We start from the raw sequence: 56,020 nt of genomic DNA on the forward strand, positions 1-56,020 counted from the left end.
TGCGTTTCCGACTCTATCAGATCTTTTCTCGATCCGATTTCCTCGGTGCTTTCCAGGTTCCCGCTCTCGCGTTTCCCTTTCCGGCGGTTCCGACTCTATCAGATCCTTTCGGCGTCTGACTCCCAGTCAGGGGGGTTTGTCTTCCGGGCCGCTGGGCCGTTCCGACGAGTGAGACTTTAGCGGATTCCTGACTCCCGAGCTAATCGGGGGCCGCGTCCTTTCGAACGTGGATTCCTCATTCCGTAAATACACACGCCAAAGCAGTCGACAGCAGAGTGCCGATTGAGTGGCGGGGACTTGCGGAATGGCTGTCCGGGGACCGACCGGAGTCGGCGCTCACGTCGGACAACTCGGAGAACACTACGGATCGGCACGGGGTGTGTCAACTTGCGCCCCGGCGCCACTCGGGAGGCGTACGGTGGAGGGCATGACGACGCGTACGTGTACCCAGTTCTGGTGGGCCGCCTGACGGCGGCCGTACTCACGTATGCACTCAACGGCCGCCGCTTCGGCGGCCGTTCTCGTATCTCCCTCCGGGACTGAGGGGGCCGGCCGCAGGGGCGGCGGTCCCGACCAGAAGGTGGAGTGGAGATGACTCGGGTCTTCAGCGGGATTCAGCCGACCGGGCACCTGACCCTGGGCAACTACCTGGGGGCCATGCGGCGCTGGGCCGAGGCGGACCAGTACCGGGCGGACTCGCTGTTCTGTGTGGTGGATCTGCACGCGCTGACCGTGGAGCACGATCCGGCGCGGGTGCTCAGGCTCAGCCGGCAGACGGCGACGCTGTTGCTGGCGGCGGGGCTCGACCCCGAGGTGTGCACCGTGTTCCTGCAGAGCCATGTGGACGAGCACACCCGGCTGTCGTACCTGCTGGAGTGCGTGGCGACCGACGGGGAGATGCGGCGGATGATCCAGTACAAGGAGAAGGCCGCGAAGGAGCGGGAGCGCGGTGGGAGCGTGCGTCTGTCGCTGCTGACGTATCCGGTGCTGATGGCGGCGGACATCCTGGCGTACGGCACGGACGAGGTTCCGGTCGGGGAGGACCAGGCGCAGCACGTGGAGCTGACCCGGGATCTGGCGGTGCGGTTCAACCAGCGGTACGGGCACACGTTCGTGGTGCCGAGGGCGACGCTGCCGCCGGTGGGGGCGCGGGTGATGAACCTGCAGGAGCCGACGCGGAAGATGGGGAAGTCGGACGGCTCGGGGGCGGGGGTCGTCTATCTGCTGGACGAGCCGGACGTGGTGCGGAAGAAGGTGCTGCGGGCCGTGACCGACAGCGGGCGGGAGGTCGTCTACGACCGGGCGGAGCGGCCGGGCATCGCGAATCTGCTGGACATTCTCGCAGCGTGCACAGACGGGAACCCTGAGTCACTGGCGGACGTTTACGACTCGTACGGCTCTTTGAAGAAGGACACCGCGGAGGCGGTGGTGGAGGTGCTGCGGCCCCTGCAGGCCAGGCACCGGGAGCTGTGTGCTGATCCGGCCTATGTGGAGGGGGTGCTGCGGGATGGAGCGGAGAAGGCGCGGGCGTTGGCTCGGCCGACGGTCGATACGGCCTATAGCGCGATCGGGCTGCTGCCGCCCGTGGCGGAGCCTTCGCTGAGCGCCGCGAAGTAGTCGGCGGCGCTCAGCGGGAGCGGTCGGGTCAGTCCTTCTTGCCGGAGGCGAGTTCGCGGCTGCGGTCGCGGGCGGCTTCGAGGGCGGCGATGAGGGCGGCTCGTACGCCGTGGTTCTCCAGTTCGCGGATGGCGTTGATCGTGGTGCCGGCCGGGGAGGTGACGTTCTCCCGGAGTTTGACCGGGTGTTCGCCGCTGTCGCGGAGCATCACGGCCGCGCCGATCGCGGACTGGACGATGAGGTCGTGGGCCTTGTCGCGGGGCAGACCGAGCAGGATGCCGGCGTCGGTCATGGCTTCGACCAGGTAGAAGAAGTACGCCGGGCCGGAGCCGGAGAGCGCGGTGCAGGCGTCCTGCTGGCTCTCGGGGACGCGGAGGGTCTTGCCGACGCCGCCGAAGATCTCCTCGGCGTGCGCGAGGTGCTCCTCGGTGGCGTGGCTGCCGGCGGAGATGACCGACATGGCCTCGTCGACCAGGGCGGGGGTGTTGGTCATGACACGGACGACGGGGGTGCCCGCGGTGAGGCGCTCCTCGAAGAAGGAGGTGGGGATACCGGCGGCTCCGCTGATGACCAGGCGGTCGGCGGGGACGTGCGGGGCGAGTTCGTCCAGGAGGGTGCCCATGTCCTGCGGCTTGACCGTGAGGATCAGGGTGTCGGCGGTCTTGGCGGCCTCGGTGTTGCTGACCGGGGTGACTCCGTAGCGGGCGCGGAGTTCTTCGGCGCGTTCGGGGCGGCGGGCGGTGACCAGGAGGTCGGCGGGGGCCCAGCCGGCCCGGATCATTCCGCTGAGCAGGGCTTCGCCGATCTTGCCGGTGCCGAGGACTGCGACTTTCTGGCTCATGCGGCTCAGTTTCGCACCGGGGTGTGGTGTGCGGGTGGGTTGTCCGTCAGGCGGGATGTCGGCCTGTGCGGGGGCGGGGTGCGGGGTGCGGGCGGTTCATGCGGTGCGGCGTCGTAGCGTCGCTGCGCCCAGTGCCAGCACCAGTACCGCGCAGCCGGCCACGATCAGGATGTCGCGGACGAAGGTCGCGGTCATGTCGGTGTGATGGAGGACCTCGTTCATGCCGTCGACGGCGTACGACATCGGCAGGACGTCGGAGATGGCCTCCAGGACGGGGTGCATGTCGGAGCGGGGTGTGAACAGACCGCAGAGGAGGAGCTGGGGAAAGATCACCGCGGGCATGAACTGGACCGCCTGGAATTCCGAGGCCGCGAAGGCCGAGACGAAGAGGCCGAGGGCCGTGCCGAGGAGGGCGTCGAGGAGGGCGACGAGGAGGAGCAGCCAGGGGGAGCCGGTGACGTCCAGGCCGAGGAGCCAGACCGCGAGTCCGGTGGCGAGGGCGGACTGGACGACGGCGAGGGCGCCGAAGGCGAGGGCGTAGCCGGCGATGACGTCGGCCTTGCCGAGGGGCATCGCGAGGAGGCGTTCGAGGGTGCCGGAGGTGCGTTCGCGCAGGGTGGCGATGGAGGTGACCAGGAACATCGTGATCAGCGGGAAGATGCCGAGCAGCGAGGCGCCGATGTTGTCGAAGGTGCGCGGGCTGGCGTCGAAGACGTAGCGCAGCAGGATCAGCATCAGGCACGGGATGAGGATCATCAGCGCGATGGTGCGCGGGTCGTGGCGGAGCTGGCGCAGGACCCGGGCGGCGGTGGCGGCGGTGCGGGCGGCGTTGAGCGCGCCGGCGGGTGCGGCCGGGGCGGTGGGCGCGGTGTGGGTGGTCGTGCTCATCGGGTCGTCTCCTTGGTGCGGTCCGCGGCGGCGGCTTCGTCGACGAGGCGGAGGAAGGCGGCCTCGACGGTGTCGGCGCCGGTGCGGGTGCGCAGGGCGTCCGGGGTGCCGTCGGCGAGGATCTCGCCTTCGCGCATGAGGAGGAGGCGGTGGCAGCGCTCGGCCTCGTCCATGACGTGGGAGGAGACGAGGAGGGTGGTGCCGCGGGTGGCGGCGAGGTCGTGGAAGAGGTTCCACAGGTCGCGGCGGAGGACGGGGTCGAGGCCGACGGTCGGTTCGTCCAGGACGAGGAGTTCGGGAGCGCCGAGGAGGGCGACGGCCAGGGAGACGCGGCCCCGCTGTCCGCCGGAGAGGTTGCCGGCGAGGGCGTCGGCGTGGCTGGTGAGGTCGACGTCGGCGATGGCCTGGGTGACGTGCTGGTGGCGGCGCTCGGCGGCGGCTCTGCCGGGGTCGAGGATCGCGGCGAAGTAGGCGAGGTTCTGGCGGACCGTGAGGTCGTCGTAGACGGAGGGGGCTTGGGTGACGTAGCCGATGCGGCTGCGCAGGGTGGGGTGGCCGGCGTGGTGGCCGAGGACGTTCAGGGTGCCGGTGACCTTGGCCTGGGTGCCGACGATCGAGCGCATGAGGGTGGATTTGCCGCAGCCGGAGGGGCCGAGGAGGCCGGTGATCCGGCCGCGGGGAACGGTGAAGCGGAGGTGGTGCAGGACCGTGCGGGGGCCGCGGACGACGGTGAGGTCGTCCGCGTGGACCGCGGGGGCGATGTGGGGGTCGGGGGTGAGGGGCTGGGGTGGCGGGTCCGGCGAGTAATTCATCATGTGATGAATAATCGGGCTGGAGGGGGCGGGCGTCAAGGGGACGAAAGGGGTGATGCGCTGGGTCAGGGCTTGCGGGCGACGAGCAGGAGGACGTCGTAGGTCTCCTCGACCATGCCGCCCGGGAAGACCTTCAGCACATGGCCGCGCTCTTCTTCCAGGAACGCGTTCCTGCGCTCGGCGGGAGTGACCAGGAAGCCCGAGTGGCTGCCGATGTTGGCGAGATGGACGTCGATCGGGATGCGGCGGCTCCAGCGGATCTCGCGGCGGGTGAAGCGGAGACGGCCGCTGGGGTCGGCGAGGTCGGTGCGGTCCGCGGCCCTGCGCTTCTCGGCGGCGGTGCCGAGGCCGAGGAAGCGGTGGATGCGGTCGGCGGCTTCGGCGATCCACTCGACGTCGAGCGCGTCGGTGTTCCACCACAGGGCCAGTGCGCCGCCCGGACGCAGCACGCGCAGCGCCTCCGGCACCGAGCGGGCCGGGTCGGTCCAGTGCCAGGCCTGCGCGTAGGTGAGGAGGTCGGCGTGGGCGTCGGCGACGGGGAGGGCGTTGCCGTTGCCCCGGACGAGCGGGATGTGCGGCAGGGCTCGGCGGAACTCGGCGGCCATGCCGGCACCGGGTTCGACGGCGAGGACGTCGGCGCCGCGGGCGTGCAGGAGGGCGGTGGCGAGGCCGGTGCCGGCGCCGACGTCCACGGTCCTGGCGCCGGGCAGGGAGCGGCCGGCCAGTTCCTCGACGGCGTCGAAGAGGGCGGGCGGGCAGGAGGGGCGGTTCGCGGCGTACTGGGCGGCGGCGGAGTTGAAGGACGCGGCCCGGGCGGCGTGCACGGCGGGCGGGTCGGCGGGCGAGGGCTCGGTGGCTGCCATGGGGCCATGTCTACGGCACCGCGACGGCGGCCCGTGCGGTTCCGGTTGTCCGGCGGGCTTCGGTTCGGGGCCCTGGCCGGGGGTCGTGGCCGGGTGTCGTGGCCGGCCGGGTTCGCGCCCGGCCTCGTACCCGCTGTCGGCGTTCTACCGGCGGCGCTTCTTCTTCGACGGGTTGCCGGTGCGGCGGTTGGTGCGGCGTTCATGGGCTTCGCGGGCCTGCTCGTACTCCTCGCGGTGGAGCTTCTCGCCCGGGGCCTCGGTGAGGGAGCGGAAGAAGTAGGCGAGGAGGGAGCCGACGAAGCCGATGGCGAGCAGGCCGCGCAGGGAGGCCTGGCGCTGTGGATCGTGGCGCTTGCCGAAGCCGTCCCAGGTGTTGCGGAAGGCGAGCGCGCTGCAGATCGCGAACATGGCGACGACCAGTACGGTCACGAAGGAGCCGGTGTCGGCGATCTGGATGCCCTCGTAGGCGAAGCGCAGGACCAGACAGGAGGCGGCGGCAGCGGCGAGGGAGCCGATGGCGACGCCGGCGCGGCGGGCCGCGTAGCCGTTGTCGTGGTCCACCCAGGACGTGCCGAAGAAGCGCAGGGGCTCGGGGCGGGGGCCGCCGCCCTGGGCCGCGCCGCTGGTGGAGGCCGCCGAGGTGTCCGGGGTGCCGGTTTCGTCGCTCACGGGACGATTATGGCCCCGACCTCGGACGGACCTCCGGGCGGGGGCGGGGCCCGGGTCGGTGGTTCGGGTCAGCCGCAGCGGGCTGCTACGTAGCCGTCGGCGCCCGTGTGGACGTAGGCGTCCGAGACGTATTCGCCGTTGTCGATGAGGTCCCAGATGTTCGTCGTGCCGTAGGTGCCGGAGACCGTGGTGCCGGGGGTCTGGCAGTAGATCGGTACCCGGACGCCCTCGGGCAGGACGCGGACCAGGTTGTACCCGGTGCCCGGGCCGCTGCGGACGTTCAGCCGGACGCCGGGGGCGACGGCGTAGGTGCGGACCGCTGCCGCCGCCTGCGTCGCCACGCCGTCCTGGCCGTCGTCGATGCCCTCGGTCTCCTGTACACGCTCAACAGACATGAAGGTGGTCCTCCCCCGTCGATTCCCTGGAACTGGCACGCAGACGCTAGCAAGCCGCCTCTGTCCCGTACGAGTCATCGACTAGGCTCCGTGCGTCGCGCGCGCGGACGAACAGCACGGGGGTGGTCCATGGCGCCACAGCGCAATACCGGAGCGGGCGCGGAAGCGGAACTTCCTGAGTACGCCGGGCACTATCGGCTGGAGTCCTGTCTGGGGTCCGGTGGCATGGGGGTCGTACACCTCGCCCGGAGCACCTCGGGGATGAAGCTCGCGGTGAAGGTCGTACACGCCGAATTCGCCCGGGATCCCGAGTTCAGGGGCCGTTTCCGGCAGGAGGTGGCCGCCGCGCGCAGGGTCAGCGGGGCCTTCACGGCGCCCGTCGTCGATGCCGATCCGGAGGCCGAACGGCCCTGGATGGCCACCCTGTTCATCCCCGGTCCGACCTTGTCCGAGCAGGTGAAGCGGAAGGGGCCTATGGCGACCGAGCAGCTGCGTCGGCTGATGGCGGGGCTCGCCGAGGCGCTGCGGGACATCCATCGGGTCGGCGTCGTGCACCGGGACCTGAAGCCCAGCAACGTGCTGCTCGCCGAGGACGGCCCGAAGGTCATCGACTTCGGCATCTCCCGGCCCAAGGACAGCGAACTGCGCACCGAGACGGGCAAGTTGATCGGCACGCCGCCGTTCATGGCGCCGGAGCAGTTCCGGCGGCCCCGGGAGGTCGGTCCGGCCGCCGACATCTTCGCGCTCGGCTCGGTGATGGTGCACGCGGCCACCGGGCGCGGACCGTTCGACTCCGACAGCCCGTACGTCGTCGCCTACCAGGTGGTCCATGACGAGCCGGACCTGACCGGCGTACCGGAGAGTCTCGCTCCGCTGGTGCGGCGGTGCCTCGCGAAGGAGCCCGAGGACCGGCCCACCCCGGACGAGCTGATGCGGGAGCTGCGCTCGGTGGCGGCCTCGTACGACACCCAGGCGTTCATACCGGCGCAGCGGAGGAGTGAGGACGGGCCCGCATCGTCGGGCGCCCCCGGCCGTCCCGAGCAGTCGGTCGGGCGGCGGCTCGTGGCGAAGCGTCCGGGGCGCAGGCGTGCGGTGGCGCTGGGGGCGGGCGCGCTCGGGCTGGCGCTGGCGGTCGGTCTCGTCTCGGCCGGGCTGTCCGGGCGGTCCGGGCCGTCCGGGCTGTTCGGCGGAAACGATCATGCGCCCGGGAAGGACGGTGCGCCGACTCTGACGGCGGCTGCCGGCACCTGGACCGCGCGGCCGGCGGTCGGCGGCGAGGGCATGGCGCACTGCGCGTACGGCGACGGGAAGTTGTTCTGCGCGCGGCCCGGCGTCGTCTTCGCGCTGTCCGCGTCCGACGGGGGGCTGCTGTGGCGGCGCTCGGTCGGTACCCGGTCCACGAGCGGGCCGCCGGTCGTGTCCGGCGGCCTGGTGCAGCCGTACACGGACGGCGGTTCACGGCTCACCGGGCTCGACCCGGACTCGGGCAAGGAGGTCTGGCAGCGCCGGCTGCCCGCGGGGACGACGGTCCGGTACGCCGGCGACACGGCCCTGCTCGCGGGTGCCGACGGCACGGTCACCGGCGTGGACGGCGCGACCGGCGCCACGCGGTGGCGGCGGGCGGTCCCCGGGCAGGGGGTGCTGTCGTTCGTGGTGTTCCCGGGGGCGGGGAGCGGGACCGCGTATGCGACGCGTACGTCGGCCGACGGGTCGAGCACCCAGGTGAGCGCCGTGGATCCGGGCACCGGGCGGGTGCGGTGGGACGTACGGCTGCGGGGGTGGCTCAAGCCGTTCGGCGCCCGGGACGACGGGTCGGTGTTCTTCCTGGCCGTCGACAGCGGCTACGGCGCCAGGGAGATCGTCCGCTACACGCCGGGGACGGGCGCGACCCGGCGCGTCGCGCTGCCCGCCGTACTGGACGGCGCGCACGCCACCGTGCGGGGGAACGTCGTCTATGTGCTGGCCACCGGGGGCTCGCTGGACGCCGTGGACGTGGCGTCGGGCAGGCGCCTGTGGCACCTGGAGACGTCGGTGAGCCGCGGCTCGCTGCCCGTCGCGCAGGGTGAGCGGGTGTACTTCACGGCGAGCGACGGCCGGCTGCTCGCCGTCGACGCCCGGAAGGGCCGGCTCATCGGGCAGACGCCGGCACGGCTGGGCGCGAACTCGGCGCAGGTCATGAGCACGCCGCCGGCCCCGGTGCCGGTCGGCGACCGCGTCTACGCCGGCGCGCCCGACGGCACGGTCTTCACCGTGGACGGCCGGAATCCGGCGGCCTGGTGACACGGCGCAGGGGCCGCCTCCGTCACAAGGCGGCCCCTGCCACGACTGCTACGGCCGGTCAGCCCAGGCGGGACACGTCGCGCACCGCGCCCTTGTCGGCGCTCGTCGCCATCGCCGCGTAGGCGCGGAGGGCGGCGGTGACCTTGCGGTCGCGGTTCTTCGGGGCGTACACGCCGTTCAGGGCCTGCTCGCGGCGGGCCAGCTCGGCCTCGTCGACCAGCAGCTCGATGGAGCGGCCCGGGATGTCGATGCGGATGCGGTCGCCGTCCTGGACCAGGGCGATCGTGCCGCCGGAGGCCGCCTCGGGGGAGGCGTGGCCGATGGAGAGGCCCGAGGTGCCGCCGGAGAAACGGCCGTCGGTGATCAGGGCGCAGGTCTTGCCCAGGCCGCGGCCCTTCAGGTACGAGGTCGGGTAGAGCATCTCCTGCATGCCGGGGCCGCCCTTGGGGCCCTCGTAGCGGATGACGACGACGTCGCCGTCCTTGACCTCCTGGGTGAGGATCCGCTGGACGGCCTCCTCCTGGGACTCGCAGACGACCGCCGGGCCCTCGAAGGTCCAGATCGACTCGTCGACGCCGGCCGTCTTGACCACGCAGCCGTCGACGGCGAGGTTGCCGCGGAGGACCGCCAGGCCGCCGTCCTTGGAGTACGCGTGCTCGGCGGAGCGGATGCAGCCGCCCTCGGCGTCCTCGTCCAGGGCCGCCCAGCGCTCGGACTGGGAGAAGGCCTCGGCGGAGCGGACGCAGCCGGGCGCCGCGTGCCACAGCTCCACCGCTTCGGGGGAGGGGGAGCCGCCGCGGACGTCCCAGGTCTTCAGCCAGTCGGCGAGGGACGGGCTGTGGACGGCGTGCACGTCCTCGTTGAGCAGGCCGGCGCGGTGCAGTTCGCCGAGGAGGGCGGGGATGCCGCCGGCGCGGTGCACGTCCTCCATGTAGTACGTGCGGTTCTTGGCGACGTTGGGGGCCACCTTCGCCAGGCAGGGCACGCGGCGCGAGACGGCGTCGATCTGGTCGAGGCCGAACGGGACGCCCGCCTCCTGGGCGGCGGCCAGCAGGTGCAGGATCGTGTTGGTGGAGCCGCCCATCGCGATGTCCAGGGCCATGGCGTTCTCGAAGGCCTGGAAGGTGGCGATGTTGCGGGGCAGGACGGTCTCGTCGTCCTGCTCGTAGTAGCGGCGGGTGAGGTCCATGACCGTGCGGGCCGCGTCGACGTAGAGCTGCTTGCGCGCGGTGTGGGTGGCGAGGACCGAGCCGTTGCCGGGCAGGGACAGGCCGATCGCCTCGGTCAGGCAGTTCATCGAGTTGGCGGTGAACATGCCGGAACAGCTGCCGCAGGTCGGGCAGGCGTTCTCCTCGATCCGGAGGATGTCCTCGTCGGAGATCTTGTCGTTGACGGCGTCGGAGATCGCGTCGACCAGGTCGAGCGTGCGGACCGTGCCGTCGACGAGCGTGGCGCGGCCGGACTCCATGGGGCCGCCGGAGACGAAGACCGTCGGGATGTTCAGGCGCAGGGCCGCCATCAGCATGCCCGGCGTGATCTTGTCGCAGTTGGAGATGCAGACCAGGGCGTCGGCGCAGTGGGCCTCGACCATGTACTCCACCGAGTCCGCGATCAGGTCGCGGGAGGGCAGGGAGTACAGCATGCCGCCGTGGCCCATCGCGATGCCGTCGTCCACGGCGATCGTGTTGAACTCGCGCGGGATGCCGCCCGCCTCCTTGATCGCCTCGCTGACGATCCGGCCGACCGGCTGGAGGTGGGTGTGGCCCGGCACGAACTCCGTGAAAGAGTTCGCCACGGCGATGATCGGCTTCCGGCCGATGTCCGCACCGGGTACACCGGAGGCGCGCATAAGGGCGCGGGCGCCCGCCATGTTGCGGCCGTGGGTGACTGTGCGGGACCTCAGCTCGGGCATCGTCGCTCGCTCCTTCAGATGGATGTGGCTGCTATCGAGCGTACGCCGGTCATCCAGGTGGCGGGACGGAGTGTCCGGATTGCGGGACACTTATTTCACGGAGCCGTCAGGTGGCCCTGTACGACGGGAGCGACGCGGACGATGATCTGCTCCAGGTCCGCCGACGCCAGCGGCTCCACCTTGATCACGTACCGCAGCATGGCGCAGCCCACCAGCTGGGCCGCCGCCAGCTCGGCGCGCAGCTCGGCGTCCGGCAGGTCGAGCTGGGCGGCGATACGGCGCAGCAGCTGGGCGGCGATCAGGCGGCGGAAGACGGCGGCGGCGGTGTCGTTGTTGACCGCCGAGCGCACGATCGCCAGCAGCGGGACACGGGTCGTGGGGTTCTCCCAGACGCCGAAGATGAAGCGGGTCAGCCGCTCCCCCACGGCGTCCGGCGGGCCCTCGGCCACCGCGTCCGGCGCGTGCAGGGCGGGGGCGAAGGCGACCTCGATGGCCGCCTCGAAGACCTGCTCCTTGGTGCCGAAGTAGTGGTGGACCAGCGCGGAATCCACGCCGGCGGCCTTGGCGATGCCGCGGACGGACGTCTTCTCGTACCCGCGCGCGGAGAACTCCTCGCGAGCGGCGGCCAGGATCCGGTCGCGGGTGCCGGCGGACTCGGTGCGCGGGGGGCGGCCACGGCGGCGGGCCGGGGGCTCGGACGCGGTGCCGTTCTTCACCGGGGGCGGGGTTTCGTTCATCACCGGGCCGGGGTCTCGTTCATCGCCGGGGGCGGGGTCCCGGTCATCGGCGGGGCACCCGTACGGCCGCCGCGGCCAGGTGCTTGCGCGTGAACTCCAGGGCTTCGGCGAGGTCGGCCTCGCGCTCGGCGCCGGACATGGCCCGCCGCGTGTTGACCTCGATCACGACATGGCCGTCGAAGCCGGTGCGCACCAGGCGCTCCAGCAGCTGGGCGCAGGGCTGGGTGCCGCGGCCGGGCACCAGGTGCTCGTCCTTGGCCGAGCCCCGGCCGTCGGCGAGGTGGACGTGCCCGAGCCGGTCCCCCATGCGGTCGGCCATGTCCAGGGCGTCGGTACGGGCCGTCGCCGCGTGGCTGAGATCGATCGTGAAGTGCCGGTAGTCGTGGTTGGTGACGTCCCAGTCGGGGGCGTAGGCGAGCATCTCGCGGTCGCGGTAGCGCCACGGGTACATGTTCTCGACGGCGAACCGTACGTCCGTCTCGTTCGCCATCCGCCAGATCCCGTCGACGAAGTCCCGGGCGTACTGCCGCTGCCAGCGGAACGGCGGGTGTACGACGACGGTGGAGGCCCCCAGTTTCTCCGCCGCCGCGCGGGCCCGCTGGAGCTTGACCCACGGGTCGGTGGACCAGACCCGCTGGGTGATCAGCAGGCAGGGGGCGTGGACGGCCAGGACCGGAACGCCGTGGTAGTCCGACAGCCGGCGCAGGGCCTCGATGTCCTGGCTGACCGGGTCGGTCCACACCATGACCTCGACGCCGTCGTAACCGAGGCGGGCGGCGATCTCGAAGGCCGTCGCCGTCGACTCGGGGTAGACGGAGGCGGTCGACAGCGCGATGCGCACGTCTGTTGGTTCAGCCACGTCCTGCACCTTACGGGGTTGGGCAGTGGGGGTGCTGGGTGCCTGTTCGCCGTTGTGAGGTTTGCCATTTGCGCGGCTGCGGGTGCGTCGTGGTTGCTCGCGCCCACGCGGCGGAGTCGCACATCGATACCGCCCCGCGCCCCTTCGGGGAGCTAATCCGAGCCCATGTGGTCGAGGCGCCGCAGGATCACGCCTTCCCTCAGGGCCCAGGGGCAGATCTCCAGGTTCTCCACGCCGAACAGGTCCATCGCGCCCTCGGCCACCAGGGCGCCCGCCAGGAGCTGGCCCGCCCTGCCGTCGGAGACTCCGGGAAGCTCGGACCGCTGCTCGACCGTCATGCCGGCCAGCCGCGGCACCCAGGCCTCCAGGGACTCGCGCTTGAGTTCGCGCTGGACGTAGAGGCCGTCGGCGCTGCGGGCGGCGCCGGCGATGCGGGCGAGCTGTTTGAAGGTCTTGGAGGTGGCGACCACGTGGTCGGGGGCGCCGAAGCGGGTGAATTCGCCGACCGTGCGGGCGATCTCCGCGCGGACATGCCGGCGCAGGGCGCGGACGGCGTCCGGGTCGGGCGGGTCGCCGGGCAGCCAGCCGGCGGTGAGGCGGCCGGCCCCGAGCGGGAGGGAGACGGCCGCGTCCGGCTCCTCGTCTATGCCGTAGGCGATCTCCAGGGAGCCGCCGCCGATGTCCAGGACCAGCAGTTTTCCGGCGGACCAGCCGAACCAGCGGCGCACCGCGAGGAAGGTGAGCCGGGCCTCCTCCGCGCCGGTGAGGACTTGGAGCCGTACGCCGGTCTCGTCGGCCACGCGCTTGAGGACGTCGTCGGCGTTGGTGGCCTCACGGACGGCGGAGGTCGCGAACGGCAGCAGGTCCTCGACGCCCTTGTCCTCGGCGGCCTGGAGCGCGTCCCGTACGACGTCGATCAGCTTCTCGATGCCGTCGTCGCCGATGGCACCGCTGTCGTCGAGGAGTTGGGCGAGCCGAAGTTCGGCCTTGTGCGAATGCGCGGGCAGCGGGCGCGCGCCGGGGTGAGCGTCCACCACCAGCAGATGCACCGTGTTCGAACCCACGTCCAGGACACCGAGTCTCATATACGGAACGCTACTGCCAGATCGTCCGTCCTCAGTCCCCGGTGCGGCCGTCGGCCACTTACCCTGGACGCGTGCCAAAGACGAAAAAGGCGAAGGTCGACAAGGCGGACAAAGGTCGTAAGGCCGCCAAAACCTCCAAGGAGGCGAGGATGAGCGACGAGAAGGGGCTCGACTTCGCCCGCGCCTGGGTGGAGTTTCCCGATCCGGCGGACGACGAGCAGGTCTTCCGCTGCGATCTGACATGGCTGACCTCTCGCTGGAACTGCATCTTCGGCAGTGGCTGCCAGGGCATTCAGGCGGGCCGGGCGGCCGACGGGTGCTGCTCGCTGGGGGCGCACTTCTCGGACGAGGACGACGAGAAGCGGGTCGCCACGCACGTGGCCCGGCTCACGCCGGAGATCTGGCAGCACCACGAGGAGGGCACGCGGAACGGCTGGGTCTCCGAGGACGAGGAGGGTTCCCGGCAGACGCGGCCCTTCCAGGGGTCCTGCATCTTCCAGAACCGGCCCGGGTTCGCGGGCGGCGCCGGCTGCTCGCTGCACATCCTCGCCCTGCGGGAGGGCCGGGAGCCGCTGGAGACCAAGCCGGACGTGTGCTGGCAGCTGCCGGTCCGGCGGACCTACGACTGGATCGACCGGCCGGACGACACGCGCGTGCTCCAGGTGTCCATCGGGGAGTACGACCGCCGGGGCTGGGGTCCGGGCGGGCATGACCTGCACTGGTGGTGCACCTCGGCGACCTCGGCGCACGGGGCCGGTGAGCCGGTGTACGTCTCCTACCGTGCCGAGCTGACGGAGCTGATGGGCAAGGCGGGCTACGACCGTCTGGTCGAGCTGTGCGAACAGCGACTGGCGTCACAACTGCCCCTCCTGGCCCCCCACCCGGCCGACCCGGCCCCGTAACCGACTCCCCTCCCCTAGCTGTCCGACGGGCTCGGAGTGTCGCCGGCCGGCGTGGAAGGCGAGGGTGAGGTGGGTGTCGGGGTCGGGGGTTCTGAGGGGGGTGGGGTTGTGGGGGTGGTCGGTGGGTCTGTGGGGGTTTGTGGTGGGGGAGAGGGTTCGGTGGGGGGTGTGCTCGGTGGGGTCGGAGTAGTGGGCGTGGGCGACGGGTGCTGTGTCGGGCGGGTGGGGGCCGTGCCGTAGCCGTCGATGGAGATCACCGCGCCCGCCGGGGCCACCGCCACCCGTGCACGCCAGTGGCCGGACGGCTCGCGCAGATGGTCGACGTACACCTTGATCGTCAACGTCTGGCCGGGGTGGAGGGTTCCCGAGGACTGGCTGAAGTAGAGCCAGGCGGCGGACGTGGAGACCGACCAGCGGACCTCGGACGCGCCGGAGGCCGTGAGGGTGATCAGGGTCGTGTCGCCGTCGTTGGCGGCGTTGACGTCCAGCTGTCCCGCACTCGTCGCGCCCACTCCGTCGACGCTGACGACCTCCACGGAGACGTCCGCCGTGCCGTTCTCGCCGATGCGGACGCCGGGCTTCACGCTCGCGTTCCCCGCGTTCTCGTAGACGCCGGCCGTGTCGCCGCCGAGCGCCTCGGGGCCCTGCGCCTCGGGCGCGGTCGCGGAGGGGCCGTCGTCCTCCCCCACCGGCCCGCCTCGGTAGGCGGCCCAGAGGGCGAGGACGGGCGCGGCGACGACCGTGGCGACGACCGTCGTCGTGACGGCACGCGCGCGGAGGCGGTCACGGCGGGCCGCGCGGTCCTTGGGGTCCATCGGGAAGCCGCGCCGGTCGAAGCGGGGTACGGCCGTGCCCCGCGCGCGCGGGTGGTGCGCCAGCGCCATGTGGAGGGCCGCGCGCGGGGCCGCCAGGACAGGCAGCTCGGCGGGGGTGACCGAGGCGCCGGGCCAGCGGCCGGGGACGGCGCGCCCGGCGGTGCGACGGCAGCGGGGACAGTCGTCGACGTGCCGGACCAGCTCGCGGCGCAGGGCCGTGCTGAGGACCATCAGGCTGTCGCCGGTGAGGTGGGCCACGCTCGGGCAGGCGCCCGTCTCGACCACGGCGAGGGCCGCGCGGGTGCGCTCGACCTCGCAGGCGGCGGAGGCGAGCAGCTCGCGGGCGGCGGCGGGCTCCATGCCGAGGACGGCGGCGATCTCGTGGGTGGCGAGGTGGTGGCGGACGGCGAGTTCCAGGGCCTCGCGCTGCTCGGGGGTGGTGCCGGCCGCCTCCGGCCAGGCCAGCAGGGCGAGTTCGCGGCGCCGCCGCTCCTGGATCTCGGGAGCGAGGGTCGGGTCCGGTGCCACTCTCCCGGCAGCGCTCCCGGTGACGCTTCCGGTGACGTTCGCGGCGGCTTTGCCGGGCCCCGCCGCAGGCCCTGCCGCGGTCCCTGCCCTGGGCCCTCTCCCGCTCCCCGTCCCGGGGCCCGGTCCCTTCGCGGTCCCCGTCCGGGGTCCTTTCGCGGTCCCGGTGCCGGGTCTCGCGGCGCCTCTCCCGGCTCCGGCGCGGCCCGCCGCATGGGTGGCCTGACGTTTCTGCTTGGCCTCGGCCAGCTTGCGCAGGCATGCCCAGCGGGCCAGCGCGTACAGCCAGGCCCTGCGGTCGGCGGCGGCCTCCGGGACGCGGACCCCCCGCCGCTCGGCCAGGGCGAGGACGTCACCGAGGGCGGCGGTGGCCGCGTCGTGGTCGCACAGCACGGACAGGCAGTAGGTGAACAGGCCGTCCAGGTAGGGCTCGTAGCGCGCCGGCGTGCGCTGGGCGAGGGTGCGCGCGGCGGCGCGGTCGCGTGCCTCACGCGCCTCATGCCGTACTTCACGCCCCTCACGTGGTTCGCGCACCTCGCGATGTGCTCGGTGCGCGCCGGTCGTGCGGGTGGTGGTCTCCGGGCTGCTGCTCATCACCTGTGCGACCGTAGGCGGCGGCGGAGTGCCCGTTCTGACACCTTGAGCACTTTTAATCCGTACGGGTGAAACGATCCCTCATAAGGGGACAGGAACCTTTCATTCCGCGGCTGGATGCCGGTGGGTGGTGGCCGGGACCGGATCACCCGCACGCGTCCCCGGACTCTTCGTCCCCGACCGCCGGTCCCGTTGTCAGTGCCGCGGGCTACGGTTTCCGCATGGCTGCCCGTACCAAGACCACCAAGGACCGCCCGTCCTACCGCTGCACCGAGTGCGGCTGGCAGACGGCCAAGTGGCTCGGCCGCTGCCCCGAATGCCAGGCCTGGGGCACGGTCGAGGAGTACGGCGCGCCCGCGGTCCGGACCACGGCCCCGGGCCGCGTGAGCACCTCCGCGCTGCCCATCGGCCAGGTCGACGGCCGGCAGGCCACCGCCCGCTCGACCGGCGTGCCCGAGCTGGACCGGGTGCTCGGCGGCGGCCTCGTGCCGGGTGCGGTCGTCCTGCTCGCGGGCGAGCCGGGCGTCGGCAAGTCCACCCTCCTGCTGGACGTGGCCGCCAAGTCGGCGAGCGCCGAGCACCGCACCCTCTATGTGACCGGCGAGGAGTCGGCGAGCCAGGTGCGGCTGCGCGCCGACCGCATCGGCGCCCTCGACGACCACCTGTATCTGGCCGCCGAGACCGACCTGTCCGCCGTCCTCGGGCATCTGGACGAGGTCAAGCCGTCCCTGCTGATCCTCGACTCGGTGCAGACGGTGGCCTCCCCCGAGATCGAGGGCGCGCCCGGCGGCATGGCCCAGGTCCGGGAGGTGGCCGGCGCCCTGATCCGCGCCTCCAAGGAGCGCGGGATGTCCACGCTGCTGGTGGGCCATGTCACGAAGGACGGCGCGATCGCGGGCCCCCGCCTGCTGGAGCACCTGGTGGACGTCGTCCTGCACTTCGAGGGCGACCGGCACGCGCGCCTGCGCCTGGTGCGGGGCGTGAAGAACCGCTACGGGGCGACGGACGAGGTCGGCTGCTTCGAGCTGCACGACGAGGGCATCACGGGCCTCGCCGACCCCAGCGGCCTGTTCCTGACCCGCCGCGCGGAGCCGGTCCCGGGCACCTGCCTGACCGTCACCCTGGAGGGCCGCCGTCCGCTGGTGGCCGAGGTGCAGGCGCTGACCGTCGACTCCCAGATCCCCTCCCCGCGCCGGACCACCTCGGGCCTGGAGACCTCCCGGGTGTCGATGATGCTCGCGGTGCTGGAGCAGCGCGGCCGGATCAGCGCGCTCGGCAAGCGGGACATCTACTCGGCGACGGTCGGCGGCGTGAAGCTGTCGGAGCCGGCCGCCGACCTCGCCATCGCGCTCGCCCTCGCCTCGGCAGCCAGCGACACCCCGCTGCCGAAGAACCTGGTGGCGATCGGCGAGGTGGGGCTGGCGGGCGAGGTCAGACGGGTCACGGGTGTGCAGCGCAGGCTCGCCGAGGCGCACCGGCTGGGCTTCACGCACGCGCTCGTGCCGACGGATCCGGGCAAGGTGCCGGCCGGCATGAAGGTCCTGGAAGTCGCCGACATGGGGGACGCGCTCCGGGTTCTGCCCCGCTCCCGTCGCCGAGAGGCCCCACGGGAGGCGGAGGAGCGCCGGTAGACTTTGCCCAGGTCTCGCCCGTCCGTACGAACCGAGTGCGGGAACGGGAGCGCGTCAGAACCTGCGACCGGAGGAGTGCAGTGGCAGCCAACGACCGGGCAGCAGCTCCCGGAAAGTCCGGTGGGAGTGCCGGTTCCGATCGCCTGATGCGCGCCTCGCTGAGTGCCGTGGCGCCCGGTACGGCCCTGCGTGACGGCCTGGAGCGGGTCCTGCGCGGCAACACCGGCGGCCTCATCGTCCTCGGCTCCGACAAGACGGTCGAGGCGATGTGCACGGGCGGTTTCGTGCTGGATGTCGAGTTCACCGCCACCCGGCTGCGGGAGCTGTGCAAGCTGGACGGCGGCATCGTGCTGTCGTCGGACCTGTCGAAGATCCTGCGGGCCGGCGTGCAGCTGGTGCCGGACCCGACCATCCCGACGGAGGAGACGGGCACGCGGCACCGCACGGCGGACCGGGTGTCGAAGCAGGTCGGCTTCCCTGTGGTCTCCGTCTCCCAGTCGATGCGTCTGATCGCCCTGTACGTCGACGGTCAGCGGCGCGTCCTGGAGGACTCGGCGGCGATCCTCTCCCGCGCGAACCAGGCGCTGGCGACCCTGGAGCGGTACAAGCTCCGGCTGGACGAGGTCGCGGGCACGCTGTCGGCGCTGGAGATCGAGGACCTGGTGACGGTCCGGGACGTCTCCGCGGTCGCGCAGCGTCTGGAGATGGTCCGGCGCATTGCCACCGAAATCGCCGAGTATGTGGTCGAACTGGGCACGGACGGCCGTCTTCTCGCCCTCCAGCTGGAGGAGTTGATCGCCGGGGTCGAGCCCGACCGCGAGCTGGTCGTCCGGGACTACGTGCCCGAGCCGACGGCCAAGCGCTCCCGCACGGTCGAGGAGGCCCTGGCCGAGCTGGACGCCCTGACCCACGCGGAGCTGCTCGAACTCGGCACGGTGGCGCGGGCGCTGGGCTACACGGGCTCCCCCGAGACGCTCGACTCGGCGGTGTCCCCGCGGGGCTTCCGCCTTCTGGCCAAGGTCCCGCGGCTGCCGGGCGCCATCATCGACCGCCTGGTGGAGCACTTCGGCGGCCTGCAGAAGCTGCTCGCCGCGAGCGTCGACGACCTGCAGACCGTGGACGGCGTCGGCGAGGCCCGGGCGAGGAGCGTGCGGGAGGGGCTGTCGCGCCTGGCGGAGTCGTCCATCCTGGAGCGCTACGTCTGATGTCGGGCCGGGCGCCTCATGACTCGGGGGGCGTTGTGGTCCGGCGGCTGCGGGTCCGTTGTGGTTCCTCGCGCAGTTCCCCGCGCCCCTCAGGTAGGCGAGCCGCGGCTTGCCCAAGGGGCGCGGGGAACTGCGCGACCAGCCACGGACGTCCCGCAGTCGACGACGAACCGTGCCGCCGCCCCGATCCTCAGTCGGCCGCCAGTACGAACGACGCCCGGAGCTTCCCGTACCCAGGGGCCTTGGCCTCCAGCAGATACGTCCCTGCCTTCGCCGAACCGCCGGACGGCGTCCCGCAGTGCGGAGCGCTCGGCTTGCGGTCCCACTTCACCGGGTAGGTGATGCTCTTGCCCGCCGACACCCGGAACACCAGGCTCGCCGGGCCCTTGGGGCAGTCGGCCGACGACCAGAACGCGTCGTCCCCGTCCGCCGGCGTGATGGTCAACACCGCGTTCTTCGGCCCGAGATCGACCTTGCAGTCGGCCGACGAGCTGTTCTTCGCGGTGAGTTCGAAGGTCGGCGTCTGGTCCGGCGAGTAGGAGTTGCGCACGCTGCGCAGGCTCAACGCCACCGCGCCGGACGTGCAGTTGGGCAGCGAGGAGGAGGCCGGGAGCGCGTCGCCCGCACCGACGCCGCCACCACCGGAGGCCCCGCCCGAGCCGTCACCGGAGCCGGAGGAGCCCGTGGCACCGTCGGTCGACCCGTCGCCCGAGCCGCTGCTCCCGCCCGAACCGCTCCCGTCGGAGTCCCCGCCTCCCGACTCGTCGCGCCCGCCGGGGTGTTGGCTGACCGCCGAGCCGGACGGGGTCGGTCCGGGTGTGATGGTGTGCGTGGGATTCTTGCCGTTCGACGCGTCGGTGTTCTTCTTGCCGCCCCCGCCGCCGGCGGTGACGATCCACGTGATCACCAGCGCCAACAGGGCGACCACGGACAGCAGTACGACCCTCCGACGCCAGTAGATGGTGGAGGGAAGCGGCCCGACCGGATTGCGCAGAGATCCCACGGCGCAAACTGTACGAGAGATCGGCGGGCTTGCTCGCGCCACCCGCCGCGCCGGCGTCAACTTTTCCGGATCATCATCCCGGCAACTGCCGCAGGCGGCACGGTTCTTCACTCTCCGCCACGCTCAGTGACCGCCGGGTCACACATCCCGCCTGCCAACCCATGGCAGGATCGGAATGCCATGACTGAGAAGCTGCACGCCCCCGTGATCGCCTGGTTCGACGCCCACGCCCGTGACCTCCCCTGGCGCCGCCCGGAGGCGGGCCCGTGGGGCGTGATGGTCAGCGAGTTCATGCTCCAGCAGACCCCGGTGAGCCGGGTGCTGCCCGTCTACGAGGAGTGGCTGGCCCGCTGGCCGCGCCCCGCCGACCTGGCGAAGGAGGCTCCGGGCGAGGCGGTGCGCGCCTGGGGCCGGCTCGGCTACCCGCGCCGGGCCCTGCGTCTGCACGGCGCCGCGGTCGCCATAACGGAGCGGCACGGCGGGGACGTGCCGACGGATCACGCGCAGCTGCTGGCACTGCCCGGCATCGGTGAGTACACGGCCGCCGCGGTGGCCTCCTTCGCGTACGGGCAGCGGCACGCGGTGCTGGACACCAATGTCCGCCGGGTCCTGGCGCGGGCGGTGACGGGCGTGCAGTACCCGCCGAACGCGACCACGGCCGCCGAGCGGCGGCTGGCGCGGGAGCTGCTGCCCAAGGACGAGAGGACGGCCGCGCGGTGGGCCGCCGCCTCCATGGAGCTGGGCGCGCTGGTGTGCACGGCGAAGAACGAGGAGTGCCCGCGGTGCCCGATCGCCGCGCAGTGCGCCTGGCGGATCGCGGGCAAGCCGGAGCACGCGGGGCCGCCGCGGCGGGGGCAGACGTACGCCGGTACGGACCGGCAGGTGCGCGGCAAGCTGCTGGCCGTGCTGCGGGAGGCGCACGCGCCGGTGCCGCAGGCGGCGCTGGACCGGGTGTGGCACGAGCCGGTGCAGCGGGCCCGCGCGCTCGACGGGCTGGTCTCGGACGGTCTGGTGGAGCCGCTGCCGGGCGGTCTGTATCGGCTGCCGCTCAGCTGACGGACGGCCAGATCACAGTCTTCGGCCCTCCGTTACGGAACGCCCAACCGGACAAATCACCCCATGCAGGACCAAAACCCCTGCGTTCTTTACCCCGTTCCTGCTTCCGTTACACAACCGACGGATAGCCGATTGCCAGCCGCAGGCTGGTCCGCACAGCCCCGTGACAACCGCTCCGTAGCTTCTTCTCCGTGCCCGGCGGACCACCGGGCGCGGGGACAGCGGGACTTCCGGCACGAGCCGGAAGCACAACGGGGAACGGAAGGCGGTTGATCATGGCGCAGGGCGAGGTGCTCGAATTCGAGGAGTACGTCCGCACCCGGCAGGACGCGCTGCTGCGCAGCGCCCGCCGGCTGGTCCCGGACCCGGTCGACGCCCAGGACCTGCTGCAGACCGCGCTGGTCCGGACGTACGGCCGCTGGGAGGGCATCGCCGACAAGCGGCTCGCCGACGCCTATCTGCGCCGGGTCATGATCAACACGCGGACCGAGTGGTGGCGGGCGCGCAAGCTGGAGGAGGTGCCGACCGAGCAGCTGCCGGACGCCTCCGTGGAGGACTCCACCGAGCAGCACGCCGACCGGGCCCTGCTGATGGACGTCATGAAGGTGCTCGCACCCAAGCAGCGCAGTGTCGTGGTGCTGCGACACTGGGAGCAGATGTCCACAGAGGAGACGGCCGCGGCCCTCGGCATGTCGGCCGGTACGGTCAAGAGCACGCTGCACCGGGCGCTCGCCCGGCTCCGTGAGGAGCTGGAGGCCCGCGATCTGGACGCACGCGCGCTGGAGCGTGAGGAGCGGGAGCGTTGCGCGGCCTGACCGGGGCCGGGCCCGACCGGGTCCGAGGCAGTACACAGGCGGTGATCGCGGTGGGGGCCGCGCTCGCCGCCGTCGCCCTTTTCGTCGCCGCGGGCGGCAGCGGGGGCACGGGGGCGCGGGACGAGGGCCCGGCGCAGAGCTCGGCGATGGCCGGCCCCCGCTCCGACTCCTCCGACTCCTCCGACTACTCCGACTCCTTCGCCTCCCCGTCCAGCGGCGCCTCCGAGAGGTCCAGGCGGGTGGATGCCGTGGAGCTGCTCAGGAACGACCCCACGGTGTCGGAGGCGGTCAAGCGGGAGCTGAAGCCGTGCGACGGCGACAAGTACCAGATCGACGTCTCGTACGGCGACCTGACCGGCGCCCCGGTGGACGACGTCGTCATCAACGTGATGACCTGCGCGGACTGGCTCGGTATCGCCTCGTACGTGTACCGGGACGAGGGCGGCAGGTTCAAGAGCGTCTTCAGGAGCGAGGAGTCCCCGGTCTACGCGGAGATCGACAAGGGCACCCTGTCGGTGTTCCGGCAGTACTACGAGAAGGGCGACCCGATCTCCAGCCCGTCCGGTGACGTCGTGACCTCCTACGCCTGGAAGGCGGGACGGTTCGTCCCGGGGAAGCCCACCCGCGACGAGTACAGCAAGTCCGCCGGCAAGGGCACACAGCCCGCGCCGGACAATTGATCGCCCACACGTACCCCCATGAGGACTGAGAGCATCCGGATGGCAGACCAGACCCACGTCCTGTTCGTCGAGGACGACGACGTCATCCGCGAGGCCACCCAGCTCGCCCTGGAGCGGGACGGCTTCGCGGTCACCGCCATGCCCGACGGCCTGTCGGGCCTGGAGGCGTTCCGGGCGGACCGCCCGGACATCGCGTTGCTGGACGTGATGGTGCCGGGCCTGGACGGGGTCAGCCTGTGCCGCCGGATCCGGGACGAGTCGACCGTGCCGGTGATCATGCTGTCGGCGCGTGCCGACTCCATCGACGTCGTCCTCGGTCTGGAGGCGGGCGCCGACGACTACGTGACCAAGCCGTTCGACGGCGCCGTGCTGGTCGCCCGGATCCGTGCGGTGCTGCGCCGGTTCGGGCACGCGGGCGGCGCAGACCGGGCCGAGGGCAGTGCCCCCGCGGGCGGTCTGCTGACCTTCGGTGACCTGGAGGTCGACACCGAGGGCATGGAGGTCCGCAAGGCCGGCCAGCCGGTGGCGCTCACCCCGACCGAGATGCGGCTGCTCCTTGAGTTCTCCTCCGCGCCGGGCACCGTGCTCTCCCGCGACAAGCTGCTGGAGCGCGTGTGGGACTACGGCTGGGGCGGCGACACCCGGGTCGTGGACGTGCATGTGCAGCGGCTGCGACAGAAGATCGGCCAGGACCGGATCGAGACGGTCCGTGGCTTCGGCTACAAGCTCAAGGCCTGAGCGGAGCGGCGGCATGCGGGGGATTCTTCGGCACCCGGTCCGGCGCGCGGAGCGCGCGGGCCTGCGGACCGGGCTCAGATGGAAGCTCAGCGCGGCGATCGCGCTGGTGGCCGGACTGGTGGCGGTCGTGCTGAGCCTGGTCGTGCACAACGCGGCCCGGGTCTCGATGCTGGACAACGCGCGCGAGCTGGCCAACGACCGCCTCCAGCTCGCCCACCGCAACTACGAGCTGAACCGGGGGCCGGTCTTCCCGTCCGTCAAGATCGACGACCCGGACCTGCCGGACGCACTCCGCGAGAGTGTCGATCGGGGCCGGCGGGCCAGTGACGTCTCCCAGAACGGCAGCGTGCCGGACATCTGGGCGGCCGTACCGGCGAACGACGGGCATGTGCTGTCCGTGCACATGCATCTGCCGAACCGCAGCACCGACATGCTGAACGACCTGGACCAGGCCCTCGTCATCGGCTCCGTCGCGGTCGTGCTCGGCGGCAGCGCGCTGGGCGTGCTGATCGGCGGCCAGCTGTCCCGCCGACTGCGCAAGGCGGCAGCCGCCGCGAACCAGGTCGCCAAGGGCGAGACCGACGTCCGGGTGCGCGCGGCCATCGGCGGGGTCGTACGGGACGAGACCGACGACCTCGCGCGGGCGGTGGACGCCATGGCGGACGCGCTGCGGCAGCGCCTGGAGGCCGAGCGGCGGGTCACCGCCGACATCGCGCACGAGCTGCGCACCCCCGTGACGGGCCTGCTGACGGCCGCCGAGCTGCTGCCGCCGGGCCGGCCCACGGAACTGGTCCTGGACCGGGCGAAGGCGATGCGCACGCTGGTCGAGGACGTCCTGGAGGTGGCCCGGCTCGACGGCGCCTCGGAGCGGGCGGAGCTGCAGGACATCATGCTCGGCGAGTTCGTGGCGCGCCGGGTGGCGGCCAAGGATCCGGACATCGCCGTCCAGGTGGTGCACGAGTCGGAGGTCACCACCGACCCTCGGCGGCTGGAGCGGGTGCTGTTCAACCTGCTCGCCAACGCCGCCCGGCACGGCCGGCCGCCGATCGAGGTCACCGTGGAGGGCCGGGTCATCCGGGTCCGCGACCACGGCCCCGGCTTCCCCGAGGAGCTGCTCGCCGAGGGGCCGAGCCGGTTCCGCACCGGCAGCAAGGACCGCGCCGGGAAGGGCCACGGGCTGGGGCTGACCATCGCGGCCGGCCAGGCGCGCGTGCTGGGCGCCCGGCTGACGTTCCGCAACGTACGGCCCCCGGGCGCGCCCGCCCACATCCCCGCGGAGGGCGCGGTGGCCGTCCTGTGGCTCCCGGAACACGCCCCGACGAGCACCGGCAGCTACCCGATGCTGCCCCTGTCCGGCGGCAACTAGGCCCTCTCGTTTGGATCATCCCGGCGTCACGGGGCCCCGGCGGCGAGGCGACAAGACGCCGACGCCCGGCAGCGCGCCACGACCCACACGGCGGGGCGGCGAGGGGCGATGAGCGGCTGGCGACGGGGTGGTGCGGCCGGGGGCAACGGGCGATGGCCGCCTGCGACGGAGCAGTGAACCCTGGGCGACGGGCGGGCGCGTCCCTCGCGGTGGCCCGGGAGGCCGGACTCACCAGTCGGCATCCGCTCTCCGGCCCCTCCGGTCGGCGCTCCCGCGCGGCCACCCCGTCAAGCCCCTCAGGTCGTCGCCAGTACCAGTTCCTCCGCTCTCGATGGGCGCAGGCCGTCCGTTCGGGTGGTGAAGTAGCGCTGGGTGAGGTCTTCCGCCGATATGTGACGGGCCTCGCGGAAGCCGGTCTCGCGGGTCAGGGTCAGCATCTGCGGGGGCGTGAAGTAGCTGAGGAACGGCGTGCCGGAGGCGCGGGCGCCGCGTTCCGCCGCCTGCTGGAAGGGCCGTAGCTCGGGCTCGACGTCCTCGGCCGGCCGCAGGAACGTGGTGGCGAGCACGGAGCCCGGGGCGAGCGTCGCGATGCGCCGGAGGCTCGCCGCGATGGCGTCCCGGGTGAGGTACATGGTGACGCCGGTGCAGGCCACGACCGCCGGGCGGTCGGGGTCGAAGCCGGCCGCGAGCAGTTGCCCCCACCAGTCCCCCTCGAAGTCGACCGGCACCAGCCGCAGCCGGTCCGGGATGTCGTACCCGAGTTCGGTCAGCCGCCGCCGCTTCCACTCCTGCGGTCCTGGCCGGTCCGCCTCGAACACCCGCAGTCCCGCGGCGATCTCCGGCCGGCGCTGGGCGAAGGTGTCCAGTCCGGCGCCGAGGATCACGTACTGGTCGACGCCCCGCGCGGCCCGCTCCACGACGAGGTCCTCGACGAACCGGGCGCGGGCCGCGATGGACGCCCGCACGGGCCGGGTGTCCCGCTCGTCCATGTCCGGGCGGGCGCGCCAGCCGTCGCCGGGATCCGCCAGCCGCAGCCCGACCTCGTCCTCGACGACGTGCGGCGGCGGGTCGGCCTGGACGTGCAGCGCCCGCCACAGGGCGACCCGTACGGCCGTGTGGTCCGGCAGGACCCCCGCTTCGGCGGTCACCCGAAGTCCTTCGAGAAGTCCAGCTCCTCGCTGCGCTCGGTCAGCGAGTACCAGTTGCCGTTGTCGTCCCGGAAGATCGCCTCGATGCCGTACGGCCGCTCCTGCGGCTCCTGGAGGAACTCCACGCCCCGCGCCTTGAAGGTCTCGAAGTCACCCCGGCAGTCGTCCGTGCGGAACGCCCCGGCCCCCAGCACCCCCTTGGCGACCAGCTTCTTCAGCGCCTCGGCGGACTCGGGGTCCAGGCCCGGGCCGTCCAGGCTCATCAGCGCCAGCTCCACGCCGGGCTGGTCCTTGGCGCCGACGGTGACCCAGCGCATGTCGCCCATGGCGAGGTCGCTGCGCACCTCGAAGTCCAGCTTCTCGGTGAAGAAGGCCTTCGTCCGCTGCTGGTCGGTGGTCCATACGGTGGTGATGCCCAAGCCCTTGATCATGGCTCCGCTCTCCTGTCACGCGGCTGTTGTTCCTGCTCGTCACCGTAGGCAGGGCCGGGTGCGGCGCGCTTCTTCGATGTTGCGGTGTTGAAGCCGCCGGCCCAGAGCATCGCGTAGCAGCCGGGTATGAGGGCGGCGCCGCGGCCCACGTGCTCGGTGCGGTACTCGCTCGGGGTGAGGCCGGTCCGCGCCTTGAAGCGGGCGGAGAACGTACCGAGGCTGCTGAAGCCGACCAGCGTGCAGATCTCGGTCACCGTCAGGTTGGCGGTGCGCAGCATCTCCTCGGCGCGCTCGATGCGCCGGTGGGTCAGGTACTGGCCGGGGGTCTCGCCGTACGCCTCCTTGAAGGCGCGCAGGAAGTGATACCGCGAGTACCCGGCATGGGCCGCCACCACGTCCAGGTCGAGACCGGGGTCGGCCCAGTCCCGGTCCATGGCGTCCTTGGCCAGACGCAGGCGGCGGATCTTGTCCATGAGCCGATGGTGACACGGGGGTCTGACATCGGGCCGGGGGCGGAAACGGCCGAAGGCCCCGGGTGGCGGACACCACCGGGGCCTTCGGACTCGGGCAACCTCAGACGACCTCGACCACAGCCGCCGGCGCAGCGTCGTCCGCGCCGTCCGCCGAAGACTTCTGCGGCCCGCCCTTCAGCGGCACCTCCTTGACGAACAGCGCCGCGATCAGCACCAGCACCGAGATCCCGGCGCCCAGCAGGAACGCGGAGTGCGTACCGGAGGACACCGCATGCTGGTACGCGTCGCGGGCCAGCGCCGGCAGCTTCTCCAGGCTCTTCGCGTCCAGCTGCGCCGACTTCTCGGTGATGTTCTTGCCCAGCGCGCCGGCCCGCTCGGCCATGACGTCCTGGACCCGGTGGTTGAACAGCGCACCCATGATGGCCACGCCGAAGGAGGAGCCGAGGGTGCGGAACAGGGTGGCCGAGGAGGACGCCACACCCATGTCCTTCATCTGCACGCTGTTCTGCGCGACCAGCATGGTGATCTGCATCAGGCAGCCCATGCCCGCGCCGACCACGGCCATGTAGATCCCGGACGTCAGCCGGGTCGTGTCGGTGTCCATCAGAGACAGCAGGTACAGACCGACGATCATCAGGACACCGCCGACGATCGGGAAGATCTTGTACTTGCCGCTGTTGGTGGTGACCCGTCCGGCGACCATCGAGGTCACGAGCATCGCGCCGAGCATCGGCAGGAGCAGCAGACCGGAGTTGGTCGCGGAGGCGCCCTGCACGGCCTGCTGGTACAGCGGCAGGAACAGGGTGGCGCCGAACATCACGAAGCCGGTGATGAAGCCGATGATCGCCATCAGGGTGAAGTTGCGGCTCTTGAAGATGTGCAGCGGCAGGACCGGCTCGGCGGCCTTGGTCTGCCAGAACACGAACCCGATCAGCGCGGCCACGCCGATGCCGATCAGCTCCATGATCCGCGCGGAGGTCCAGGCGTACTCGGTGCCGCCCCAGGTGGTGACCAGCACGATGGAGGTGATGCCGACGGTCAGCAGGACGACGCCCAGGTAGTCGATGCCCGCCTTGGCCCGCTTCTTCGGCAGGTGCAGTACGGCGGTGACCAGCGCGAGCGCGACCGCGCCCAGCGGCAGGTTGATGTAGAAGGCCCAGCGCCAGCCCCAGTTGTCGGTGATGGTGCCGCCGACCAGCGGACCGCCGATCATGGCCAGCGCCATGACGCCGGCCATCATGCCCTGGTACTTGCCCCGCTCCCGTGGCGGGATCAGGTCGCCGATGATCGCCATGACACCGACCATCAGACCGCCCGCACCGAGCCCCTGAACGGCCCGGAACCCGATCAGCTGCCCCATGTCCTGGGCCATGCCGCTCAGCGCCGAACCGATGAGGAAGATCACGATCGAGCTGAGGAAGGCGCCCTTGCGCCCGAACATGTCCCCGATCTTGCCCCAGACCGGGGTGGAGGCCGCGGTGGCCAGGGTGTAGCCGGTGACGACCCAGGAGAGGTGTTCCAGGCCGCCCAGTTCACCCACGATCGTCGGCATCGCCGTGCCCACGATCATGTTGTCGAGCATCGCGAGCATCATCGCGATCATCAGCGCGAGCAGTACCACCCGCACACTTCTGGGCTGTTTGCCCTCTGCGACGTTTTCGACCGTGTCCGCCATCGTCTTCCCGTTTCCCCCTGGGCGCTTACTTACTTGCCGCCCGGCTAGTACTGACTACACTGGGAAGGTAGACCCGCTACTAGCCGGGCGTCAAGTAAGTTTCCGCGGAAGCGCGAGGAGTACGAGGATGGGCGTCACCATGGACGGCACCAAGCAGCAGCGCCGCGGCAACACCCGCCAGCGCATCCAGGACGTGGCGCTCGAACTCTTCGCGGAGCAGGGCTACGAGAAGACCTCCCTGCGGGAGATCGCCGAGCGTCTCGACGTCACCAAGGCGGCCCTGTACTACCACTTCAAGACGAAGGAAGAGATCATCGTCAGCCTCTTCGAGGACCTGACGAAGCCGATCGAGGACCTGATCGAGTGGGGCAGGCAGCAGCCGCACACGCTGGAGACCAAAGAGGAGATCGTCCGCCGCTACAGCGAGGCGCTCGCGGGCGCGGAACCGCTCTTCCGTTTCATGCAGGAGAACCAGGCGACGGTCCGGGAACTGCGCATCGGCGACACCTTCAAGGACCGGATGCGCGGCCTGCGGAGCATCCTCATCGACCCCGAGGCGCAGCTCGTGGACCAGGTGCGCTCGGTCAGCGCGATGTTCACGCTGCATGCCGGGATGTTCGTGATGCAGGACCTCGAAGGCGACCCCGAGAAGAAGCGTGAAGCCGTTCTCGAGGTCGCCCTGGACCTGATCAGGCAGGCGCACGAGCACGCCCGCGAGATGGGTTAGGTCAGACCTTCACGCCCTTGGCACGCAGGAACGTGACCGGGTCGATGGCGGAGCCGTAGTTCGGGGTCGTACGGATCTCGAAGTGCAGGTGCGGACCGGTGGAGTTGCCGGTGGAGCCGGACAGGGCGATGTGCTGGCCGGTCCCGACGATCTGGCCGATCCTGACGTCGATCCGGGACAGGTGCGCGTACTGCGAGTAGGTGCCGTTGCCGTGCTTGATGACGACGGCGTTGCCGTACGCGGGACCGTCACCGGCACCGTTCGGGCCGGCCTTGACGACGGTGCCGCCGTGCGCGGCGACGACCTCGGTGCCGGTCGGCACGGCGAAGTCCTGGCCGCTGTGCTTGGCGACCCAGTGGCTGCCGGACTGCATGAAGCTGGCGGAGAGCGTGTACTTCTTGACCGGGTCGACCCAGGAGGCGGCGGACGCGGTGGCGGCGCTCGCGACCCCGGTCCCCAGCACGGCCGTGGCGCCGATTCCGGCAGCCAGGACGGCCACGCGGTTGCGCTGCGAGGACGTACGGGAGGAGCGGGACGTGAAGCGTCGGAACATCGGGACCTCGTGAACTTCGGGGACAAGTGGGCCACCCGGCGTGCGGACGTCCGACGGACATCCACCGAAGCGGCTATCCCTTGGTAACCGAACACCCGAAAAGCAGCCAAACACCCCTGTCTACGGTCGCAGATAGTAGAAAACCGCAAAATCGGGCACTTCTTGACAGACCCCATATAGCCCGGCGACCGCCTCTGACGAGGCGGTTTTTCATGGCAGGGTTAGGCGAAGTTGGGCATAAAAAGTCCATTTTGTCCGCATAGCGAATCCCACTATGCGTGCTAGTACCGGACATTTCGTCTGTGCGCCATATCACCGGCCCGCTAAACCGGCGCATCCATAAATGTGACGCAGACCTCTATGCGCCTACCGTCCAGTAACCCTACGGTTCCCCTCGCGCCACTCTCGCCACAGATCATGCCCCTGACATTCAGGCCACGTGAGAGGACCCCGCCGATGACCACACGCCCCTGGGCGCGCCGCGTCTTTGTGACCGCCGTCTCCGCGGCCGCCCTGGCCGCGCTCGCCGCCCCGGCCCAGGCGGCCCCGCCGGCCAAGGGCACGGCGGCCACGAGCACGTCCGCCAAGGTCGACTACGCGACCTGGCAGAAGGACTGCCAGGCCGTCATGGACCAGGCCCTGCCGTACCTGAAGCAGCGCATCGCCGCCGCCGGGCCCGGCGAGAAGCAGGCCATCGTCTTCGACATCGACAACACCACGCTGGAGACCGACTTCGGCTTCAGCTACCCCCAGCCGGCCAACAGGCCCGTCCTGGAGGCGGCCAGGTACGCCCAGGAGCACGGCGTCTCCCTGTTCCTCGTCACGGCCCGCCCGGGCATCATCTACCTGCCGACCGAGTACAACCTCGAACACGACGGCTACGAGGTCTCCGGCCTCCGCGTCCGCGGCCTGTTCGACCTCTTCAAGGACGTCGCCGCCTACAAGACCGCCCAGCGCGCCGACATCGAGAACGACGGCTACACGATCATCGCGAACATCGGCAACAGCGCCACGGACCTCTCCGGCGGGCACGCCGAGAAGACCTTCAAACTGCCGGACTACAACGGCCAGTTGTCCTAACGCGCACCGATCGCGCTGGCTAGGCTCCCTCCGTACGTCGTACGCACACGGGGGTGGCGGATGGAGCCGGCCGTACTGGGCAGCAAGCTGGCCTCCAGCTTGATCGGCCCGCTGGTGAAGAAGCTGTTCGTCCAGGACGGTCCGGGCGCGGGACTCGTCGACCGGCCGGTACGGCTGTCCGCTCTCGTGTCCTTCCGGGGCGAGCGGCGCACCCTCGGCGAGAAGGAGGTGCGCCGGCTCGCCGGCCGGCTGGTGGCCGAGGCCCTCGCCTCCCCGGGCGAGCGGCCGTTCCCGCCCGACGAGGAGACGGCCGTCACCGACGCCCTGGCCCGCCGGCTGCTCGCCCTGGGCGACCTGGACATGGACGACGTCCAGGCCGTACGGCTCGGCAGCCAGGAACTCGCCCGGCTGCTGCACCGCCACGCCCCGCCCCCGGACGGCCTGTCCGCCGACGCCGGCGCCTTCCTCGACTCGGCGACCCAGTGGGCCTGCCTGCACATCCTGGAGTTCTTCACCCGACGCTCCACCTTTGTGGCCCGCACCCTGGTCGAGCAGACCCGGACCCAGCGGGAACTGATCGCCAAGATCGACGAGCTGATCGCCCGCACCCCCCGCCCCGACGCCCTGGACCTCGCCTTCGAACGCCGCTACCTGCCCTACGTCGCCGACCGGCACAACCACATCACCATCTACGGCATCGACCTGCGCGACTCCCCCGACCGCTGGCCCCTCGAAGTCGCCTACCTGAGCCTGGAGGCGACCGCCGAGGACGAGCGGACGCCCGACCTGGAGCCCCACGAGCGCCCGCCCGCCACCGCCGGCCGGCTGCCCGCCGAGGAGGCGCTGGTCAGCGGCTCCCGCGTGCTGCTGCGCGGCGACGCCGGCTCCGGCAAGACCACGCTGGTGCAGTGGCTCGCGGTCACCTCGGCCCGCAACGCCGACCGCGTCCCGTACGTCCTCCCGCTGCGCACCCTGATCCGCACCGGCCCGCTGCCCGCGCCCGCCGACTTCCTCACCGCGGTCGGCTGCCCGCTGACCCCGCCGGAGGGCTGGGCCGAACGCGTCCTGACGGCGGGCCGCGGCCTGGTCCTGGTGGACGGCCTGGACGAGATACCGGCCGCCGACCGCCACCGCACCCGCGACTGGCTGCGCTCCCTGCTCGCCGCCCACCCCGGCAACGACGTCCTCCTCACCTCCCGCCCGACCGCCGTACGCCCCGACTGGCTGGCCCAGGAGGGCTTCCGGGAGCTGACCCTGGCCCCGATGCGCCGCTCCGAGGTCGCGACGTTCGTCCACCGCTGGCACGAGGCGGCGCGGGCGCCCGAGTACGAGGGCCCGCTCCTGGACTCCCTCCGCACGAAGCGCGACCTGGCCCGCCTGGCCACCAACCCCCTGATGTGCGGCCTGATCTGCGCCCTGCACCGCGAACGCCGCGGCTACCTCCCCACCGGCCGCAAGGAGTTGTACGACGCTGCCCTCGCAATGCTCCTCGCCCGCCGCGACCGGGAGCGCGGGATGAGCACCGAACTGGGCGAGGAAGCGCAGGTGGAGCTGCTGCAGCGGCTGGCGTACGCGCTGGTCCTGAGCGGCCGCACGGAGATGGACGCCGACACCGCCGAGGGGATCGTGGAACGGTCCCTGCCGACCGTCGCCTCGGCGCGGGGGGACGCGGCGACGGTACTGCGGGCGCTGCTGCTGCGGAGCGGCCTGCTCCGCCAACCGGCCGAAGGAGTCGTCGACTTCGTCCACCGCACCTTCCAGGACTACCTCGGCGCGCGCTACGCCGTGGAGGAGGGCCACCTGGACGTCCTCGTCGGCCACGCCGACGACACCCAGTGGGAGGACGTCATCCGCATGGCGGTGGCCCACGCCCGGCCACGCGAGCGGGCCACGGTGCTACGGCAGTTGCTGGCCCGCGACACCACCCGGCTCACCCTGCTGGCGCTGGCCTGCCTGGAGCACGCGGCGGCCCTGGAGCCGGGGGTGCGGTCCCAGGTGGAGGCGCGCGCGGCGGCGCTGATCCCACCGCACACACCGGAGGACGCGCGGGCACTGGCGGAGGCCGGGCCCCTCGTGCTGGAACTGCTGCCCGGCCCGGAGGGGCTGACGGACGCTCAGGCGCAGGGAGTCACCGTCACCGCCTCCCTGCTCGGCACGGAGGAACCGGACGGCGCGATGGCCGTGCTGCGGCGGTTCCGCGACCACCCGGACATCGACGTACGACGCCAGCTCGTGGGCACCTGGTCCCGGTTCGACCCCGATGCCTACGCGGCGGAGGTCCTGGACCACCTGGACCGTGCGCACCTCGTCCTGACCTGCGATTCCGCCGAGCAGCGCGCGGCCCTGCCCCGGATGCGCCCCTGGCACAGCCTCTCCTTCCACGGCCCGCACCGGATCGAGGACGTCATCACCGCCGTCCGGACGCCCGAGGCGGTCACACTGCTCCGGCTGCGGGACAACCCCGATCTCGCAGAGCTGAGCGCCCTGACGGCGTTCCGTACGCTCGACTGGCTCGTGATGGACTTCTGTCCGCGGGCGACGGGCCTGCACCACCTGTCCGACCTGCCGATCACCAATCTCGCCATCGGCTCGATCGCCGACGTGCGGGGCCTGCGCTCCCTGCGGTCCCCCATCGAACTCTCGGTGGCCCAGGAACTGCCCGGCACCGACCTCACCGAGAGCCTGCCCGTCGACGCGCCGCTCGCCTTCCTCTTCCTGGGCCGCGGGAGCACCGACACGACGGGGCTGCGCGGACTGCAGCACTGGACGCGGCTGCGGACGCTCAGCCTGGGCCCGCTCACCGCGGAACTGACCGGCGCCGACTGGGAGGCGGTCACCGAACTGCCCGAGCTGACCAACCTGGATCTGCACGGGCGCCTCTTCGAGGACTTCCCAGGGTCCATCGACGCCATGGCCGCACTGCCGCGGGTCGAGGCGATGCGGATCACCTCGCTGCTCGGCCACGAGGACCTGTCCCTCCTGGCGCCCCGGCTTCCGGAACTGCGCTCGGTGATCCTGCAGAACCGGCCCGGATACTCCTTCCCGCTCTCCCGCTACGCCGGCCTCTTCCCCGAGGCGAACGTCGTCCTGGAGGAGCGCTGAACACGCGAAAGGGGCCGGTGCCCGAAGGCACCGACCCCTTTCACTCGATCGTGACGCTTACGCGTCCTTGCTCAGGTTAGGACCAGCCCCACCCGCGGCCTGCTCGATCGGCGGGACGTCCGGCAGAGCCGACTTCTCCTCACCCCGGAAGGTGAAGGTGGCGGCGTCGCCCTCGCCCTCGGTGTCCACGACCACGATGTGACCGGGACGCAGCTCGCCGAAGAGGATCTTCTCCGACAGCGTGTCCTCGACCTCGCGCTGGATCGTGCGGCGCAGCGGCCGGGCGCCCAGCACCGGGTCGTAGCCCTTCTTGGCCAGCAGCTCCTTGGCGGACTGGGACAGCTCGATGCCCATGTCCCGGTCCTTCAGGCGCTCGTCCACCTTGCTGATCATCAGGTCGACGATCCGCAGGATGTCCGCCTGCGTCAGCTGCGGGAAGACGACCACGTCGTCGACGCGGTTGAGGAACTCGGGGCGGAAGTGCTGCTTCAGCTCGTCCGACACCTTGTTCTTCATGCGCTCGTAGTTGGTCTTCGTGTCACCCGCGGCGGCGAAGCCGAGGTTGAAGCCCTTGGAGATGTCCCGGGTGCCGAGGTTGGTCGTCATGATGATGACCGTGTTCTTGAAGTCCACGACCCGGCCCTGGGAGTCGGTCAGGCGACCGTCCTCCAGGATCTGCAGCAGCGAGTTGAAGATGTCCGGGTGGGCCTTCTCGACCTCGTCGAAGAGGACGACGGAGAACGGCTTGCGGCGGACCTTCTCGGTCAGCTGGCCGCCCTCTTCGTAGCCCACGTAGCCGGGGGGCGAACCGAAGAGACGCGACACCGTGTGCTTCTCGCTGAACTCCGACATGTCGAGGGAGATCAGCGCGTCCTCGTCACCGAAGAGGAACTCGGCGAGCGCCTTGGACAGCTCGGTCTTACCGACACCGGACGGGCCGGCGAAGATGAACGAACCACCCGGACGCTTCGGGTCCTTCAGACCGGCACGCGTACGACGGATCGCCTTCGACAGCGCCTTGACGGCGTCGTTCTGGCCGATGACCCGCTTGTGCAGCTCCTCCTCCATGCGGAGCAGGCGGCTGGACTCCTCCTCGGTCAGCTTGAAGACCGGGATGCCGGTGGCCGTGGCGAGGACCTCGGCGATCAGCTCGCCGTCGACCTCGGCGACGACGTCCATGTCGCCGGCCTTCCACTCCTTCTCCCGCTTGGCCTTGGCGGCCAGGAGCTGCTTCTCCTTGTCGCGCAGGGAGGCGGCCTTCTCGAAGTCCTGCGAGTCGATCGCGGACTCCTTGTCCCGGCGGACGGCGGCGATCTTCTCGTCGAACTCGCGCAGGTCCGGCGGAGCGGTCATCCGGCGGATGCGCATCCGGGAACCGGCCTCGTCGATCAGGTCGATCGCCTTGTCCGGCAGGAAGCGGTCCGAGATGTACCGGTCGGCCAGGGTGGCGGCCTGGACCAGTGCCTCGTCCGTGATGGAGACGCGGTGGTGCGCCTCGTACCGGTCGCGCAGACCCTTGAGGATCTCGATCGTGTGCGGCAGGGACGGCTCGGCGACCTGGATGGGCTGGAAGCGGCGCTCCAGGGCCGCGTCCTTCTCCAGGTGCTTGCGGTACTCGTCCAGGGTGGTCGCACCGATGGTCTGCAGCTCACCGCGGGCCAGCATCGGCTTCAGGATCGAAGCGGCGTCGATGGCGCCCTCGGCGGCACCCGCACCGACCAGCGTGTGCAGCTCGTCGATGAACAGGATGATGTCGCCGCGGGTGCGGATCTCCTTGAGCACCTTCTTCAGGCGCTCCTCGAAGTCACCGCGGTAGCGGGAGCCGGCGACCAGGGCGCCGAGGTCCAGCGTGTAGAGGTGCTTGTCCTTGAGGGTCTCGGGCACCTCGCCCTTGACGATGGCCTGGGCGAGGCCCTCCACGACGGCGGTCTTGCCGACGCCGGGCTCACCGATCAGGACCGGGTTGTTCTTCGTACGGCGGGACAGCACCTGCATGACCCGCTCGATCTCCTTCTCGCGCCCGATGACCGGGTCGAGCTTGGACTCACGAGCGGCCTGGGTGAGGTTCCGGCCGAACTGGTCCAGGACGAGGGAGGTCGAGGGGGTGCCCTCGGCCGGGCCGCCGGCGGTGGCGGTCTCCTTGCCCTGGTAACCGGAGAGCAGCTGGATGACCTGCTGCCGCACCCGGTTGAGGTCTGCGCCCAGCTTGACCAGGACCTGGGCGGCGACGCCCTCGCCCTCACGGATCAGGCCGAGCAGGATGTGCTCCGTGCCGATGTAGTTGTGGCCCAGCTGAAGGGCCTCGCGGAGCGACAGCTCCAGGACCTTCTTGGCACGGGGGGTGAAGGGGATGTGCCCGGACGGGGCCTGCTGGCCCTGGCCGATGATTTCCTCCACCTGCTGGCGGACCGCCTCAAGCGAAATGCCGAGGCTCTCCAGGGCCTTAGCGGCGACACCTTCGCCCTCGTGGATGAGACCCAGGAGGATGTGCTCGGTGCCGATGTAGTTGTGGTTGAGCATCCGGGCTTCTTCCTGAGCCAGGACGACAACCCGCCGCGCGCGGTCGGTGAACCTCTCGAACATCGTTAATCGCTCCTCAGAGCGGTCAGGCAGTGGGGGGAACTTCCCCTCCCTGTCCTTCCGCAGCTTAGTCCCGCAAGCGGGGACCGCTCATTCCAACTGCCGACACCGTCGATGGCCTCCTGACCCCGAACGCCGACATCTGCTCCAACCCGATGGTGCGAGACGATGTTCCCGCAGGCCAGGCAGTTACCCCAGTCGCCAGTACGCCGATGGCGAACGTGAGACGGCCCGTCCTGCGTGTCGCCCCCTCCCACTAGGCATGTCTTACCCGCAGGGACTGACACTCCATGCCGCGCGCACCGGTTCGCTCCGCTATGGGCGAACAACCTTGCGCCTCTCCCGGCCCCCACGCGCCCCCTCTTTCGGCACTCTTCGCAGCCGACAGGGCACCCAGCGTAACCTGAAGGGGGGTCCGGCGGTTGCACTTGGCATGGTTGGCTCGGTCTCCATGACCTCCACGGTCCCCCTTCCTCGCCGGCCCCACGACCCGGGGGCGGCGGCCGCCGCGGATCCGGACGTCCGGACCCGGCACTGGTACGAGAACGATCTGGGGTGGCCGACAGTGCCCGGCCGGCCGCTGCGGCTGCTCACGGGGGTGCGGTTCGACGTGCTGGACGTGCCGGCCGAGGCGGGCGCGGCAGCGCTCCGGCATCTCGCACCGGGCTCTCCGGTGGCCCTTCGGGGCGACCGGATGGAGCTGCTGGTGGCCGCGGGCGGCGCGGAGGAGCTGCCCGGGCTGCTGGACTGGCTGGAGTGGGGCGGCGTGGCCCTGGACCTGCGGGCCCTCGGGGCGGGAGGCGCGCTGGAGGCACCGGCGCGGCCCGCAGGAGCCGCCGCCGTACGGCCTGAATCCGTACGGGCCGCATCCCCGCGGGCCGCATTCCCACGGACCGGCTCTCCACGAGCCGAGTCCGTACGAACCGAACGCGCACGGGCCGAATCCGGGTGGGGGGAATCCATGCAGGGGGCCGCTGTGTGGCTGCGGCCCCCCGGACCGGGGCGCGAGGTCGAGGCCTCACTGCCCGCCATGCCGGCCATGCCCGTCGTTCCCTCTGCGCCGGCCGCGTCGGCCGTGGGGCGCGAGGGGAGCGCCCCCGATCTCGTACGACTGGTGGACACGGTGGCAGCGCAGTGTCACCGGGTCCGGCTGCGGCGCGCGTGCGCCGGGAATCCCGCCGTGCGGCGGAATCAGCCGTTGGCCTTCTCGTAGGCCTCGCGGATGGACGCGGGAACACGGCCGCGGTCGTTGACCTCGTAACCGTTCTCCTTCGCCCACGCGCGGATCGCCGCAGTGTCCTGGCTGCCGTTGGAGGCGACACGCGCCTTTCCACGCCCACCGGAAGCACGGCCGCCGGTACGACGTCCGCCCTTCACATAGGGGTCGAGAAGGCCGCGCAGCTTGTCCGCATTGGCAGTCGTGAGATCGATCTCGTACGTCTTGCCGTCCAGCGCGAACGTCACGGTCTCGTCCGCCTCGCCGCCGTCGAGGTCGTCGACAAGAAGGACCTGAACCTTCTGTGCCACCGCATTTCCTTTCATCGATAACGTTGAGGACCAGGGGTGTGCGGCGTCCGCCGTTTCGCCGCCCCTGTTATATGCAGTACTGCAGTACGTCGGAAAGCAAACCGCTTTTGCCGGAAAAACACAAACCCCCGGGAGTGACTCAGCGGACCGCCCGCGCCCGGAAACATACGCGTTTCGGACATAGGGCACCGGGGCAATGACGATCACAGATGCAGAAGCATCCGGCTGTTGCCCAAGGTGTTCGGCTTCACTCGTTCGAGACCGAGGAACTCCGCGACGCCCTCGTCATAGGAACGCAAGAGCTCCGCGTACACATCGGTGTCGACCGGCGTCTCCCCGATCTCCACGAAGCCGTGCTTCCCGAAGAAGTCCACTTCGAAGGTCAGACAGAAAACGCGCCGAACGCCGAGCCAGCGGGCGGTCTGGAGCAACTTCTCCAGCAACTGATGGCCGACGCCGGCGCCCTTGAGCCCGGGCTTCACCGCCAGAGTGCGGACTTCCGCGAGGTCCTCCCACATGACGTGCAGCGCGCCGCAGCCGACCACCTCGGCGTTGTCGTCGCGTTCCGCGACCCAGAACTCCTGGATGTCCTCGTAAAGCGTGACGGTGGCTTTGTCGAGCAGGATGCGGTCACGGACGTAGGCATCGAGGAGGTGGCGCACGGCGGGGACATCGCTGGTCCGGGCCCGCCGGACGGTGATGGCTTTTGCGGAGACTTCGGGACGCTCTGCTGACATGAGCGGACGCTATCGCCCGTCCGCGTCCTCCGCCGCGCCGGGGTTCTCCTCTTGGCGGGCTTCCGGAGGTTCCTGTTGCCGGGGTTCGGCGGCTTCCTGGGTTTGTTCCGGCCCCTGGACGATGCGTACGGCGTCCCTCAGGGCCTGACGCTGTTCCTCGCTCATCATCCCGAAGAAGGCGACGAGAGCGGCGGCCGGGTTGTCGCTCTGCGACCAGGCGTCGTTCATCAGGGCTGCGGCGTACGCGGCTCGTGTCGACACGGCCTCATATCGATAGGCCCGCCCTTCGGCCTCGCGGCGCACCCAGCCCTTCTGATGGAGATTGTCCAAAACGGTCATCACGGTGGTGTACGCGATGGAGCGTTCCTGCTGCAGGTCTTCCAGGACTTCTCGAACGGTCACCGGGCGGTTCCACTTCCACACCCGCGTCATGACCGCGTCTTCGAGTTCTCCCAATGGGCGAGGCACAGCTCAGACAATAGTGGGGGATCCCGGCAATGGCGTGCCGGACGTGCGCTAGGACTACAAAAGCGAACAAAAAGGACGTACGGCCCGGAAAGCGCCGGGGCGAGGGGTCGTATCAGGCGTCGCCGGTGGTGGGGGCGTTGCGGGCACCCTCCACGCGCGCGAGGGCGGCGTCGACGGCCGCGTCCTCCTTGGCCTTGGCGGCCCCGCCCTGGGTCTTCACGATCACCCTGACCACACCGATGAAGAGCGCGGCCATGACGACCGGCGGCACGAGCGCGGAGACATAGTCCATGGCACCAGAGTAGCCACCGGGGCCGGGGCGAAAGGGGCGGGGTACACCAATCACCCACCGCCGACGACCCTCAGGGCGTCCACCGGCCGGCAACGGCCGACGACCCTCAGGGCGTCCACCGGCGGGCAGCCGCCCACGGCGGGCACGACCCACCAGGGCCACCAGCACCCGACGACGAAAGCCGCACGGGCCGGCGGCGCGGACGGCAGAACAATCCACCCACCGCCGGGCAGCCGCCACCGGCGGCCAGCCGCCCACGGCGGGAACGACCCACGGCCACCCACACCCGGCCACGAAGACCGCACGGGCGGCGCGGATGACAAGACAATCCACCCACCGGCGGGCAGCCGCCCACGGCGAGCACGACCCACCAGGGCCACCCGCACCCGACGACGAAAGCCGCACGGGCCGGCGGCGCGGACGGCAGAACAATCCACCCACCGCCGGGCAGCTGCCCACGGCGGGCACGACCCACCAGGGCCACCCGCACCCGGCCACGAAGGCCGCACGGGCGGCGCGGGTGGGGAACACGTTGCCGGCCGGAGGCCGGGGGTGTCAGCCGGCGGCTAGTTGTCGGGATTCGGTCGACTCGGCGGGCGGCGTCGGCTTGCGGCGCGGAAAGACCTCCCCCGGCGTGGGAATGGGCCGCTTCGGCGCCACCGGCTCCGGCTCCGGTGCCGGTCGCTCCGCCGGCCCGGGCGCCGGCTTCGGCGCGGGCTTCTGCGGCGGCCTGGACGGCTCCTCGGCCTGCTCCTCGCCCTGGCGGACCCCGGCCTCTCCCGCGCCGCCCGCAAGGGCCAGCAGACGCGTTCTCGCGGGCGGCACGGCCGGCGCCGGCACCTTGCGCGCGCCCTGCGCGAACCGCGCCCGCACATCCTGCTCGGCCAGCGCCTGGCAGCGGTCCAGCAGCGCCGCCGCGGCGGGATTGCCGCGCAGCGCCCGGAGCGCGGCGAGATCGTCCGCCGTAGGCCGGTGCCCGGCCCCGAGCGCCTCCTCCAGAAGGGTGAGGTAACCGGCGGCGGTGCCCGGCAGGGCGGCCCGGTAGCGGCCCAGGTCGGCCACCAGGAAGGCACGCAGTCTGGCCCCCTCGCACATCGCCTCGTCGAGCGACTCGGCGAGCCGGAAGCAGTCCTGCACGTCCTCGGCGGACGCGTGACCGGGGTGGAGGGCAAGGGCGAGGGCGCGGCGGAGCACACGCAGCTCCTCCACGCCGAACGCCATGCCGCCGCGGGATCCGAATGGCGTGGGCATGCGGCGACGGTACCGCTAATCGGACAAAAGTGACGAATGGGGGCAGTGTTTCGGTGCGTGTCGCCCCGTGTTTTCCCTCGTCCGGGGCCACCGGGACGCCCTCGCCCCGGGTTCGGCGGCGAGGCCGGCACCCCTACGGGCGCCGGCCGCCCCTCACAGCCGCGACACGTTCCGCTCGTAGACCAGACGCAGCCCGATCAGCGTCAGCCACGGCTGGTGCTCGTCGATCACCGAGGACTCCCCCAGCACCATCGGCGCGAGCCCGCCCGTGGCGATCACCGTCACGTCGTCCGGATCGTCGGCCAGTTCCCGCGCCATCCGGCTGACCACCCCGTCGACCTGGCCGGCGAACCCGTACACGATGCCCGCCTGCATGGCCTCCACGGTGTTCTTGCCGATCACGCTGCGCGGCCGGGCCACCTCGATCTTCCGCAGCTGCGCGCCCTTCACGCCGAGCGCCTCCACGGAGATCTCGATGCCGGGCGCGATCACCCCGCCGACGTACTCCCCGCGCGCGGAGACCGCGTCGAACGTGGTCGCCGTACCGAAGTCCACGACGATCGCCGGGCCGCCGTACAGCTCGACGGCCGCGACGGCGTTGATGATCCGGTCGGCGCCGACCTCCTTGGGGTTGTCGGTGAGGATCGGCACGCCCGTCTTCACGCCCGGCTCGACCAGGACGGCGGGGACGTCGCCGTAGTACCGCCGGGTGACCTCGCGCAGTTCGTGCAGCACCGACGGGACGGTCGCGCAGATCGCGATGCCGTCGATGCCGTCGCCCAGCTCCTCGCCGAGCAGCGGGTGCATGCCCATCAGTCCATGGAGCAGCACCGCCAGCTCGTCCGCCGTACGCCGCGCGTCCGTGGAGATGCGCCAGTGCTCGACGATGTCCTCGCCGTCGAACAGGCCGAGGACGGTGTGCGTGTTGCCGACGTCGATCGTGAGGAGCATCGCCCTTACTCCGCCTCGCGCAGGTCCAGGCCGATGTCCAGGATCGGCGAGGAGTGGGTGAGCGCGCCGACCGCCAGGAAGTCCACGCCGGTGTCGGCGTACATGCGCGCGGTGTCGAGCGTGAGCCGGCCGGAGGCCTCCAGCAGGGCCCGCCCGCGGACGATCCCGACCGCCTCCGCGCACTCCTCGGGCGTGAAGTTGTCCAGCAGGACCAGGTCGGCGCCCGCCTCCACGACCTCGCGCAGCTGGTGCAGGGTGTCGACCTCGACCTCGATCGGCACGTCCGGGAAGGCCTCCCGTACGGCCTTGAAGGCCTGCGCGACGCCGCCGGCGGCGACCACGTGGTTGTCCTTCACCAGGGCCGCGTCGGACAGCGACATGCGGTGGTTGACGCCCCCGCCGCAGCGGACGGCGAACTTCTCCAGCGAGCGCAGGCCGGGCGTCGTCTTCCGGGTGTCGCGGACCTTGGCCTTGGTGCCCTCCAGGACGTCCGCCCACGCGCGCGTGGCGGTCGCGATGCCGGACAGCCGGCACAGGATGTTCAGCGCGCTGCGCTCGGCGGTGAGCAGGTCACGCGTGCGCGTGGTGACCGACAGCAGCTTCTGCCCGGCCTCGATCCGGTCGCCGTCCTCGACATGCCGCTCGACCTCGAACTCGTCCGTGCAGACCACGGAGAGCACGGCCTCGGCGACCCGCAGGCCGGCCACGACGCCCGCCTCGCGCGCGGTGAAGTCGGCGGTGGCCACCGCGTCCTCGGGGATGGTCGAGACCGTGGTCACGTCCACCCCGCCGTCCAGGTCCTCCTGGATGGCGACGTTGGCGATGTCCTCGACCTCGACGGGGTCGAGTCCGGCAGCGGCCAGCAGTTCGGCGAGCGCGGGGTCCAGCCCGCACTCCAGGTACTCCTCGTCGCCCTCGGCGCCGCAGGCGCAGCCGTCGCCGCAGCCACCGGTGGGGGCGAGAGGAAGGTCGTCGGTGCTCACGTCTGTCACTGCTCCTGGGGCCGCTGTGTTACCGGATAGGGGGGAAGTCTGCGGTGTCGGTGGTGCGTACGGCCAGCGACCGGTCCGGATTGAGCCGTACGACGATGTGGCGCCGCCAGGTGGTGTCGTCGCGCTCGGCGCGGTCCTCGCGCCAGTGGCAGCCGCGGGTCTCCTCGCGCAGCCGCGCGGCGGCTACCAGGACCCGGGCCACGCACAGCAGGTTCGTGGCCTCCCAGGCGTCGACGCCGGGCTCGGCGGTCTTGCCGTTCTCGGCGAGCGCGCCGCGGGCCTCGGCGTGCAGCTGCTGGAGCTGCTCGGCGGCCCGCGCGAGACCCTCCTCGGAGCGCAGCACGCCCGCGCCCTCGGTCATGATCCGCTGGATGGCGAACCGGGTCTCGGGGGCCAGCAGCGGGTGCGCGGGGGTGTCGGGGTGCTCGACCGGTGCGGGCACGCGCGCGTGGAGGCCGTCCGCCGCGCGCGCGGCGGCGATGTCGGCGGCGATCCGCTCGGCGTAGACGAGGCCTTCGAGGAGGCTGTTGGAGGCGAGCCGGTTGGCGCCGTGCACGCCGGTGCAGGCGACCTCGCCGCACGCGTACAGCCCCGGCACGGTGGTGCGGCCGTGCGCGTCGGTGCGGACGCCGCCGGAGGCGTGGTGGGCGGCCGGCGCGATCGGGATGGGCTCGGTGATCGGGTCGATGCCGTTGGCCCGGCAGGCGGCCAGGATGGTCGGGAAACGGTGCTCCCACATCTCGGCGCCGAAGTGCCGGGCGTCGAGGTACATGTGCTCGGCGCCCTGCTCCAGCATCCGGCGCAGGATGCCCTTGGCGACGATGTCCCGCGGTGCCAGCTCGGCCAGCTCGTGCTGGCCCACCATGAAGCGCACGCCGTCGCCGTCGACCAGGTGGGCGCCCTCGCCGCGCACCGCCTCGGAGACCAGCGGCTGCTGGCCCTCCGCGTCCGCGCCGAGGAACAGCACGGTCGGGTGGAACTGCACGAACTCCAGGTCGCTGACCTCCGCGCCCGCGCGCAGCGCCAGCGCCACGCCGTCACCGGTCGACACGGACGGGTTGGTGGTCGCCGAGAACACCTGGCCCATGCCGCCGGTCGCGAGGACCACCGCGGGGGCGTGCACGGCGCCCACGCCGTCGTGCTGGCCCTCGCCCATCACGTGCAGGGTGACCCCGGCCGTGCGACCCTCGGCGTCCGTCAGCAGGTCCAGCACCAGCGCGTTCTCGATGGTGCGCAGCCCGCGCGCGCGTACGGCCTCGACGAGCGCCCGGGAGATCTCCGCGCCGGTCGCGTCCCCGCCGGCGTGCGCGATCCGGCGCCGGTGGTGGCCGCCCTCGCGGGTGAGTTCCAGCTCCCCTTCGGAGGACTCGTCGAAGTGCGCGCCGGTCTCGATGAGCCGCCGTACCGCGTCCGGGCCCTCGGTGACCAGGATCCGTACGGCCTCCTCGTCGCACAGGCCCGCGCCGGCCACGAGGGTGTCCGCCAGGTGCTGCTCCGGCGTGTCGCCCTCGCCGAGGGCGGCGGCGATGCCGCCCTGCGCCCAGCGCGTGGAGCCGTCGTCCAGCCGGGCCTTGGTGACCACCACCGTGGTGAGCCCCGCGGCCTCGCAGCGCAGGGCCGCGGTCAGGCCGGCCACGCCGGAACCGACGACGATCACGTCCGCGGAGATGGCCCAGCCGGGGGCGGGCGCGTGCAGTCGTATGCCTGTGCTGGTCACGAGGCGGCTCCGAAGGTGAGGGGAAGATTGTCGATCAGCCGGGTCGTGCCGACCCGGGCGGCGACGGCGAGGACGGCCTCGCCGGTGAAGTCGTCGCCGATCTCGGTGAAGTCGGCGGGGTCGACGAGCGCCAGGTAGTCCAGCCGGAGCGGCGGGTCGAAGCGGGCGGCCTCGTCCAGGACCTGGCGGGCGGCGGCCCGGACGGCCGCGGCGGCGCCGGGCACGGCGGTGGCCACCGCGTGCGCGTCGGCCGCCGCGCGGGACTCTCCTATGGCGCTCAGCGCCTCGGCACGCGCGTGCGTGGAGGGCACTTCCCGGGCCCGCGCGCGCAGCGCCTCCTGCGCCGCGTGCCGGTCCCGGCCCGCGAACAGCGCGCGGGACAGCGCGAGCGCGCTGCGGCGCTCGTCCGGCGAGAGGTAGCGGTTGCGGCTGGACAGGGCGAGCCCGTCCTCCTCGCGCACGGTCGGTACGGCGACGATCTCGACGCCGAAGTTCAGGTCCCGCGACATGCGCCGGATCAGGGCCAGCTGCTGGGCGTCCTTCTGCCCGAACAGGGCGACGTCGGGCCGGGTGAGGTGCAGCAGCTTGGCGACGACGGTGAGCATGCCGTCGAAGTGGCCGGGCCGCGAGGCACCCTCCAGGCGCTCGCCCATCGGGCCCGCCGAGACACGCACCTGGGGTTCGCCGCCCGGGTAGACCTCGTCCACGGACGGCGCGAACACGGCGTCCGCGCCCGCCTGCTCGGCGAGCTTCAGATCGGCGTCCAGGGTGCGCGGGTAGCGGTCCAGGTCCTCGCCCGCGCCGAACTGCAGCGGGTTGACGAAGACCGTGACGACGACCTCGCCGTCCGGGCCGGCGATCTCCCGCGCGGTGCGGATCAGGGTCGCGTGGCCCTCGTGCAGGGCGCCCATGGTCATCACGACGGCGCGGCGGCCGTGACGCACGCGCGCGTGCAGCTCTTCGGCGGTGCTCAGCAGGGCGGTGGTCATCGGTCGTTCCCCTCGGTGCCGGTCGTGCCGTCGGTGCCGTCGTCGCCGGTCGTACCGCCGGTTGCGTCGCCTCCGCGGCTGCCGTCGCCTCCGCGGCCGTTGTGGCCCGCGAGGCCGCCGTCGGCGAGTACCCCGAGGAGGTCCTCGGCGAGTTCCGGCTTCAGCAGGCCATGGGCGAGCGCGCGGTCGGCGGTCGCGCGGGCCATCGCCAGATAGCCCGCCACGGCCTGCGGGGCGTGCTTGCGCAGCTCCGTGACGTGCGCGGCGACCGTGCCGGCGTCCCCGCGCGCGACCGGCCCGGTCAGGGCGGCGTCACCGGAGCGCAGCGCGTTGTCCAGGGCGGCGCCGAGCAGCGGGCCGAGCATCCGGTCGGGCGCCGCCACGCCCGCCGTGCGCAGCAGCTCCATCGACTGGGCGACCAGGGTCACCAGGTGGTTGGCGCCGAGGGCCAGGGCCGCGTGGTACAGCGGGCGGTTCTGCTCGCTGACCCACTCCGGCTCGCCGCCCATCTCGATCACCAGGGCCTCGGCGGCCAGCCGCAGCTCCTCGGGCGCGGTGACGCCGAAGGAGCAGCCCGCGAGGCGCTGGACGTCCACGGGCGTGCCGGTGAAGGTCATGGCCGGGTGCAGGGCCAGCGGCAGCGCGCCCGCGCGCGTGGCGGGGTCGAGGACCTTCGCGCCGTACCGGCCGGAGGTGTGCACGAGCAGCTGCCCCGGCCGTACCGCGCCGGTCTCGGCGAGCCCGGCGACCAGACCGGGCAGGGCGTCGTCGGGGACGGTGAGCAGCACCAGGTCGGCGCGCTGGAGCACCTCGGCGGGCGGCACCAGCGGGACGTCCGGGAGCATGGTCTCGGCGCGCCTGCGGGAGGCGTCGGAGACTCCGGAGACGGCCACCGGGCGGTGCCCGGCGAGCTGGAGGGACGCGGCCAGCGCGGGGCCCACTCGGCCGGCGCCGACGACGCCGACGGTGAGCCGCGCGGGGCGGTCCTTGCTGTCTGGCTGGTGGACTGTACTCACGCGACGGCGGCCTTCCCGTTCCAGTCCGCTCTGGGTACCGGACGATTTCTCGTCATGTTAACGCTATCCGGTCCGGCGCCCATCGGTTGTCCACAGGCTGTGGGTTATCCCACGCCCTCCTCCGGGCCGGCCCCGGGAAAAGCCGGGTGCCCGCGCGGTACGGGCACGGCATGATCCACCGCATGACTGAGACAGCCGGACAGGGCACTGAACAGGGCGCCGTACAGGACGCGGAACAATCGGCACAGGAGCGGTTGCGGGACCGGCGCGCGGCGGCCCAGCGGGAGGCTCGGAGCGTGCTTTCCCGCGCGGACTGGGGGAGCACGATCCGCGAGCGTCTCGCGCACATGACGGACGCGGCGGCCGAGGTGTACGACCTGGACGAGCCGGCCGATGTCTACGGCAACCGGATCGTGGCCGCCCTGGAGGAGCGGGTGGCCGCGCTGCTCGGCACGGAGGCCGCCGCGTTCTTCCCGACGGGCACCATGGCCCAGCAGGTGGCCCTGCGCTGCTGGGCGGCCCGCACCGGGAACCCGACGGTGGCGCTGCACCCCCTGTCCCATCCGGAGGTGCACGAGCGGCACGCCTTCAGCCAGGTCAGCGGCCTGCGTCCGGTCCGGGTGGGCGACGGGCGCCGACTGCCCACGGCGGCCGAGATACGCGACGTCGAAGAGCCCTTCGGCGCGCTGATGCTGGAACTGCCCCTGAGGGACGCGGGCTTCGTGCTGCCCACCTGGGAGGAGCTGACCGGGATCGTCGAGGCGGCGCGGGAGCGCGACGCGGTGGTGCACTTCGACGGCGCGCGCCTGTGGGAGTGCACGGAGCACTTCGGGCGCCCCCTGGAGGAGATCGCGGGCCTGGCCGACAGCGTCTACGTGTCGCTCTACAAGTCCGTCGGCGGCTTCGGCGGCGCCGCGCTCGCCGGTCCGAGGACCCTGGTCGAGGAGGCGAAGACCTGGCGGCACCGGTACGGCGGCATGATCTTCCAGCAGTTCCCGACCGTCCTGTCCGCGCTCGTCGGCCTGGACCGTGAGCTGCCCCGGCTGCCCGCGTACGTACGGCACGCGCGCGTGGTGGCCGAGGCGCTGCGCGAGGGCTTCGCGGGGGCCGGGCTGCCCTGGGCCCGCGTCCACCCGGAGGTGCCGCACACCCACGAGTTCCAGGTCTGGCTGCCGTACGCGCCCGAGGCGGCGGCCGAGGCGGCCGTGCGCCAGGCCGAGGAGACGTCGGTGATGCTCTTCGCGAACGCCTGGGACGCCGGCGGTCCCGGCCTCGCGTTCACGGAGGTCGTCGTCCGCGCCGCCGGCCTGGAGTGGACGGCCGACGACGTCCGCGCGGCCGTGCGGGACTTCGTGGACCGCCTGCCCGAGAGGGCGTAGCCGAGCACGCCGGAGCGCACGGCTCAGCCGAGTGCGCGGGGGCGCAGCCAGCGCGCGAGCGCGTGCCGGAGGCGCCCGCGCGCCGGGCGCTCGGCGATCACCGCGCGGAAGCGCCGGTAGTCGCGCAGTTCATGGATCACGTCGAGGTCGTGGCGGCCCGGCGCGGGCGGCTCCGGCTCGCCGTGCAGGCGGGCGCGGTGGCTGTCGAGGAGGTACTGCTGGGTGATGCTCATGGCGGATCGCCTTTTCGGGACGTTGAGTGATCGCTGACTGTCGCCGACTGATCGCTGACTCATCGCTGAGTCAGCGACCGCTCGGTGACTGATCGGGCTCCGCGGCTGCCCCGGTGCTCCAGAGTGCGCCGCTCCGCCGGGGAAGTCGCGTCGATTGACGCCCCCCGTCAATCGAGAACCTGGTTGTCAGTGGCGGCGGGCACCATGGAGGCATGAGCGTGCGCATCGACATCGCGGGCCTGCGGCCGGAGAGGGTCGCCGTAGTCCCCTCGCCCCTGGCCGAGCTGGGCATGGCGCTGCACGCGCTGTCGGAGCCGGGGCACCACCCGGGCCTGGCGGGCTGGGTGACCGGCGTGACGGCCCGGCTGGACTCGCATCTGGCCGACCGGATGTGCGAGGCGGACTTCCTCTGGCGCTCGACCTTCTCGGACCTGTTCCTGCCGTCCGCGGGCGTCGCGGGCCGCGGCACGCTGCCCGGCGCCACCCTCGCCGAGGACCTGGACCTGCTGGACAAGCTGACGGACGAGCAGTTCGTGGACGCCGCGATGGAGTTCACCTGCGCGCTGCCGTACGGCACGCGCGGCCCCTCCGCGCTCTCCGACGCCGGGGTGCGCCGGCGGGCGCTGGAGCTGGCCGCCTCGCGCGGGCCCCGGCAGGTGCGGTTCGCCGAGCGGCTGCTGGCCGACCCGCCGAGGATCCGGGCCTGGATGCGGCAGTTCGTGCAGGACTGCGACGAGGCGTTCTTCGCGGAGACCTGGTCCAGACTGCGGCACCAGCTCGCGGCGGACGCCCGCCACAAGACGGACCTCCTCCTGCGCCGGGGCCTGGCCGAGGCACTCGCGGCGGTGTCGCCCACCGTGACGCTCGATCAGGAAGCCGCCACGATCACGGTCGACAAGCTGGGCAGCGGCCACTCGGCCACGGCGGACGGCGGCCTCCTGCTCGTGCCGACGAGCCTGGGCTGGCCGCACCTGAGCGTCCTGCACCGGTACGGCTGGCAGCCGGTGCTGCACTACCCGGTCGGCTCACCCGAGCTGGCGGCCCCGCCCTCGGTGGAGCAGCTCGCGCTGCGCATGACCGCCCTGTCCCACCCCGTGCGGATGCGGCTCTGCCGCCACCTGGCCCGCAGCGCCTACACCACCAGCGAACTGGCGCAGTTCCACGAGATGACGGCCCCCGAGATATCCCGGCACCTGAGCGTCCTGAAGAAGGCGGGCCTGATCTCCACCCGGCGCCGCGGCCGGTACGTGCTGCACCAGCTGGACGTCACGGTCGTCGCCCGGCTGGGCAGCGACTTCCTGGAGGGCATACTCCGGTAGCGGGCCGCCGCCACCGGGCCCGGCCGGCCGTGCCCGGTCAGCCGTGGCCGCCCGCCCGCACCAGCCCCGTCTCGTACGCCAGCACGACCACCTGCACCCGGTCGCGCAGGCCGAGCTTGGTCAGGATGCGGCCCACATGGGTCTTCACCGTCGCCTCGCTCAGCACCAGCCGGGCCGCGATCTCGCCGTTGGACAGGCCCTGCGCCACCAGCACCATCACCTCGCGCTCCCGCTCGGTGAGCCGCTCCAGCTCCTTGTGCTGGGGCTCCTTGCCGGCCGAGGGCAGCATCGGCGCGAAGCGGTCCAGCAGACGCCGGGTGGTGGAGGGCGCCACGACCGCGTCACCGCTGTGCACGGAACGGATCGCGGCCAGCAGGTCAGCGGGCGGCACATCCTTGAGCATGAAGCCGGAGGCGCCCGCCTTCAGCCCGGAGAAGGCGTACTCGTCCAGGTCGAACGTGGTCAGGATGAGCACCTTCGGCGCGTCCGGCTCCGCGCAGATCCGCCGGGTGGTCTCGACCCCGTCCAGCTTCGGCATACGGACGTCCATCAGGATGACGTCGACGGCGGTGGACCGCAGCACCTGGAGAGCCTCCACGCCGTCGCCCGCCTCCGCGACGACCTCCATGTCCGGCTGGGCGGCGAGCACCATCCGGAACCCGGTGCGCAGCAGCACCTGGTCGTCGACGAGCATCACGCGGATCGTCATCGGGTCCTCTTCCGTGGTACGGGGGTTGTCGCGGGGGCAGCAGGGGGCGTGCGGTGGGGTCAGAGCGCCGGTTTGAGCGGCAGCAGGACGCTGATGCGGAATCCTCCGCCCGGGCGCGGGCCGGCGTCCAGGGTGCCGCCGACCATGCCGACCCGCTCGCGCATGCCGATCAGGCCGTGGCCCTGTCCGTCGGCGCCGCCCTCCTCGTACAGCTCGTGCGGGGCGCCCTTGCCGTCGTCCTCGACCAGCAGGCCGAGACCGTCGTCGAAGTAGACCAGCCGTACGCTCGCGCCCGCGTTGGGCCCGCCGTGCTTGCGGGTGTTGGTGAGCGCCTCCTGCACGATGCGGTACGCGGTCAGCTCCACACCGCTGGGCAGCGGGCGCGGGGTGCCCTCCACCTTGAAGTCGACCGGGAGGCCGGAGCTGCGGCACTGCTCGACGAGGTCGTCGATCTGCTCGACGTCGGGCTGCGGGACGTACTCCCCCGTCTCCTGGTGCTCACCGGTGCGCAGCACGCCCAGCAGGCGGCGCATCTCGGCCAGGGCCTGACGGCCGGTGGAGGAGATCGTCTCCAGGGCCTTCTTCGCCTGGTCGGGCGCGGCGTCCATGACGTAGGCGGCGCCGTCGGCCTGCACCACCATCACCGACACGTTGTGCGCGACGACGTCGTGCAGCTCGCGCGCGATGCGGGCGCGTTCGGCGGCGACCGCGACCTTCGCCTGCGCCTCGCGCTCCTTCTCCAGACGGGCCGCGCGCTCCTCCAGCTGGGCGAAGTAGGCGCGCCGGGTGCGCATGGAGTCGCCGAGCACCCAGGCCAGGGCGAAGGGCACCGTCTGGAAGACGGCTATCGCGATCTGCCCGGCGAAGCTGCTGTGCTCGTCCGGCCAGCGGATCTGGGCCACGGTCGCCGCGCAGAGGCTGACGCCCAGGGCGAGCCGGGAGGCCCAGCGCGCGCCGACCGCCGCGACCGTGTACGAGATCACCAGCATGGCGAAGTCGGCGACCGTCGTCTCGATGTCCAGGGCCACCTGGGCCAGCCCCGTGACGACGGCGACCAGCAGCATCTGCTCCGGCAGACGGCGACGCAGCGCCACGACCACACAGAGGACGGCCGACACGGCCATCCCCGAGGCGATCGTCCCGTGGTGGCCCTGCGCCCCGTCGAGATTGACCACGCTCAGCCCGGACACCCCGAACAGGACGACGGCCCAGAAGGTGTCGACCCATGTCGGGTGGCGGCGGAGGAAGTCATAGAGGCGCTGCACGTAACCCAGAGTAGGGAAACCAGATGCGTGCAGGGGTCAACCGGAGGGCCGATCCGCGCCGGGCGCGCATACTCCGCAAGGTGGAGGCGGTGATCATCTGTGCGCCTAGTCTGGTCCGGTGACGGATGAGACGACGGCGGAGGGCTGCCACGGGAATTTTGGCCCGCGCGGCTGGCGCGCGGCGGCCGAAACGGCGCTGTACGGTCCCGGGGGCTTCTACCGGCGCCCGGAGGGCCCGGCCGGTCACTTCCGTACGTCCGTGCACGCCTCCCCGCTGTTCGCGCGGGCCGTGGCGCGGCTGCTGTGCCGGGTCGACGCGGCACTCGGGCAGCCCTCCGCGCTGGACTTCGTCGACATGGGCGCGGGGCGGGGCGAGCTGGTCACCGGCGTGCTCGCCGCCCTGCCGGCCGACGTGGCGGCACGCGCGCGTGCGTACGCCGTCGAGATCGCCGACCGCCCGGCGGGCCTGGACGAACGGATCACCTGGCTGAACGAGCTCCCGGCCACGGTCAACGGGCTGCTGTTCGCCAACGAGTGGCTGGACAACGTCCCCGTCGACGTCGTGGAGGTGGACGCCTCGGGCCTGCCCCGGCTGGTGCTCGTCGCGGAGGACGGCTCCGAGCGGCTCGGGGAGCCCGTGAGGGGCGCCGCGGCCGAGTGGCTCGCGCGCTGGTGGCCGCTGCCGGCCGAGGAGGGGCTGCGGGCGGAGATCGGGCTGCCCCGGGACCTGGCCTGGGCGTCCGTCGTGGACCGGGTGGGGCGGGGGCTCGCGGTGGCCGTGGACTACGCGCACACCGCGGACACGCGCCCCCCGTTCGGCACGCTCACCGGTTTCCGGGAGGGACGCGAGACGGCACCCGTCCCGGACGGCTCGTGCGACATCACGGCACACGTGGCACTGGACGCCTGCGCGAGCGCACCGAGCACGGAGCGCACGCCGTCCACTCCGGCGCGCTTCCCATTCCACGCACCGTCCGACGAGGCGCGCACTTCGCCCCCCACGCCCCCGGACACGGCGCGCACGCCACGCCTTACGTCGCCCGACGCGGAGCACACCTCAGCCGGCACGTCGCCCGACACGGCGCGAACCCCTCCCCACGCGGCCCTCGGCACAGCGCACACCACTCCCCACGCGCCTTCCGACACGGCGCAAGCACCACCCGGCACGGCGCAGGAAGCCTCCGAACCGGCGCGCGAACTTCCCCCCGCGCGCCTGCTCACGCAACGCGCGGCTCTGCGGGCCCTGGACCTCACCGGCGCGCGCCCCCCGCTCGCGCTGGCCTCCACGGACCCCTCCGCCTACGTGCGCGCCCTCGCGAGCGCCGGCGAGGCCGCCGAACTCACGGCGCCGGGCGGTCTCGGCGACTTCGGCTGGCTGCTCCAGCCGGTCGGCATCCCGGATCCGCTCGCCTGAGGTTCCTACTTGTCGATGTCGCCGACCACGAAGAACATCGACCCCAGGATCGCCACCATGTCGGCCACCAGCGTGCCGGGCAGCAGCTCGGTCAGCGCCTGGATGTTGTTGTACGAGGCGGAGCGCAGCTTCAGCCGGTACGGGGTCTTCTCGCCCTTGCTGACCAGGTAGTAGCCGTTGATGCCGAGCGGGTTCTCGGTCCACGCGTACGTGTGCCCCTCGGGTGCCTTCAGCACCTTCGGCAGCCGCTGGTTGATCGGCCCGGGCGGCAGCTCGGCGAGCCGGTCCAGGCAGGCGTCGGCGAGGTCCAGCGCGTTGTGGGTCTGCGCCAGCAGGACCTCGAAGCGGGCGAGGCAGTCGCCCTCGCTCCGGGTGACGACCTTCAGGGTGTCCTGGAGCTCGCCGTAGGCCAGGTACGGCTCGTCGCGGCGCAGGTCGAAGTCGACGCCCGAGCCGCGCGCGATGGGCCCGCTCACGCCGTAGGCGTGCACCGTCTCCGGAGCGAGCGCCCCGACCCCGCGCGTGCGCCCCCGGAAGATCTCGTTGCCGAGCACCAGGTCGTCGAAGACGTCCATGCGCGAGCGCACGTCGGCGACGGCGGCACGCGCGCGTGCCGTCCAGCCGGCCGGCAGGTCCTCCTTGAGGCCGCCGACGCGGTTGAACATGTAGTGCATGCGCCCGCCGGAGACCTCCTCCATGACGTTCTGGAGCACCTCGCGCTCCCGGAACGCGTAGAACACGGGCGTGATCCCGCCCAGCTCCAGCGGGTAGGAGCCGAGGAACATCAGGTGGTTCAGCACCCGGTTCAGCTCGGCGAGCAGGGTGCGCGTCCACACCGCCCGCTCGGGCACCTCCATGCCGAGCATCCGCTCCACGGCGAGGACCACGCCCAGCTCGTTCGAGAACGCCGACAGCCAGTCGTGGCGGTTGGCGAGCACGATGATCTGCCGGTAGTCACGCGCCTCGAAGAGCTTCTCGGCGCCCCGGTGCATGTAGCCGATCACCGGCTCGGCGTGCACGATGCGCTCCCCGTCCAGCACGAGCTTGAGCCGCAGCACGCCGTGCGTGGACGGGTGCTGGGGCCCGATGTTGAGCACCATGTCGGTGCTCTCCGCCGCGCCGCCGATGCCGACCGTGGTCTCCGTCGTAGGAGTCATGGCCCCAGTTTCCCCTACGTACGCTGGCCCCATGGAAACGGGGAGCCTCGAAGGAACCGGAGCGCCGGCGGACCAGCCGGTGTGGCGCGGGCTGGAGCCCGGTCTGCTGCGGGTGCGCCGGCTGCTGCTGGTGGTGTGGACGGGGGTGCTCGCGGTCGCCGCCGGGCTGCTGCCGGGGCTGCTCGCGGGGCCGGCCTGGGCGGCCTGCGCGCTGCTGCCGCCGGCGTTCGCCGCCTGGTGCTGGCGGCTGCTGGAGCGCAACTGGCGCTCCTGGCGGTACGCCGAGCGCGCCGACGACCTGCTGATCAGCCGCGGGGTCCTGTGGCGCGAGGAGACGGTGGTCCCGTACGGGCGGATGCAGCTGGTGGAGGTGACCTCCGGGCCCGTGGAGCGGCGCTTCGGGCTGGCCACCGTACAGCTGCACACGGCCGCCGCGGCGACCGACGCGACCATCCCCGGCCTGGACCCGGCCGAGGCGGAACGTCTGCGCGACCGGCTCACCGAGCTCGGCCAGGCGCGATCGGCGGGCCTGTGACGCCCCCGGACAGCGCCGGCGGCGTGGACGGCGGCATAGCGGAGCGCCCGCCCGTCGCCGAGCGCCGGCTGCACCCGGTCACGCCCCTCCGCCGGGCGTGGGCGCCGCTCGCCGTACTGGCCGGCTGGGCCGTGCACGACCCGAACGGCACGCAGGAGCAGCTCACGCGGCTGACCGGCACCATGCTCCTGCTGGGGCTCGCGGTGCTGGTGCCGGCGGCCGGCCTCTACGGCTTCCTGTCCTGGTGGTTCACGCACTACGCGGTCACCGACAGCGAACTGCGCATACGGACCGGACTGCTGTTCCGGCGCACCGCGCACATCCGGCTGGAGCGCATCCAGGCCGTGGACGTCTCCCGGCCGCTCCTCGCGCGCGTGGCGGGCGTCGCGAAGCTCCGGATCGACGTCGTCGGCGCCGACGACAAGGACGAGCTGGCCTTCCTGGGCGAGCGGGAGGCGCGCGACCTGCGCGCGGAGCTGCTCGCGCGCGCCGCGGGTTTCGCGCCCGAGACGGCGCGCGAAGTCGGAGAAGCACCGGCGCACGCCCTGCTGCGCGTGCCTCCGCGCGAGCTGGCACGCTCCCTGGTGCTGACGGGCGCCACCTGGGGCTCGCTGTGCGCCGCGCTGGTCGTACCGACCGTGCTGTGGCTCACCACCCACAACCTGTGGACGGTCCTCGCCAGCGCCCTGCCCCTGCTCGGCGCGGCCGGCGCGAGCGGCGTGGGCCGGTTCGTCACCGAGTTCGACTGGACGGTGAGCGAGTCCCCGGACGGGCTGCGCATCGACCACGGGCTGCTCGACCGTACGCACGAGACGGTGCCGCCCGGCCGGGTGCAGACCGTGCGGATCGTGGAACCGCTGCTGTGGCGGCGCCTCGGTTGGGTGCGGGTGGAGCTGGCCGTGGCCGGGTCCGACAACTCGGTGCTGATACCGGTCGCCCCGCGCGCGGTCGCCGAGTCGGTCATCGCGCGCGTGCTGCCCGGGGTGACGGTGCCGCGGGACCTGTCGCGGGTGCCGCGCCGGGCCCGGTGGTGCGTGCCGGCGTGGTGGCGCGGGCACCGGCTCGCGGTCACCGGCGCGGTGTTCGCCGCCCGGAGCGGTCTGCTGTGCCGGCGGCTCTCGCTGGTCCCGCACGCCAAGGTGCAGAGCGTACGGCTCACCCAGGGGCCGTGGGAGCGCCTCTGGGGGCTCGCCGACGTGCACGTGGACACCGGGGCCGACAAGACCGTCACGGCCCGTCTGCGGGACGCCGAGCAGGCCGCGCGACTCCTGGACGAGCAGGCGGAAAGGTCCCGTACGGGCCGCAGGGACGCCCTCCCGGACCGCTGGATGACCGCCGACTGACCACCCGACGCTCCGCACGTCGACGCCTCGGGCCCAGCTCCCCTCACGGGAAGGCCAGGCCCGGCACTCGGTACGTACGGCTGACGGCGACTCAGGACGCCGCGGTACGCAGCCCCTGGATGTCGATCTGCTCGGTCTCGTCGTGCGCCGTCAGGTCGATGACCTGGCCGACCCTCCGGGACCGCTCGTCGGCGGGCTTGAAGCGGGCCTCGGACTCGGCCTTGTGCACGGCGAGGGCCTCGGGGCCGACGACATCGGCGAGGTCCTCGTTCTGCACGGAGTCCAGCGCGGACTTCGGCGCGCCCTTCTGGGTGCCGAAGAAGTCGAAGCCGCCCTCGACCACCGGGCGACGCGCGGGCGCTGCCGGTACGACGGCCACCGCGGTCGGCACCGTGAAGTGCCCGGCGGGCGGCTGTCCCACGGGGCCGGCGAGTTCGGCGGACGCCTCGGCGGCGCCGTCCGTCACGCCGTCCTCGGCGCCCTCTCCTTTGTCGGCGGCACCGGTCTCGGCGACGGCGCTCTCCACGGCCTCCGACTCGGACGCCTCGGGCAGGACGGCCTCGGACTCGGCGGACCCGTCGGACTCGTCGGCATCCACCGGTTCGACCGACCCGGCGGCATCGGCGGGCTCGGCAGGCTCGTCCGCCGCGGCGGACTCAGGCCGCGCGA

At 72.2% G+C, this 56,020-nt stretch carries 52 protein-coding genes (1 of these 52 cut by a window edge); 19 read left to right on the forward strand and 33 right to left on the reverse strand.

Annotated features, from left to right (window positions below):
* Nucleotides 1–591: 591 nt before the first annotated feature.
* The gene (gene trpS, locus ABZ937_RS21705) at nt 592–1,617 is read left to right on the forward strand and encodes a tryptophan--tRNA ligase (RefSeq protein WP_361694207.1); all 1,026 of its coding nucleotides are present in this window, start codon (nt 592–594) and stop codon (nt 1,615–1,617) included.
* Between the two features lie 28 nt (nt 1,618–1,645).
* Here trpS and proC read toward each other — a convergent pair whose 3' ends face one another.
* The 6 genes from proC to ABZ937_RS21735 all read right to left on the reverse strand — a co-directional run bounded on the left by proC (nt 1,646) and on the right by ABZ937_RS21735 (nt 6,085).
* On the reverse strand, nt 1,646–2,458 hold the full coding sequence (gene proC, locus ABZ937_RS21710; protein WP_361694209.1) for a pyrroline-5-carboxylate reductase: 813 nt from the start codon (nt 2,456–2,458) through the stop codon (nt 1,646–1,648).
* 96 nt (nt 2,459–2,554) lie between these two features.
* The gene (locus tag ABZ937_RS21715; protein ID WP_361694211.1) at nt 2,555–3,346 is read right to left on the reverse strand and encodes an ABC transporter permease; all 792 of its coding nucleotides are present in this window, start codon (nt 3,344–3,346) and stop codon (nt 2,555–2,557) included.
* The gene (locus tag ABZ937_RS21720) at nt 3,343–4,161 is read right to left on the reverse strand and encodes an ABC transporter ATP-binding protein (RefSeq protein WP_361694213.1); all 819 of its coding nucleotides are present in this window, start codon (nt 4,159–4,161) and stop codon (nt 3,343–3,345) included. Before ABZ937_RS21720 ends, ABZ937_RS21715 begins: the two co-directional genes overlap by 4 nt.
* 62 nt (nt 4,162–4,223) lie before the next feature.
* Complete coding sequence (locus ABZ937_RS21725; protein WP_361694215.1) at nt 4,224–5,021, reverse strand: class I SAM-dependent methyltransferase; 798 nt, start codon at nt 5,019–5,021, stop codon at nt 4,224–4,226.
* A 144-nt stretch (nt 5,022–5,165) separates the two neighbouring features.
* Nucleotides 5,166–5,690: an EamA/RhaT family transporter gene (locus tag ABZ937_RS21730; protein ID WP_361694217.1), complete on the reverse strand. Its 525-nt coding sequence runs from the start codon at nt 5,688–5,690 to the stop codon at nt 5,166–5,168.
* A gap of 68 nt (nt 5,691–5,758) precedes the next feature.
* Nucleotides 5,759–6,085: an SH3 domain-containing protein gene (locus ABZ937_RS21735; RefSeq protein ID WP_361694219.1), complete on the reverse strand. Its 327-nt coding sequence runs from the start codon at nt 6,083–6,085 to the stop codon at nt 5,759–5,761.
* Nucleotides 6,086–6,214: 129 nt separating this feature from the next.
* Between ABZ937_RS21735 and ABZ937_RS21740 the strand changes: the two genes are divergently transcribed.
* Nucleotides 6,215–8,365, forward strand: coding sequence for a serine/threonine-protein kinase (locus ABZ937_RS21740; RefSeq protein WP_361694221.1), 2,151 nt, complete (start codon nt 6,215–6,217; stop codon nt 8,363–8,365).
* 58 nt (nt 8,366–8,423) lie between these two features.
* On the opposite strand, the gene ilvD is transcribed toward ABZ937_RS21740, so the two are convergent.
* The 4 genes from ilvD to ABZ937_RS21760 all read right to left on the reverse strand — a co-directional run bounded on the left by ilvD (nt 8,424) and on the right by ABZ937_RS21760 (nt 12,958).
* Nucleotides 8,424–10,277: a dihydroxy-acid dehydratase gene (ilvD, locus tag ABZ937_RS21745; RefSeq protein ID WP_361694223.1), complete on the reverse strand. Its 1,854-nt coding sequence runs from the start codon at nt 10,275–10,277 to the stop codon at nt 8,424–8,426.
* 95 nt (nt 10,278–10,372) lie between these two features.
* Nucleotides 10,373–11,014, reverse strand: coding sequence for a TetR family transcriptional regulator (locus tag ABZ937_RS21750; protein WP_361694225.1), 642 nt, complete (start codon nt 11,012–11,014; stop codon nt 10,373–10,375).
* 43 nt (nt 11,015–11,057) lie between these two features.
* Complete coding sequence (locus tag ABZ937_RS21755) at nt 11,058–11,873, reverse strand: sugar phosphate isomerase/epimerase (RefSeq protein WP_361694227.1); 816 nt, start codon at nt 11,871–11,873, stop codon at nt 11,058–11,060.
* A gap of 152 nt (nt 11,874–12,025) precedes the next feature.
* Complete coding sequence (locus ABZ937_RS21760) at nt 12,026–12,958, reverse strand: Ppx/GppA phosphatase family protein (RefSeq protein WP_361694229.1); 933 nt, start codon at nt 12,956–12,958, stop codon at nt 12,026–12,028.
* A gap of 71 nt (nt 12,959–13,029) precedes the next feature.
* Here ABZ937_RS21760 and ABZ937_RS21765 point away from each other — a divergent pair, with 71 nt between their 5' ends.
* On the forward strand, nt 13,030–13,860 hold the full coding sequence (locus ABZ937_RS21765) for a hypothetical protein (protein ID WP_361694231.1): 831 nt from the start codon (nt 13,030–13,032) through the stop codon (nt 13,858–13,860).
* A 14-nt stretch (nt 13,861–13,874) separates the two neighbouring features.
* On the opposite strand, the gene ABZ937_RS21770 is transcribed toward ABZ937_RS21765, so the two are convergent.
* Nucleotides 13,875–15,794, reverse strand: a complete 1,920-nt coding sequence (locus ABZ937_RS21770; RefSeq protein ID WP_361694233.1) for a hypothetical protein — start codon at nt 15,792–15,794, stop codon at nt 13,875–13,877.
* A 221-nt stretch (nt 15,795–16,015) separates the two neighbouring features.
* Here ABZ937_RS21770 and radA point away from each other — a divergent pair, with 221 nt between their 5' ends.
* Together radA and disA are read left to right on the forward strand one after the other, a co-directional pair.
* Nucleotides 16,016–17,425, forward strand: coding sequence for a DNA repair protein RadA (gene radA, locus ABZ937_RS21775; protein WP_361694235.1), 1,410 nt, complete (start codon nt 16,016–16,018; stop codon nt 17,423–17,425).
* 80 nt (nt 17,426–17,505) lie between these two features.
* Entirely contained in the window at nt 17,506–18,630 is a 1,125-nt protein-coding gene (gene disA / locus ABZ937_RS21780) for a DNA integrity scanning diadenylate cyclase DisA (protein ID WP_361694237.1), read from the forward strand.
* A 190-nt stretch (nt 18,631–18,820) separates the two neighbouring features.
* On the opposite strand, the gene ABZ937_RS21785 is transcribed toward disA, so the two are convergent.
* A complete protein-coding gene (locus tag ABZ937_RS21785) occupies nt 18,821–19,633 on the reverse strand; it encodes a hypothetical protein (RefSeq protein WP_361694239.1) in 813 nt (270 codons plus the stop codon).
* A 180-nt stretch (nt 19,634–19,813) separates the two neighbouring features.
* Here ABZ937_RS21785 and ABZ937_RS21790 point away from each other — a divergent pair, with 180 nt between their 5' ends.
* From ABZ937_RS21790 to cseC, 5 genes are all read left to right on the forward strand, one after another.
* Nucleotides 19,814–20,689: an A/G-specific adenine glycosylase gene (locus ABZ937_RS21790; RefSeq protein WP_361694241.1), complete on the forward strand. Its 876-nt coding sequence runs from the start codon at nt 19,814–19,816 to the stop codon at nt 20,687–20,689.
* Nucleotides 20,690–20,964: 275 nt separating this feature from the next.
* Nucleotides 20,965–21,504, forward strand: coding sequence for a SigE family RNA polymerase sigma factor (locus ABZ937_RS21795; RefSeq protein ID WP_055703482.1), 540 nt, complete (start codon nt 20,965–20,967; stop codon nt 21,502–21,504).
* The gene (locus tag ABZ937_RS21800) at nt 21,492–22,184 is read left to right on the forward strand and encodes a hypothetical protein (RefSeq protein WP_361694243.1); all 693 of its coding nucleotides are present in this window, start codon (nt 21,492–21,494) and stop codon (nt 22,182–22,184) included. Before ABZ937_RS21795 ends, ABZ937_RS21800 begins: the two co-directional genes overlap by 13 nt.
* 39 nt (nt 22,185–22,223) lie before the next feature.
* Nucleotides 22,224–22,922: a two-component system response regulator CseB gene (gene cseB / locus ABZ937_RS21805; RefSeq protein ID WP_361694245.1), complete on the forward strand. Its 699-nt coding sequence runs from the start codon at nt 22,224–22,226 to the stop codon at nt 22,920–22,922.
* 13 nt (nt 22,923–22,935) lie between these two features.
* Complete coding sequence (gene cseC / locus ABZ937_RS21810) at nt 22,936–24,288, forward strand: two-component system sensor histidine kinase CseC (protein WP_361694247.1); 1,353 nt, start codon at nt 22,936–22,938, stop codon at nt 24,286–24,288.
* A gap of 296 nt (nt 24,289–24,584) precedes the next feature.
* On the opposite strand, the gene ABZ937_RS21815 is transcribed toward cseC, so the two are convergent.
* The 4 genes from ABZ937_RS21815 to ABZ937_RS21830 all read right to left on the reverse strand — a co-directional run bounded on the left by ABZ937_RS21815 (nt 24,585) and on the right by ABZ937_RS21830 (nt 28,015).
* On the reverse strand, nt 24,585–25,436 hold the full coding sequence (locus ABZ937_RS21815; protein WP_361694249.1) for a class I SAM-dependent methyltransferase: 852 nt from the start codon (nt 25,434–25,436) through the stop codon (nt 24,585–24,587).
* Nucleotides 25,433–25,867, reverse strand: a complete 435-nt coding sequence (locus ABZ937_RS21820) for a VOC family protein (RefSeq protein ID WP_361694251.1) — start codon at nt 25,865–25,867, stop codon at nt 25,433–25,435. Before ABZ937_RS21820 ends, ABZ937_RS21815 begins: the two co-directional genes overlap by 4 nt.
* Nucleotides 25,864–26,340, reverse strand: a complete 477-nt coding sequence (locus ABZ937_RS21825; RefSeq protein ID WP_361694253.1) for a helix-turn-helix transcriptional regulator — start codon at nt 26,338–26,340, stop codon at nt 25,864–25,866. The genes ABZ937_RS21820 and ABZ937_RS21825 overlap by 4 nt, the downstream gene beginning before the upstream one ends.
* Nucleotides 26,341–26,440: 100 nt before the next feature.
* Complete coding sequence (locus ABZ937_RS21830; RefSeq protein ID WP_361694255.1) at nt 26,441–28,015, reverse strand: MDR family MFS transporter; 1,575 nt, start codon at nt 28,013–28,015, stop codon at nt 26,441–26,443.
* Nucleotides 28,016–28,142: 127 nt separating this feature from the next.
* On the opposite strand from ABZ937_RS21830, the gene ABZ937_RS21835 reads away from it, so the two are divergent.
* On the forward strand, nt 28,143–28,742 hold the full coding sequence (locus ABZ937_RS21835) for a helix-turn-helix domain-containing protein (protein ID WP_361694257.1): 600 nt from the start codon (nt 28,143–28,145) through the stop codon (nt 28,740–28,742).
* A 1-nt stretch (nt 28,743) separates the two neighbouring features.
* On the opposite strand, the gene ABZ937_RS21840 is transcribed toward ABZ937_RS21835, so the two are convergent.
* The gene (locus tag ABZ937_RS21840) at nt 28,744–29,295 is read right to left on the reverse strand and encodes a M23 family metallopeptidase (RefSeq protein WP_361694259.1); all 552 of its coding nucleotides are present in this window, start codon (nt 29,293–29,295) and stop codon (nt 28,744–28,746) included.
* A 456-nt stretch (nt 29,296–29,751) separates the two neighbouring features.
* On the opposite strand from ABZ937_RS21840, the gene ABZ937_RS21845 reads away from it, so the two are divergent.
* Both ABZ937_RS21845 and ABZ937_RS21850 read left to right on the forward strand, forming a co-directional pair.
* The gene (locus ABZ937_RS21845; RefSeq protein WP_361694261.1) at nt 29,752–30,375 is read left to right on the forward strand and encodes an HAD family acid phosphatase; all 624 of its coding nucleotides are present in this window, start codon (nt 29,752–29,754) and stop codon (nt 30,373–30,375) included.
* Between the two features lie 60 nt (nt 30,376–30,435).
* On the forward strand, nt 30,436–33,477 hold the full coding sequence (locus ABZ937_RS21850) for an NACHT domain-containing protein (protein WP_361694263.1): 3,042 nt from the start codon (nt 30,436–30,438) through the stop codon (nt 33,475–33,477).
* Between the two features lie 57 nt (nt 33,478–33,534).
* Here ABZ937_RS21850 and ABZ937_RS21855 read toward each other — a convergent pair whose 3' ends face one another.
* On the reverse strand, nt 33,535–36,060 hold the full coding sequence (locus ABZ937_RS21855; RefSeq protein ID WP_361694265.1) for an ATP-dependent Clp protease ATP-binding subunit: 2,526 nt from the start codon (nt 36,058–36,060) through the stop codon (nt 33,535–33,537).
* Nucleotides 36,061–36,508: 448 nt separating this feature from the next.
* On the opposite strand from ABZ937_RS21855, the gene ABZ937_RS21860 reads away from it, so the two are divergent.
* The gene (locus ABZ937_RS21860; RefSeq protein ID WP_361694267.1) at nt 36,509–37,270 is read left to right on the forward strand and encodes an SCO3374 family protein; all 762 of its coding nucleotides are present in this window, start codon (nt 36,509–36,511) and stop codon (nt 37,268–37,270) included.
* Here ABZ937_RS21860 and ABZ937_RS21865 read toward each other — a convergent pair.
* From ABZ937_RS21865 to ABZ937_RS21910, 10 genes are all read right to left on the reverse strand, one after another.
* Nucleotides 37,249–37,584, reverse strand: coding sequence for an Lsr2 family protein (locus tag ABZ937_RS21865; RefSeq protein WP_361694269.1), 336 nt, complete (start codon nt 37,582–37,584; stop codon nt 37,249–37,251). The genes ABZ937_RS21860 and ABZ937_RS21865 overlap by 22 nt on opposite strands.
* A gap of 203 nt (nt 37,585–37,787) precedes the next feature.
* On the reverse strand, nt 37,788–38,321 hold the full coding sequence (locus ABZ937_RS21870; protein ID WP_361694271.1) for an amino-acid N-acetyltransferase: 534 nt from the start codon (nt 38,319–38,321) through the stop codon (nt 37,788–37,790).
* 9 nt (nt 38,322–38,330) lie between these two features.
* Nucleotides 38,331–38,789, reverse strand: a complete 459-nt coding sequence (locus ABZ937_RS21875) for a BlaI/MecI/CopY family transcriptional regulator (protein ID WP_361694273.1) — start codon at nt 38,787–38,789, stop codon at nt 38,331–38,333.
* A 112-nt stretch (nt 38,790–38,901) separates the two neighbouring features.
* Nucleotides 38,902–39,081, reverse strand: a complete 180-nt coding sequence (locus tag ABZ937_RS21880) for a hypothetical protein (protein WP_361694275.1) — start codon at nt 39,079–39,081, stop codon at nt 38,902–38,904.
* 555 nt (nt 39,082–39,636) lie between these two features.
* Nucleotides 39,637–40,302: a hypothetical protein gene (locus ABZ937_RS21885; RefSeq protein ID WP_361694489.1), complete on the reverse strand. Its 666-nt coding sequence runs from the start codon at nt 40,300–40,302 to the stop codon at nt 39,637–39,639.
* Between the two features lie 183 nt (nt 40,303–40,485).
* A complete protein-coding gene (locus ABZ937_RS21890; RefSeq protein ID WP_361694277.1) occupies nt 40,486–41,283 on the reverse strand; it encodes a type III pantothenate kinase in 798 nt (265 codons plus the stop codon).
* Nucleotides 41,284–41,288: 5 nt separating this feature from the next.
* Nucleotides 41,289–42,266, reverse strand: coding sequence for a carboxylating nicotinate-nucleotide diphosphorylase (gene nadC / locus ABZ937_RS21895; RefSeq protein ID WP_361694279.1), 978 nt, complete (start codon nt 42,264–42,266; stop codon nt 41,289–41,291).
* 28 nt (nt 42,267–42,294) lie between these two features.
* On the reverse strand, nt 42,295–43,992 hold the full coding sequence (locus ABZ937_RS21900) for an L-aspartate oxidase (RefSeq protein WP_361694281.1): 1,698 nt from the start codon (nt 43,990–43,992) through the stop codon (nt 42,295–42,297).
* On the reverse strand, nt 43,989–44,981 hold the full coding sequence (gene panC / locus ABZ937_RS21905; protein ID WP_361694283.1) for a pantoate--beta-alanine ligase: 993 nt from the start codon (nt 44,979–44,981) through the stop codon (nt 43,989–43,991). Before panC ends, ABZ937_RS21900 begins: the two co-directional genes overlap by 4 nt.
* Nucleotides 44,978–45,997 (reverse strand): DUF2520 domain-containing protein, encoded by a 1,020-nt coding sequence (locus ABZ937_RS21910; protein ID WP_361694285.1) that lies wholly within the window; start codon nt 45,995–45,997, stop codon nt 44,978–44,980. Before ABZ937_RS21910 ends, panC begins: the two co-directional genes overlap by 4 nt.
* Before the next feature lie 182 nt (nt 45,998–46,179).
* Between ABZ937_RS21910 and ABZ937_RS21915 the strand changes: the two genes are divergently transcribed.
* Nucleotides 46,180–47,376, forward strand: coding sequence for a beta-eliminating lyase-related protein (locus ABZ937_RS21915; RefSeq protein ID WP_361694287.1), 1,197 nt, complete (start codon nt 46,180–46,182; stop codon nt 47,374–47,376).
* A gap of 23 nt (nt 47,377–47,399) precedes the next feature.
* Here the strand turns inward: ABZ937_RS21915 and ABZ937_RS21920 are convergent, their stop codons facing one another.
* Nucleotides 47,400–47,609: a hypothetical protein gene (locus ABZ937_RS21920; protein WP_361694289.1), complete on the reverse strand. Its 210-nt coding sequence runs from the start codon at nt 47,607–47,609 to the stop codon at nt 47,400–47,402.
* Nucleotides 47,610–47,821: 212 nt separating this feature from the next.
* On the opposite strand from ABZ937_RS21920, the gene ABZ937_RS21925 reads away from it, so the two are divergent.
* On the forward strand, nt 47,822–48,928 hold the full coding sequence (locus ABZ937_RS21925) for a DUF5937 family protein (protein WP_361694291.1): 1,107 nt from the start codon (nt 47,822–47,824) through the stop codon (nt 48,926–48,928).
* Nucleotides 48,929–48,965: 37 nt separating this feature from the next.
* Here the strand turns inward: ABZ937_RS21925 and ABZ937_RS21930 are convergent, their stop codons facing one another.
* Together ABZ937_RS21930 and ABZ937_RS21935 are read right to left on the reverse strand one after the other, a co-directional pair.
* A complete protein-coding gene (locus tag ABZ937_RS21930; protein WP_361694293.1) occupies nt 48,966–49,637 on the reverse strand; it encodes a response regulator transcription factor in 672 nt (223 codons plus the stop codon).
* A 59-nt stretch (nt 49,638–49,696) separates the two neighbouring features.
* The gene (locus ABZ937_RS21935) at nt 49,697–50,902 is read right to left on the reverse strand and encodes a sensor histidine kinase (protein WP_361694295.1); all 1,206 of its coding nucleotides are present in this window, start codon (nt 50,900–50,902) and stop codon (nt 49,697–49,699) included.
* 118 nt (nt 50,903–51,020) lie between these two features.
* Here ABZ937_RS21935 and ABZ937_RS21940 point away from each other — a divergent pair, with 118 nt between their 5' ends.
* A complete protein-coding gene (locus ABZ937_RS21940; RefSeq protein ID WP_361694297.1) occupies nt 51,021–52,316 on the forward strand; it encodes an SAM-dependent methyltransferase in 1,296 nt (431 codons plus the stop codon).
* Between the two features lie 5 nt (nt 52,317–52,321).
* Here ABZ937_RS21940 and ABZ937_RS21945 read toward each other — a convergent pair whose 3' ends face one another.
* Nucleotides 52,322–53,473, reverse strand: a complete 1,152-nt coding sequence (locus tag ABZ937_RS21945) for an NADH-quinone oxidoreductase subunit D (RefSeq protein ID WP_361694299.1) — start codon at nt 53,471–53,473, stop codon at nt 52,322–52,324.
* A gap of 31 nt (nt 53,474–53,504) precedes the next feature.
* On the opposite strand from ABZ937_RS21945, the gene ABZ937_RS21950 reads away from it, so the two are divergent.
* A complete protein-coding gene (locus tag ABZ937_RS21950) occupies nt 53,505–54,008 on the forward strand; it encodes a PH domain-containing protein (RefSeq protein WP_361694301.1) in 504 nt (167 codons plus the stop codon).
* Nucleotides 54,005–55,351 carry a PH domain-containing protein gene (locus ABZ937_RS21955; protein ID WP_361694303.1) on the forward strand — a complete coding sequence of 449 codons (1,347 nt, stop codon included), beginning with the start codon at nt 54,005–54,007 and terminating at the stop codon, nt 55,349–55,351. Before ABZ937_RS21950 ends, ABZ937_RS21955 begins: the two co-directional genes overlap by 4 nt.
* A gap of 91 nt (nt 55,352–55,442) precedes the next feature.
* Here the strand turns inward: ABZ937_RS21955 and ABZ937_RS21960 are convergent, their stop codons facing one another.
* Nucleotides 55,443–56,020 carry the final stretch of a hypothetical protein gene (locus tag ABZ937_RS21960; protein WP_361694305.1) on the reverse strand. The gene runs 772 nt beyond the window's last position, so only the last 578 of its 1,350 coding nucleotides appear in the window; its start codon lies beyond the right edge, outside the window; it ends in the stop codon at nt 55,443–55,445.

The sequence above is a fragment of the Streptomyces sp. NPDC046727 genome, from assembly GCF_040645635.1.
Taxonomy (GTDB): Bacteria; Actinomycetota; Actinomycetes; order Streptomycetales; family Streptomycetaceae; genus Streptomyces.

What these genes read in the sequence shown, in the direction of transcription:
- ABZ937_RS21825 (WP_361694253.1), bottom strand. Translation starts at nt 26,340, where the DNA reads ATGGACAAGATCCGCCGCCTGCGTCTGGCCAAGGACGCCATGGACCGG.
- ABZ937_RS21850 (WP_361694263.1), top strand. Translation starts at nt 30,436, where the DNA reads ATGGAGCCGGCCGTACTGGGCAGCAAGCTGGCCTCCAGCTTGATCGGC.
- panC (WP_361694283.1), bottom strand. Translation starts at nt 44,981, where the DNA reads ATGACCACCGCCCTGCTGAGCACCGCCGAAGAGCTGCACGCGCGCGTG.
- ABZ937_RS21890 (WP_361694277.1), bottom strand. Translation starts at nt 41,283, where the DNA reads ATGCTCCTCACGATCGACGTCGGCAACACGCACACCGTCCTCGGCCTG.
- ABZ937_RS21860 (WP_361694267.1), top strand. Translation starts at nt 36,509, where the DNA reads ATGACCTCCACGGTCCCCCTTCCTCGCCGGCCCCACGACCCGGGGGCG.
- ABZ937_RS21925 (WP_361694291.1), top strand. Translation starts at nt 47,822, where the DNA reads ATGAGCGTGCGCATCGACATCGCGGGCCTGCGGCCGGAGAGGGTCGCC.
- ABZ937_RS21830 (WP_361694255.1), bottom strand. Translation starts at nt 28,015, where the DNA reads ATGGCGGACACGGTCGAAAACGTCGCAGAGGGCAAACAGCCCAGAAGT.
- radA (WP_361694235.1), top strand. Translation starts at nt 16,016, where the DNA reads ATGGCTGCCCGTACCAAGACCACCAAGGACCGCCCGTCCTACCGCTGC.
- ABZ937_RS21845 (WP_361694261.1), top strand. Translation starts at nt 29,752, where the DNA reads ATGACCACACGCCCCTGGGCGCGCCGCGTCTTTGTGACCGCCGTCTCC.
- ABZ937_RS21735 (WP_361694219.1), bottom strand. Translation starts at nt 6,085, where the DNA reads ATGTCTGTTGAGCGTGTACAGGAGACCGAGGGCATCGACGACGGCCAG.
- cseB (WP_361694245.1), top strand. Translation starts at nt 22,224, where the DNA reads ATGGCAGACCAGACCCACGTCCTGTTCGTCGAGGACGACGACGTCATC.
- proC (WP_361694209.1), bottom strand. Translation starts at nt 2,458, where the DNA reads ATGAGCCAGAAAGTCGCAGTCCTCGGCACCGGCAAGATCGGCGAAGCC.
- ABZ937_RS21885 (WP_361694489.1), bottom strand. Translation starts at nt 40,302, where the DNA reads ATGGCGTTCGGCGTGGAGGAGCTGCGTGTGCTCCGCCGCGCCCTCGCC.
- ABZ937_RS21835 (WP_361694257.1), top strand. Translation starts at nt 28,143, where the DNA reads ATGGGCGTCACCATGGACGGCACCAAGCAGCAGCGCCGCGGCAACACC.
- ilvD (WP_361694223.1), bottom strand. Translation starts at nt 10,277, where the DNA reads ATGCCCGAGCTGAGGTCCCGCACAGTCACCCACGGCCGCAACATGGCG.
- ABZ937_RS21915 (WP_361694287.1), top strand. Translation starts at nt 46,180, where the DNA reads ATGACTGAGACAGCCGGACAGGGCACTGAACAGGGCGCCGTACAGGAC.
- ABZ937_RS21945 (WP_361694299.1), bottom strand. Translation starts at nt 53,473, where the DNA reads ATGACTCCTACGACGGAGACCACGGTCGGCATCGGCGGCGCGGCGGAG.
- ABZ937_RS21750 (WP_361694225.1), bottom strand. Translation starts at nt 11,014, where the DNA reads ATGAACGAAACCCCGCCCCCGGTGAAGAACGGCACCGCGTCCGAGCCC.
- ABZ937_RS21725 (WP_361694215.1), bottom strand. Translation starts at nt 5,021, where the DNA reads ATGGCAGCCACCGAGCCCTCGCCCGCCGACCCGCCCGCCGTGCACGCC.
- cseC (WP_361694247.1), top strand. Translation starts at nt 22,936, where the DNA reads ATGCGGGGGATTCTTCGGCACCCGGTCCGGCGCGCGGAGCGCGCGGGC.
- ABZ937_RS21795 (WP_055703482.1), top strand. Translation starts at nt 20,965, where the DNA reads ATGGCGCAGGGCGAGGTGCTCGAATTCGAGGAGTACGTCCGCACCCGG.
- ABZ937_RS21880 (WP_361694275.1), bottom strand. Translation starts at nt 39,081, where the DNA reads ATGGACTATGTCTCCGCGCTCGTGCCGCCGGTCGTCATGGCCGCGCTC.
- ABZ937_RS21740 (WP_361694221.1), top strand. Translation starts at nt 6,215, where the DNA reads ATGGCGCCACAGCGCAATACCGGAGCGGGCGCGGAAGCGGAACTTCCT.
- trpS (WP_361694207.1), top strand. Translation starts at nt 592, where the DNA reads ATGACTCGGGTCTTCAGCGGGATTCAGCCGACCGGGCACCTGACCCTG.
- ABZ937_RS21820 (WP_361694251.1), bottom strand. Translation starts at nt 25,867, where the DNA reads ATGATCAAGGGCTTGGGCATCACCACCGTATGGACCACCGACCAGCAG.
- ABZ937_RS21760 (WP_361694229.1), bottom strand. Translation starts at nt 12,958, where the DNA reads ATGAGACTCGGTGTCCTGGACGTGGGTTCGAACACGGTGCATCTGCTG.
- ABZ937_RS21790 (WP_361694241.1), top strand. Translation starts at nt 19,814, where the DNA reads ATGACTGAGAAGCTGCACGCCCCCGTGATCGCCTGGTTCGACGCCCAC.
- ABZ937_RS21770 (WP_361694233.1), bottom strand. Translation starts at nt 15,794, where the DNA reads ATGAGCAGCAGCCCGGAGACCACCACCCGCACGACCGGCGCGCACCGA.
- ABZ937_RS21715 (WP_361694211.1), bottom strand. Translation starts at nt 3,346, where the DNA reads ATGAGCACGACCACCCACACCGCGCCCACCGCCCCGGCCGCACCCGCC.
- ABZ937_RS21920 (WP_361694289.1), bottom strand. Translation starts at nt 47,609, where the DNA reads ATGAGCATCACCCAGCAGTACCTCCTCGACAGCCACCGCGCCCGCCTG.
- ABZ937_RS21870 (WP_361694271.1), bottom strand. Translation starts at nt 38,321, where the DNA reads ATGTCAGCAGAGCGTCCCGAAGTCTCCGCAAAAGCCATCACCGTCCGG.
- ABZ937_RS21930 (WP_361694293.1), bottom strand. Translation starts at nt 49,637, where the DNA reads ATGACGATCCGCGTGATGCTCGTCGACGACCAGGTGCTGCTGCGCACC.
- ABZ937_RS21720 (WP_361694213.1), bottom strand. Translation starts at nt 4,161, where the DNA reads ATGATGAATTACTCGCCGGACCCGCCACCCCAGCCCCTCACCCCCGAC.
- ABZ937_RS21840 (WP_361694259.1), bottom strand. Translation starts at nt 29,295, where the DNA reads ATGTTCCGACGCTTCACGTCCCGCTCCTCCCGTACGTCCTCGCAGCGC.
- ABZ937_RS21950 (WP_361694301.1), top strand. Translation starts at nt 53,505, where the DNA reads ATGGAAACGGGGAGCCTCGAAGGAACCGGAGCGCCGGCGGACCAGCCG.
- ABZ937_RS21855 (WP_361694265.1), bottom strand. Translation starts at nt 36,060, where the DNA reads ATGTTCGAGAGGTTCACCGACCGCGCGCGGCGGGTTGTCGTCCTGGCT.